Genomic DNA, 53,945 nt, shown 5'->3' with positions numbered 1-53,945 from the left:
AAGGTTGGTCTGGAAGGCGATCTCGTCGATGACGCCGATGATCTTGCCGATCTTGTCCGAGGACTGCTCGATCTCGGTCATCGCCGCAACGGCTCGGCCGACGATCTCCCGCCCGGTTTCCGCATTCTTCTGGGCAGCATTGGCTCCGATCCGGGCCTGCGCCGCGCCATCGGCGGTCCGGGTGACGCCCTGCATGACTTCCGACAGCGCTGCGACCGTCTCCTCGAGGCTCGCGGCCTGCTGCTCGGTGCGCTGGGCGAGATCGTTGGAGGCGACCGAGATTTCGGCAAGACCCGTGCGCAGGCTCGAGACGCCGCCGACCACGCCGCCGATCGCCGCCTCCAGCTTCTCGACGCTGGTGTTGAACTTGGCGCGGATCGGCTCAAACTCCGGAGCCACGTCCTGGCCCATCCGGACCGTCAGGTCGCCGGCGGACAGATCGGTGAAGGCGTCCTCGACCGCCTGCACGAAGGCCCGGAGATCCTCGGCCTTCGAATGATCGAGGGCGGTCTGGCGATCCTGCTGATGCTGCTGGGCGCGCCGACCGGTCTCGGCTTCCGACTCCAGCCGGAGCTTCTCGATCGCGCCGTCCTTGAAGACCTGGACCGCCCGCGCCATGGCCCCGATCTCATCGCGCCGATCCTGCGACTCGACGTTCGTCGAGAGCGTTCCGGCGGCGAGGCTTCCCATCGTGGTGGCGATGCGGCGGATCAGTCGGCCGAGCGACCGGGCGAAGAGAAAGAAGCCGATCAGCGAGACGAGGCAGATCACGGCCATGCCGGCGGCCGATTCCAGCAGCGCCGACCGCTGCCCGGCGATCAGCGGCGTGATGTCCGAGGCCAGCTCCATGACGCCGATCTTCGCCCCGGAAAAGTCGATGATCGGCTGGGCCGACACCGCAAAGCTCCGATCGCCGACGCTGACCGTCCGGTCGGGGACGGCGCCGTCGAAGGCGGCCTGGATCTCCTCCGGCGACAACAGCGACTCGCCGGCGAAGGTGGAAGCCTGGCGCGCAAAACCCTCGTTCGTCCGGATGTGGATGGCGACGTCGGCCGCCACCTCGCGGGCCAGCCGGGTGAAATACTCGTTGGTCAGCTTGGTGCCGATGTCGACGACGCCGGCGGTCGTGCCGCGCAGGATGATCGGCACTGTCGCGAACATGCTCACCGCCGTCCGCCCGGGCTCGATGCCCTGGACCAACTGCCCATCCTGCAGCGCCTTGGCGACGGTCTTGCGCCGCGCAGCGAAGTTGTCGCCGAAGGTCGCGGGCTCGTGCAGGCGCAGGACGACGTTCCCCTTCGCGTCGGCAAAGGTCATCAGTTGCACCGCGCCATTGGCGACGACGGCACCGAAATTGCTGGAGAAGCGCTTCAGCAGCCCGTCATGATCGTTCGCCTCAACGAGCAGCCCGATATCGGGCTCGCCGGCGACGGCCAGCGCCAGCGCCGCGGCCACCCGCTTCTGGGCGTCCATGTCGGAACGGACGTGGGAGAAGTCGCTGGCGAGCTCGGTGCGGATGGACTCTGCGCCCATGCGGCTCTGCTGGAACCAGGAGAGCGAGCCGATGGCGGCGCTGGTGAAAAGCACCGCGGCAAACCCGTAAGCGGTAATGCGCACCGCGAGCGGCCTCTGAACCTTGATGTCCGACATCCTGAGCCCCTCGCCCCCGTTCGTCACTGATCTCTAACGTCAGTATCGGGAAACAATCTTCGCCGATCTTCCGTCTGCATCAGTAGAACGTCAGGATTTCGGAATCATAAAAAGTCGATCGTGAACGTGAGATACTTCGATGATTCTTGGGTATGAGAGGTCACCCTCGGTCAACACCGCCGATCGACCGCGAGCGTCAGCCCTTCGTCAGCCGGCCGGCAGGTATTTCCATCCGTCATGATGCCGCCTTGCCGCAACAGCGATGCCAGCCAATGCGCCACTGCAGAGGGCAAGTCCGGCAACAGCGCCTCGCCGCACGATGACCAACTCGCACCGCTGTCAGCGATATTGACCACGCGGCTTGCTTTAATCTGCAGTTCAAGCAGCCCTGGGATAGCCTCAGCGCCCGGCGATGACGGTCAACGGCCCATCGGCGCGCAAGCGCCCTTCGACGCAGCGCACGGCTCTTCGGTAGAGCGATCGCATAGCAAGCCAGCACCGATAGAACCGGCGAAAGGAAGCTGCAGAGGAACGGCGGAAAATGGTGCACCCGACTGGATTCGAACCAGTGACCTCTGCCTTCGGAGGGCAGCGCTCTATCCAGCTGAGCTACGGGTGCGGACGGCGGCGGGGCCGGCCTTGGTCCGGCAGATGCTGCGCGGACGGAAACTTCCTAGCCGATACCGGACCGCCGGGCAAGGCGTTGCGGCAAGGCTCTTTGCACCGAGGCGACAGGTCCCCGCCGAAGGCGCCAGGAGACCGGACGGCGGCCGCCGTGCCCTGGAGCGGCTGCAAGGTCGCACCGAGGGGAAAAACCTGCGGAAATCGGGCAGTCACCCGATTTTCATTCTTTTCAGGATTGCGTAGGTCCCCACATTCCTTAACAGATACCGGCTCATCGAGCATTTCTTGTTTTGCTCCGGGAGCTGTCCGATGGTGTCTGCGTGGAATTTCATCTGGAAACGGCTTGCGGCCGAGGATGAGAAGCCGCCTGCGCCCGAACGGTCGGCGTCAGTTCAGCCGGTCGACGCGGTCGGCACGCCCCAGACCGCGCCATCGCGCACGATCGACATTCCCCGCGATGCCGGCCCGCTCGACAGCATCGGCCAGCGCAACGAGCTCCTGCGCGTGCGCTTCAGCCAGCTGTCGCACCGGCTGGAGGACCTGAAGTCGCTGAACGACGATTTCGCGCTGCTCGCCGAACCGCTGGAATCGATCTTCACCGAACTGCCGCAAGCGAAATCGCGCATTCTCGAGACCGAGGCCCTGCTCGCGCGCGAGCTCGAGAGCGGCCAGGCGCTGCGCCGCGAGGTCGACACGCTGTCGAGCCGGCTCTCGGCGATCTCCGGCGAGCTGCGCAACGAGAAGGCGCGGTCGCAGAAGACCGAGACCGAGCGCGGCGAGATCGCCGCAGCCTATGAGGAGACCCGGCTGACGCTGCGCGAGCGCAGCGGCCTGCTCGAGAACGCCGAGCGCCAGCTGACGCTCGAGATCGAGAAGCAGCAGGCGCTCGCGGGCGATCTCGCTCTGCAGCGCGCGGAATACCAGACGACCGAGAAGGCGCTCCTGAAGGCGGAAGGCGCGCTGCAGCGCGAATCCGAGCAGCGCTCGATGTTCGAGAAGGAGAGCCGCCGGCTCCAGCAGGTGGTCGAGGACCAGCTCGACCGGCTCTCCGGCCTGCAGGCGCAGAATTCCGACCTGACGCAGCAGCGCGACCGGCACCTTGCGGAGATCGCGACGCTCGACGCGAGACTCCTTGACGAGCAGGCGCACCATCAGAAGATCAGCGTCGACCACGAGACGGCGATCTCGCAGCTGACCTCGGAACGCGCGACCATGACGCTGCGGCTCGATGCGCTGCTCGCGCGCCTCGGCACCACCGAGCAGATCCTCGGCAACATGCGCCAGCAGTACCGCGAGAAGGACGAGGCGCTGCGCGGCTCGGACCGTCAGCTGAAGGAGAGCGCGGCCGAGAAGCTGACGCTCGAGCGCCGTGTCGACGGCCTGCGCGGCGAGCTTGCGCACTACATCGCCCAGCTCGAGGAGAGCCAGCGCCAGCAGCAGGAGCTGAACGACCGCAGCGACATGCTGAACAAGGCGCTGGCCGCCAAGGATGCGGCGCTCGAGAACGCGGTCAACAAGGCCAACAGCCTCTCCGACCGGATCGACAGCTTGACCCGGCGCTACGAGAACGACCGGCTCGGACAGGAGGCGGCCAACCGCCGGCTGATCGAGGAGCTCGAGAACGAGAAGGCGGAGCGGACCTTGGCTCAGGGCGCGCTGGAGATCGCCCGCGAAAACCGGACGGCGCTGCAGCGGCAGAACGAGTCGCTGAAGCGCGCCGTCCGGGCCGGCCAGGCGCATCCGGACGATCAGCCGCAAGGCCCATCGCAGGGTGGTCCGCGGCAAGGCGACGATCCCTATGCGCCGAATTCCAATGTCAGCTTCCTGTCCGACAAGAAGACGGACTGACGCCAAAGGGCCCATGGGGCGGGACGGCGCAACCTCGCCGCCCTACCTCGACTTGTACGAGAAACGGCGACCCGCCGGTTGGAAAAGACAGAGCGTCCTGATGCGTCCGGCGAGGCGCGAGGCAGCCCTGGGAGAAAAGAATGGACGAGGCCATGGGTGAGACGACATCGAGATGGGCGTTGCGGGGCTCTGCCGAGCCGGAACGGGCCGATGCCAACCTGCACAACGCAGTAGCCTTGCCGCCGCAAGGGGCGGACATGGTCGATTCCGCGACCGAGGAGCCAACGCCGGCGGGACGGCGCGACTGGTCCTCGGCCCTCGACCTGATCCAGGAAGCGACCGAGGCGATCCGCCTCAGCGAGGAGCGGGTCGAAGAGCTCGAGCGCCAGGCCGAGGAGCAGGAGATTCGTACGCGAGCCGAATATGCCGCGCTCCGCGACCAGCTCCAGCTCGCCCAGCGCGAAATCGAGAACGCCTATGCCCGTGCCGATGCGGCCGAACGTCAGGCGCAGGAAGCCAATGAATGGCTGTCGCGCCTGAACTCAGCGATCACGCAGGGCTTTGCGCGTTCGCCGAGCCTTAAGAAACCCCAGGCGTAGATCGGTCCCCACCATGAGCCAGGCCGACAGGAGATGGGCGGACGGTGCCGACGAGATGTCCGTGATCCACGCCACGCTGCGCCAGCAGCGCGACGCGTTCGCGGGACAGGACGATCCGGACCACCGGGCGGAGATGCCAACGCTGCAGGACCCGAGTGGGGAACACCGCCCGGCGGAGCATGCTGAAACTTTCCCGCTGTTGGCGCCCGGGGAGCCGCTTCCGCCCGCCAGCTGGGATACCGCGATCCAGCTGGTCGAGGCCGCTGCCGCGCGGATCAAGGCCTATGAGCGCAAGTTCAAGGCGATCGAGCTCGACGCCCTCGCCTTCATCGACCGCGTCGATGCCGAGCAGCGCCGGATGAACAGCCAGATCGCCGGGCTGGAGCGCGATCTGCGCAAGGCCGAGGACCGGGCGCTCGCCGCCGAGACCGAGGTCCAGGCGATGCGGCTGGAAACCTGGGAGGCCAAGCTATCGCGCCGCAACGCCGAACAGAAGCTGACGGATGCCGAGCTGCAGATCCGCACCTCGCAGCAATATCTCGGCCAGATCGAAAGTATTTTGCGCGGGCTCTGAGACACCTGACGGCATCTGGCGGCGCGAAGGCGGCGCCGGATGCCGTTGCGGAGCGGTCTGGCCCGAGGCGGCGGGCACCACCACCGCTGAGGTTCTGCATCTGCGCCGCCGAGGCGCAGATCGAACACGCTGACGTCCTAAATTTCGGCTCGCTTAAGTGTCGATATGGGATCCCATCGAAGGATGGCGGCAGGCGTCGCAGTGCGCCCGGGGTGGATGATCTCCGGTGCGAGCGGACGAAACCGACGGGAAAGCAAGCCGTGTTCGATCATTCCTTCATCCGCCACCACAAGCGCTTCCTCATTGCCGTGATGGCCGGCCTCATCGCCTTCTTCCCTCTGGGCGTTCTGCCGGCAGACCTGCAGCTGGTGATGAGCGGCGACATCTTCTTCCTCGTCTACCTCGTGCTGATCCTGCAGATGACGCTCGGCAGCGGGCCGGAGCGCTTGCGCGAGCGGGCGAAGACGGAGGACGAGGGCATCCTCATCATCGCCATTCTGACGGTCGCGGCGATCACCTTCAGCCTGGTCTCGATCTTCAGCCTGCTGAACTCGCCGACGGGCGACGATGCCTTGGGCATGGGGCTGGCGCTGGCCAGCGTGCCGCTCGGCTGGCTGACCCTCCACGTCATGGCCGCCCAGCACTATGGCAACCTCTATTATGCCGCCGACGCCAGCGAAGGCGGGAAGCCAGGCGACCGGGGCGGGCTGGACTTTCCCGGCGACGACGACCCGGATTCAGCCGATTTTCTCTATTTCGCCTTCGTCATCGGCATGACCGCGCAGACCTCGGACGTCGCCATCAGCCACAAACGCATGCGACGCGCGGCGCTGGCGCACGGCATCGCCTCCTTCGTTTTCAACACCGTCCTCGTCGCCGTCGCCGTCAATGCCGCTCTCGGCGGCGCGCACTGAGGGGTTGGCGCCGACAGCGCCGTGCACCAAGGCAGACGTGATCCCGTAAGTGCTGGTCAGCCGCCGATGGGTAACCCGATCGAGTAAGGCTCAGGCGTCGAAGACGTGCGCTTGCCCGCTAACGCTCAGCGCCACCACGTCGCCGGCCGCGAGCAAGTCCGGCCCGCTGCCGCGCAGCACGATCGGCGGGCACCGTGCGGCGGACGGTCCCTCGGGGCCGCTGCGAAGCTGGACGGTGACCGTCGAGAACGGCCCGCCGAACTCGACGTCGAGAATGTCGGCCAGCGCAAGGCCCGCCGCATGCTCGGGTCGCGGCGCGATCGACACCTGCTCGCGCCGCAGCATGATTTCGGCCGGTCCGCTCCGCTCGGGCTGGTCGACGGGCAGCCGCCCGAGCGCGCAATCGGCGGCGCCCCCGGAAAGCACGGCCGAAAGGATGATGGCATCGCCCAGAAACCGCGCCGTCATCGCATCACACGGCCGCAGATACAGCTCGCGGGGGCTGCCGACCTGCTGCAGCAGCCCGTCGCGCATCACCGCCACCTGGTCGGCGAAAGACAGCGCCTCCGCCTGATCGTGGGTGACGAGGATGGTGGTGATGCCGGCCGCCGAGAGCAGATCGCCGACGGCCTTGCGGGTCTGCGCGCGCAGGCCGGTGTCGAGGGCGGAGAACGGCTCGTCGAGCAGCATGAGTTTCGGCTGCAGCGCCAGCGCGCGGGCGAGCGCCACCCGCTGCTGCTGGCCGCCGGAGAGCTCGTCCGGCCGCCGCTTCAGCATCGCCCGGTCGAGGCCCACCATATCGACCAGCCCGTCGATCCGCGCCGCGCGGCCCTCGGCGTTGCGGGGAAGGCCGAAACCGATGTTGTCGGCAATGCTGAGATGGGGGAACAGCGAGCCGTCCTGCGTGACGATGCCGATTCCCCTCCGGTGCGCCGGCACCGCGCTCGGCCCGTCCGCCAAGAGCACGTCGCCGAGCGTGACCCGCCCGGCATCCGGCACCTCGAAGCCCGCGACGAGGCGCAGCAGCGTCGTCTTGCCGGAGCCGGAGGGGCCGACGATGGCGGTCCGGCTGCCGCTGGCGACGCGCAGGTCGACGCCGCCAAGGGCCTGGACCTGCCCGTAGCGCTTGGCGAGGGATTGCAGTCGAAGCACGGTCACCGTCCCGCCGTCCGTTGCGAATGGGTATAGAGCAACCAGGTCATCGGCAGCGAGAACAGGATCATCAGCAGGGCATAGGGCGCGGCCGCGGCATAGTCGATCTCGCTCGACAGCGCCCAGAAGGCGGTAGCGAGCGTGCGGGTGCCGTTGGGCGCCAGCATCTGCGTCGCCGTCAGCTCGTTGGTGATGCCGAGCGCGACCAGCACCATGCCGGCCCCCGCCCCCGGCGCGGCCAGCCGGATGGTCGTCGCGAAGATCGCGCGGGCGGGCGAGCGGCCAAGGCTGGCTGCCGCCTGCTCCAACTCGACCGGCGCCTGCGCGATGCTCGCCCGCAGCGCCACCAGCGCCCGCGGCAGGAACATCAGCGTATAGGCGAGGAGGATGGTCGCGACGGTCTGGTAGAGCGGCAGCGCCACCTTGACGGTGACCGTCACCAGCGCCAGCGCCACGACGACGCCGGGCAGCGCACCGACGATGTAATTGCAGCCCTCCAGCCCGCGCTGCAGCCGGCCGGGCGCGCGGATCGACAGCCAAGCGATCGGGATCGCCGACAGCGTCGCCAGAACCCCGCCTGCCAGTGCCAGCAGCAGCGTCTGACCGAGCGCTGCGGAAATCTGCGGCAGCCGCCAGACCTCAACGCCGCCGGCGATCAGCCAGCGCGTCAGCGTCACCAGCGGCACGCCGAGCGCCAGCAGCGTCGTTGCCACCGGCAGCAGCAGCCACAGCGCGGTCGCCCGGCCGAGGCGCGTGCGCGTCGCCGGCCGCGCCGCGCCGGCGCCGAGCCGGGCATAGCGCGCGGTGCCGCGACAGGAGGCGTCGAGCGCCAGGAGGGCAAAGCATAGGGCGACCAGCACGCCGGCCAGCATGTTGGCGGCCGGGCCATTATAGCTCGACTGGAACTGGTCCATGATCGCGGTGGTGAAGGTGTCGAAGCGGATGAAGACGTAGAGCCCGTATTCGGCAAGGAGATGTAGCCCGACGAGGAGCGCGCCGCCGGCGATGGCGAGCCGCATTTGCGGCAGCACGACCCGGAAGAAGACGCGCACCGGCGACAGGCCAAGGGCGGCCGCGGTGTCCTCGAGGCCGGGATCGAGGCGCCGGAGCGCTGCCGAGATCGGCAGGTACAGGAAGGGGAAATAGGCGATCACCGAGACCAGCACGCCGGCGAACAGCCCGTTGAGGCCCGGCACCAGGCTGATCCAGGCATAGGAGTGGACGAAGGCCGGCACCGCCAGCGGCGCCACCGCCAGCCAGGCGAACAGCCGCGCGCCCGGCAGGTCGCTGCGCTCGGTCAACCAGGCGAGCGCCAGCGCCAGCACGGTCGAGATCGGCACGGTCAGCCCGAGCAGCAGCAGCGTGTTGACGAGCAGCTCGCCGACCCGCGGCCGGAAAATCATCGCCGAGGCCGTCTCCCAGCCGGTGTCGACGCCGACATAGAGGATGAAGCCGAGCGGCAGCAGCGAGACCGAGGCGACGAGGACGGCGAGGAGAGCGATCCAGAACCGCCGGGGCAGCCGCAGCGCCATGCCGCCGTGCCCGCCATCACCACGGACGGCAGGGGCGTTGTCTTCGGGCAAGGAGCGCGTTGATACGGACAAACGGACCGGCTTGGCTGGAGGGAAACACGGCTTCCCGGGATCACCCGCGGCATAGCGCATGCCGAGGGAAAATGTGAGGGTGCGGCGAAGGTTTTAACGCCGCACCGCCCGGCGGCTGCCGGACGGTGCGGGGTTCAGGGCTGCCGCCGCGGCTCCATTTTGACCGGGCAGACGGGCTGCGCCGGACAGACGGGCTCAGAGCAGGCCGGCCACCGTCATCAGCTCGGTCACCTTCTTGCTGTCGAGGGTCGAGGCCTCGACCTTCGGCGCCTGCAGGTCGGCGAGCGGCGTCAGTTTCGGGTTCGATTCGGCGCCGTTCCCGACGGCGTATTCGAACGAGGTGCCGTTCTTCAACACGTCCTGGCCGGCCTTGCCGGTGACGTATTTCAGGAAGGCCTGGGCCTCCTTCGGATGCTTGCTGGAGGCCAGCACGCCGCCGCCGGAGACGCTGACGAAGGCGCCCGGATCCTCATTGCGGAAGTAGTGCAGCTTGACGTTCTTGGAGTTCTCGCCGGTCTTGGCCTGATCGCCGAACCAGTAATAGTGGTAGATCACCGCGCCATCGACCTCGCCGGCGTTCACCGCCTTCATCGCCGTGCTGTTGCCGCGATAGGCGACGAAGTTCGTCTTCATCGCCTTCAGCCAGTCGGCGGTCGCCGCCTCGCCCTTCAGCTGCAGCAGCGCGCCGACGATGGCCTGGAAGTCGGCGCCCGACGGCGAGGCGGCCCAGGCGCCTTGCCATTTCGGATCGGCGAGATCGACCATCGACTTCGGCAGGTCGGCCTCGGTCACCTTGTTGGTGTTGTAGGCAAAGACCGTGCTGCGCGCGGCGATGCCGACCCATTTGCCGTCGGCCGGGCGGTAGCTCTCGGGCACCTGCGCCAGCGTCTCGGCATCGACGGGGGCGAACAGGCCCGCACCGTCGACCAGCGCCATGGCGGGCGAATTCTCGGTCAGGAACACGTCGGCCGAGGACGCCGCGCCTTCCTGGACGATCTGGTTGCCGATCTCGGTATCGCTGCCCTGGCGAAGCGTCACCTTGATGCCGGTTTCCTTGGTGAAGCCGTCGACCCATTCCTGGGTGAGGCTCTCATGCTGGGCATTGTAGACCACGATGCCAGCGGCATCCTGGGCAAGACCGGCGGTCGAATAGCCGGAAAGGCCGATGGCAAGCGTCGCCAGGCTGGCGAAGCCGGAGAGAGAAGATCTCATGCTGACATCCTATGATTTTCCTGTACCCCCGCAGTCACGGAGCCATCGCTCAATGCTCACGCACCACGCTCCAAGTCAAACACGATGTTTTAGAATGGTTTTAAGGAAACATCGGATTCGAAGCGGAGCGTCGTAACACTGACTACTTTATATTTTGATGTTATGGCAGCAAAACCTAGGGATGATCGTTTTTTTATTTACGTCTCGAGCATAGCTCGAAAGCTCTATAGGGACCGACGCAGCCTCCATTCATCCCTGTTTGTAGCCGCCACACTTCCAGGGCATGCGGTGACAAAGTCGTGAAGCGCGACGCCACGTGCCGTCTTGCCTTCCCGCGCGGGAGGGGTGGCACTGGCATGAGACACGCTGTCGCAGCCGACGCTCAACGGAGAAACACATGCGCTCTCATCTCATCGCTTTCGGCCTCATTGTGTCCATGCTCTCGCTGCCGGCCGGGGCCGCGGAAGGACAAAACCTGCCCGCCGCCTGCAACGTCGCTGCCCATGCCGACATGCCGGGCATGAAGGGGATGGCCGCCGGAGAAGACCACGCAAACATGCCGGGCATGGACGGAATGGCCATGGGGAAAGAGGGCGATACCGCCGATCCGATGATGCAGATGCACCAAGGCATGATGGCATCGGCGGAGATCAAGGATCCCGATCTCGCCTTCAACTGCGGCATGATCGCCCATCACCAAGGGGCGATCGCCATGGCCGAGACGGAACTGAAGAACGGCAAGGACGATGTTTCGCGCAGACTGGCGGAGACGATCGTCGCCGCGCAGCGCGAAGAAATTGCCGCCATGACCCGGTGGATCGAACAGCGGCAGCCCTAGACCTTCTGCAACACAAGGCTCCCGCAGCAGATACGAAAAGGCCCGCTTGCCAGTGGCAAGCGGGCCTTTCGCAAAATGGCGACCCAGAGGCCTATTCGACGGAGATGACCTCACCGGAGACCCGGTCGACGACCACCTCGATATCGTCGCCGTTCCGATCCTTGCCCTCGATGTCGTAGTTCGAGCGGTCGCGCGTCACATCCTCGACTTCGCGCACGCCTTCCCCCTTGGCGATGCGGATGGCTTGGCGCTCGGTCAACTCGCGCGGGGTGCGGTCGCGGCGTTCCGGTCGCTCCTGTCGGTCCTGCCGCAGCTGGATGCCGTCACGGCCGAACTCAACCGACTGCGCCATGGCCGGCGCCGTCGATGCCAAAGCGATAAGGGCCATCAGCCCGGCGATCTTCCTGTTCTTCTGCATGCTTGCCTCCCGTTTCAGACGAATGATCTGACGGGATAATCCGTAGCCGAACAAAGAGGTTCCGCGGGCCACCGGCAGCGGCGACCTGTTGCGGGCGCGTCGCCTGAACAGAGGATCGAGCGTGCCCGCACGGCGATAATCGTCACCCGGCTTTCGCGGTCAACGACCCTCGTGTCTGGTCTTTTGGATATCATCGCTGGCGGCGGCAGCATCGCCGCCCACCGCAACCGGCTAGCGCAGTTGCGTCAGGCGCTTGGTCAGGTGCTTCTGCAGGCCGGACAGCTCGCGCATCAGGACCTGTGAATCCTCGGCCTTGGCAAATTCCGACAGGTCGGCGCCGACCTGGGCCCAGACGGCGCGGATGCGGTCCTGCGTCTCGAGGCCGGTGGGGGTGATCTTCACCATGGTCTTGCGGGCGTCGTTGGTATCGTTGACGCGGTCGACGAGGTTCTTCGCCACCAGGCGGTCCAGCATCTTGGAAACCGTCGGGGGACGGACCGAAAGCTTCTCCGCGAGCATCGCCACGCTGATCGGATTGGCCTCGTCGAGGGCGAGCATCGCCTCGTCCTGGCCGTTGTTGAGGCCGATTTCGGCCAGCTTGATCCCGAGAAGCGCCCGCACGGTCTTGGAGACCGACACCATCAGCTGCGTCACCTGCAGATCACGGTCCTCGTTCAGGAAGTCCGTTGCCACGGCTTCGGGATCAGCCTCGACTTCTCGTAAAAACATGGGAAACCTCCATAGCTGGCAAGCCAATTACGCGCTTAAACCAGCAAGATCAATGTAGTTATCGTACCGAAGCGTTAACTAGCTTTCGTCAAACCTAGGCACGCACACTTGCGCAGCACTGGATTTCCTGTCGGTACGCGAACCAAGTCGAAATGTTGCCGGCTACAGTTAACTGAAGCCTGCTAATGAATGACGCCAATTTGGGATGACGAAGCGTAATCTATAGATCGCCGTCAGTAATCTTCATGCTGTCGCTCCCGATTTGACGAAGACGGGGGCAAACGACTAATTTTTACTCAACGGTCTATCGCCAAGCCAGTTATTCAGCCGGCTAACTATTTAAGTCAGCTAATCACGCATGCATACTTTCAGTTCCCCTGGCAGACAACGTGTCGCTCACGAAAAAGTTTCCAACGCCCGCAAGTTTTTCCCATGCGCGATGGTCAGGAGCGCCTGAGTGATAGAGCGTGGGCGTGCCGACAATATGGCACGGGCGGGGCCTCAAGGCGGCCGCTGGACCAGATGGGCCCGATCAGGGTCTGATGTCTGTGTCGCTGCTGTTCTTGCGCCGGCCGACGCGCGGTGCGCAGTGCGCGCACGCACAGGGGCCAACGCACCCTCTTTCTCAGCAACCTTCGCGACTGGCCAGCCTGACAGGCCGAGAGCGAGCTGCGAAACCGGCCAAATTCGCGATCGGCGGGCAAAACCGAAGCGCGGGTCATCGGGCGTCGCAGTAAACGAGGACGCCCGACGGATGCCGTCTCTCGCCTGAACGGAGAGCGGCTTTTACAGATGGGGCGTCTCCACCCCATCGACGCAAGCTTTAGCGCTGCGCCTGCAAATAATCCTTGCCGGCGCGCGTCGCTTGCCAGCGGGTGTCGAGCTTCTCGATGAAGCCGAGCTGGCGCAGATCCGGGATCAGGCCGCTGTCCGGCATTTCGGCAGGGGCACGAACGAGTTTGACCAGGAGAGCGCGGCCCTCCGGCGTCATACGGGGCAAAGCCATGGAGATTGTCCTTGAAGGGCCGGGCAGATCGGGCGAAGCGACAGGGCTTCGCGGACCACGCTCGGGCCAGAAACGGCACCGGGGATCGGGCGCGCTGCAGAGGCGACGTCCGCCGAAGGCGAACGCGTCGCCTTCCTTAGCAGCTTGTCGACCCGGAGGCGAATCACTCAGCTGGGAAACGAGACCGTCACCGACCAGACGAAGTCGCGGCTCTTCCCCGGCGCCAGCAGAAGAAGCCCCGGCTTGTCGGCAAACTCCCCGTCCCAGCCGACCGGGCTCGCCATCGAGTACCAGGGTTCGACGCAGAGGAACGGCGCCCCTTTCGGCGCCGACCAAAGTCCAAGATCGCGATAGCCTTCCCAGGCAAAGGTGAGGCTGGCCTTTTCAAGCCCGTCCCCGCCGGAGGCGACATAGCGAAGCCCCCGGCTGGCGACGTCCGGCAGCACCAGGGCGTCGCGGGCGAAGAGCGACGTCGACAGCGCCAGCCGGCTTCCATCGAACGGCAGGGGTTTGGGCGGACCGAGCAGTCCTCCCTCGACCGACAAAGCCTGTCCCGTCTCGGTGGCGTCGAACTCGATGAAGTGATCGTCCTTCGCGACGCCCTCCACCAGCGGCCAGCGAAAGCCCGGATGCGCGCCGATGCCGCAGGGAAGGACGGACTCGCCCGGATTGGACACCCGCGTCGTCACGGTCAGCGTCTCGCCGGCGACGGCGTAGATCATCTCGAGCTCGAAAGCGAAGGGATAGCGTGCGCGGCTCTCGGCGCTGTCGGTGAGCCGGAGCACCGCACGCGCGTCGGTCTTTTCCACCCAGTCGAAACGGCTGTCGCGGGCAAATCCGTGCTGTGTCAGCGGAAATTCGGCGCCGCCGTGCCGCAGCGTGTCGCCGGCGAGGCGGCCGACGATCGGGAACAGCACCGGGGCATGCCGCGGCCATTCCGGACCCGCCTGCCACAGCAATTCGCCGCCGACGGCATGGGTGAGCCCGACCAGCTCGGCGCCCTCTGCCACGACGTTCGCCCGCAGCGTCTCGCTGCCGATCCCGTGCGCACCGCTCATTCCGCCACTCCCGCTGCTTCAGCCGTGTTCTAGGATGATTCGCCTGCCCGCTGCCAGACGGCGGGGAGCCGGCAGGCCGGCGGCCGTGTTTGCAACCACCGGTATGTCCAGAACCCTCTAAGCGGGATTTTCTGTCATCATCACTTCGAAGACGGCAATAATCACGCCGACGTGTCCGGCTATCGATGATCAAGGCGGCCGTTGAGCTTTGAACTGCTCTTTGACGTTGCCATAGGTCGGATCTTGCCGGAGTGTCATGCGACCGACCGCGGCAGCAGCCTATCGGAGTAGCATGTTTCGACTCTCATCCCTTGAACTGACCGGCCGGCGCATCCTGATCGTCGAGCCAGAAGACGGCATGGCCGAGCGCATGGCCTGCGAGATCCAGCAGTGCGGCGGCGTCACCGTCGGCAAGGTCCACGATGTCGAGAGCGCCCTGTCGCTGGTGACCACGCAGGCGGACGTCGACTGCGCCATGCTCGACATTCAGTTGCTCGCCGGGGCCGCCGTTCCGGTGATGTCGGCGCTCTCGAAACACTGCGTCGACCTCGTCTTCGTGTCCGGCCATGACGACTGGTTCGCCTGCGAACAATAGCAACGTCGACGCTCCTGCAGTGGCGAGAGCCGCCTGCCGGCTCCATGCTCCCGCCTGATACCCTCGAACCGCTCAGACCGAAGATCTATTCGCCCCGCCCATCCCCGGGCGCGGCAAGCCCCGGCGGATCCATCCGGTCCCGCAGGAGGGTCAAGACGTCGTTCAGGCGGTCGATCTGCGGCTTGCCGTCCGGTGGCTGCAGGTCGCGGTTGAGTTCCTCCCAGAGGCTGCGTACCGCCGCCTGCTTGGCAAGGCCTGCTGCGGTGAGCTGGATCATCGTCCGGCGAGGGTCGCGGGACATGCCGATGGTGTCGACGAGGCCCTTCTCCGCCAGTCCATCGAGCAGCAACACCACCTGCCGTGGCCGCAGATCCAGCTGGACGGCCAAGGCGGCGGCCGAGATCGGCGTCTTCTCGGCCAGCCCCATCAGAATCTCGTCCTGCCCGTTGCTGAGGCCGAGTTCGGCCAGCCGCAGCTGCAGCAGCGCCCTGATCGCCTGGCTGACGGAGACGAGCCGCTGCAGGAGGCCGGGCGATGATGACTCGACCCTCTCATTGCCGTTTGCGGCCGCTTCGATGCGCACTTCTCTCATACGCAAATGCTTCCCTCGTGAGGCGGCAAGTAACTTTCAAAATTCCACTAAAATCAACTCACTATTTTGTATCGAAACAGCATAGTGCAATTTTAAGTCAGTGAGCTGCAACTATCGGTAAGAGCCTCGAGAACTGAGTCTCGAAGGGGTAATCCTAAAGATATCTTGCAACCTCAAGTGCCGGATGACGGCGACACCGGCTGCCGCGCGGAAACGGCTTGCTGGACCACCTCGGTGATTTCGTCGAGCAGCCGCGTATCGTCGCCGGCGAGCCCCTCCATGCCGGCCATGCGGGCGATGGCGATGCCGGCGATGCGCTCCTCGACGGTCGCTTCGGCATAGGCGTAGTAGATCACCGCCCGCTGGCCGTCGCGGTGGCACCGCCCCTCGATCTGCTGCAGCTGGATGGCGCTGTGGCGCATGTCATGGATCACCAGCGCCCGCTCCCGGTCACCGCCCTCGACCTCACCCCGGTGCAGCGAGATCGATTCGGTGACGGTGAACAGCACCACATCGATCTGCCCCCGCTGAAAGGCGAGCCGTGTCGCCTCGTTCGCCTCGCCGGAATGGCCCCCATTGATCTCGCCGACCTTCCAGCCGCGGCCGGACAGCTTCTCCATCAGCAGCGTCGAGGTTTCGAGGAAGGCGACGGAGACGGCCACCTGCTCGTCGTTCTCGAGGAGATCGCTGACGAAGTCGGCGGTGCCGACTGTCCGGATGAGGCTCGCCTTCTGGCGAAAGCGAAGGTCCGCGGCCCAACCAGTCGGCTTACGCGTCGAGCCGCCGGCAAGCCCGATCTCGCGCCGGAACTCCCGCCAGGTGGCGTCGTAGAGCCGGAGGCTTTCGCCATCGAGCGCGGTCGGGGCGAGCTCCCGCTGCACTTCCGGCCAGCCGACGATCTGCTCGGGGCGCCGGCGCAGGCCGATCGCGCGCGGCCCCCGGTAAAGCAGGGCCGACATGGTCGCCCGGTCGGCCTCGTTCGGCTCCCAGCTCCAGTTCTTCCACCGTCCCTTGGCGCGGGCGATCTTCAGCGTCTTCATCAGCGCCCGGAAGGCATCCATGTCGTCGCCCTCCGCCGAGGTGGCAAAGGCCAGGAGCTTGCCGAGATAGGACAGCTCGAACGGCGACTGTCCGGCGGTGGCGCTGAGATAAAGCGCGAAGTCGGCGGCAGCGGCCACTTGCCGGCAGACGAGGCTCTGCTGCGAGGCGGGATTGCGGATCCGGTGGCTCTCGTCGATGACCACGATCGGCCAGCGCTTCTTCAACGTCCCGGATTTCGCCAGCTCGTTGTTCTTCGCCCGCACCGACTTTCGCTTGCTCGCCGCCGGCGGCGCCATCAGCGACTTCGTCCGCTCGAAGTTCAGGAAGGTCACGCGCTTGCCCGTCGGCGGCGAGCGGTCGATGGTCCGGCGCCATTGCGGGATCGCGCCTTTCGGGCAGATCACCAGCACCTCCGCCTCCGGCATGTCGGCGATGGCGAGCCAGGCCGACAGCGTCTTGCCGAGGCCCGTCAGGTCGCCGAGGAGGAAGCCCGGCCGGCCGGCGGCGCGGGCTGCAAGGATCGCGTCACGGGCCTCCAGCTGGTGCGGCCGCGGAACGAACGGCGCGGCCGCCGTGTCACACGTGAAACAATCGGGCGGGGTCAGCGGAAGATGGCCCGGAGCTCGTCGATCTTGTCGTTCACCAGCCAGCCATAATAGTTCTCTTCCGGCAGTCTCGGCGCCTCGCCACTGGCCACGCGCTGCTTGTTCTCCGCGGCAAGGGCGGCGGCGCGGCTGCGGGCATTGCCGACGTTGTAGAGCGTCGCGGTGACGCCGGGATTCTTCGAGATGTCCATGCCGGCGATGTCGCGGTAGGCCTTGATCGATCCCTGGATCACGGCGGCCATGTAGGCGAGCGACCGGTCGGGATCCATGATCGCCTGGTAGACCTCGGGCGCCTTGCCGGCCTCGAGCTCGGGATAGCCGGACACGCGGTGGACGACGTCGGAGAAGGTCAGCGCCGTCATCGGGTTCAGCTGCCCGAGGCCGAAGGTCTGCCCGGCATAGAAGGGCTGGAAGAACACCGCCCCGAAACGGTTGGCGGGAAACGCCGTGCCGCCGACGGTCTTGCCGCGGAAGGCGCGGTCGAACACCGCCTCGCGGCACGACCAGAGCTGCTCGTCATTGCCGCCGCAGCTCGCAAATTCCGGCCGCTTGACGAAGTCGGTGATGTCCTCGCCCTCATAAGCGAAGGCGACGCCAGACTGAAGGTAGCTCATCGCCTTGACGTAGTAGGTCTGCAGGCGGTCGATGGCGTCGACATTGTAGGTGTGCTCGCCGACCAGTGCGCCGACGATGTGCAAGGGATCGATGCCGTAATCGCTCGCCGCCTTGCGGATCTTGCCTTGCAGTTCGCGGTTGCCGGCGATGAGGTCGCGGATCTTCTCGTATTTGCGCTGATAGCTGGTCTTCAGCTGTTGGGTGCGGCGGGCGGAGGCGGCGGGAACGCCCGGCTGCTCGGCATTCCGGTTGCCCGGCGGCACCAGGGTCACCGCCGCGGCCGGCGTGGCGAGGAGGCAGAAGGCGATCAAAGCCAGCCAGAGGGGGCGGGCACTCCAGCACTGCATGATGACGGCTCTCGTGGAAAACCGGGATCATCCGGCGAGCGGCATTCTACGGGCCGGCCGGAAGGCTGTCGAGCGCTGCGCTGCCACAGGCGGCCCCGCACCCCACCGCCTCGCTTCCTCAGTCCTTCAGCGGGTCATGGCCCCAGTTCATCAGGGAATAGCGCCAGTGGGTATGGGTGACGTCGCCGTCCGGGCGCTGCTTGGCATGGCGCTTGATGTAGCCGACGACCTTGTCCATGTGGGCCCAGTCATCGTCGGAGAGATCCGCCTTCGCCGTGTGCTTGATGTCGACGATCCGCCGTCCGCTCTTGTGCCCGGTCGATTCACCGCCACCGTTCTCGCCGCTCGCGGCGGCGCCCGACTTGGTGTCGCCGACTTCCTTCGACTCGTCGGTCTCCAACCATTTCTCCAGCGTTGCCGGCGCCATGTTGACGAGGTCTCGCCAGTCTTTCCAGATGTCGTCGTGATCCTGCATCGCGTCCTCCTGCGGCGCTGAACGACGGCCGCAGGGACGGCGTTCCCGTCAGGCGTAGCGGGTGGGCACGGCGGTGCCGAACTTCAGCGTCTCCATCGAGATATAGGCCGACATCTCGAACAGCTCGATGCGCGCGACCAGACGCTTGTAGATGACGTCGTAGTGCTCGACGTTCGGGAGCACGATCTTCATGATGTAGTCGACATTGCCGGTCAGCCGGTAGACCTCGACGATCTCCGGGATCGCCGTCACCGCGGCGCGAAACTCGTCGAGCCAGCCGACGGCATGCTGAGATGTCTTCACCAGGACGAAGATAGTCGTCGGCAGGTTCATCACCTGCCGGTCGAGCAGCGCGACGCGGCGGGCGATGTGGCCGTCCGTCTCGAGCTTCTGGATGCGCCGCGAGCAAGCGGAAGCCGACAGCGCGACGCGCTCGCCGATCTCGGCCACCGGCATGTCGGCATTGTCCTGCAGGAGGGCGAGGATGGTCTGGTCGCGGTCGTCGATCATGCGATCACGATGCACGCCTCCCCACTAGCGCGCAAGCTGGATGCAGCCCATGACGATTTGATGCACATGCGTTGCGAGAAGGACCGGTAATTTCATGAACAACGCGCGCACGGCGCGGGAAAGACGCCGCATACTGGCCGTCGACAATCAGGGAGACGCGACGATGACCATCGGACTGATCGGCGGCATGAGCTGGGAATCGACGGCGGTCTACTACCGCATGCTGAACGAGGCGGCCCGGGCGGCGAGCGGCGGCCTCGCCTCCGCCGACATTCTCCTGCATTCGCTGGATTTTGCCGAAGTGGTGGCGCTGCAGAAGGCCGGCCGCTGGGATCTCTGCGCCAAGCTTCTCGCCGACAGCGCCCGGCGCCTCGAGGCTGGCGGTGCCGATTGCGTCGTGATCTGCACCAACACCATGCACCTCGTCGCCCCGGAAGTGTCGGCGGCCGTCGGCATCCCCGTCATCGACATCATCGCCGAGACCGGTGCCGCGCTGAAGGCCGCCGGCCGCACGAAGCCGCTGCTGCTGGCGACGCGCTACACCATGGAGCACGGCTTCTATGCCGACCGGATGCACGCCCGCCACGGCATCCGTCCGCTGGTGCCGGAGGCCGAGGACCGGGCGCTGGTGCATTCGGTGATCTTCGACGAACTCTGCCAGGGCCGGGTGCTCGGCGCCTCGCGCGCGGCGGTGCTCGACGTCATCGCCCGCGGCAAGGCGGCCGGCGCCGACAGCGTGATCCTCGGCTGCACCGAGATCTGCCTGCTGCTCGACCCCGACGCCCTTGAACTGCCGGGCTTCGACTCGACCACGATCCATGCGGCGGCGGCCCACCGCTTTGCAGCGCAGCAAAGCCAGCTTCGCGAACGCCTCAGCGCCTAACTATTTCTGAAGACGCGGCTTTTTGCTGCGCCGGCTTGTTGTGGATCTGCCATGTGCCGCTTCCTCGCCTATTCCGGAACACCCGTCTTCCTCGACCGCCTGCTGGTCCGGCCGCAGGCCTCGCTGATCTCGCAGTCGCTGGCCGCGCGCGAGGCGAAGACGGTGGTGAACGGCGATGGCTGCGGCGTCGGCTGGTATGGCGAGCTACCGGAACCCGGCCTCTACCGCGGCATCCTGCCGGCCTGGTCGGACTCCAACCTCGTCTCGCTCTGCACCCAGATAAAGTCGCGGCTGTTCCTCGCCCATGTGCGCGCGGCGACCTCCGGCGAGGTGTCGACCGCCAACTGCCATCCCTTTGCGGTCGGGCGGCACCTCTTCATGCACAACGGTCAGGTCGGCGGCTATGACCGCCTTCGCCGCCGCGTCGATGCCTTGATCCCCGACGCACTCTACCCCTTGCGCAAGGGCACCAGCGATTCCGAGGCGATCTTCCTTGCCGCCATGGGGCGCGGCCTCGACGCCGACCCCGTCGGCGCGATCACTTCGGTGCTCGCCGACATCGTCGCCACCGTCGGGGATACCGAGGCGCCGCTGCGCTTTGCCGCCGTCCACACCGACGGCGATACGCTCTACGCCTACCGCTGGGCGAGCGACGGCAAACCACCCTCGCTCTACTGGCGCAGCGAAGGCGACGGCCTCGTCATCGCCTCCGAACCTTGCGACGAGAATGCCGGCGTCTGGGGCCTCGTCCCTTCCGGCAGCGTGCTGGCGGTCGGGCCGGGACGGAGCGGCCGGATCAGCGCCCTGACGTTTCCCGCGAACGGCGCAAAGGGAAGCAAGGTCGCGTAAAACGGTGACGCGCCTTCTTCGCCCCTGCGGGGAGAAGTGGCCGGCATGCCGATGAGGGGCGGCAACGCCGCGCCGCGCGGGAGGTTCGGTCAGTGCTGCCGGGCGCAGCGCGCCTGCGCCGCCCCCTCATCCCGCTGCCGCGACCTTCTCTCCAGAGGGGAGAAGAAGCAGCGTCGGCCGCCGCGGCCGTCCGGTAACGGCGTTCAGTCCCGCTAGAGAATGAACCGCGACAGGTCGACATTCCCCGCGATGCCGTCGAGCGCCTTGTGCACGTAGTCGGCATCCACCGTGTAGTGCGCGCCGGACTTGTCGGGCGCCTCGAAGGAGATGTCGTCCAGCACCCGCTCCATCACCGTCTGCAGGCGGCGCGCGCCGATGTTCTCGACCGAGCCGTTGAGGCTGACGGCAATGTCGGCGATGGCGTCGATCGCATCCGCCGTGATCTCGAGATCGACGTTCTCGGTCTTCATCAAGGCGATGTACTGCTTGATCAGCGAGGCCTCGGTCTCCGTCAGGATGCGGCGGAAATCGTCCTTCGTCAGCGCCTTCAGCTCGACGCGGATCGGCAGGCGGCCCTGCAGCTCCGGCAGCAGGTCGGAGGGTTTTGAGACATGGAAGGCACCCGACGCGATGAACAGGATGTGGTCGGTCTTCACCGGCCCGTGCTTGGTCGCGACCGTCGTGCCCTCGACCAGTGGCAGCAGGTCGCGCTGCACGCCCTCACGGCTGACGCCGGCGCCGCCATAGCCTTCCTTGTTCGCGACCTTGTCGATCTCGTCGAGGAAGACGATGCCGTTGTTCTCGACCGAGGAGATGGCGTCGGCCACCAGCTGCTCCTGGTCGAGCAGCTTGTCCGATTCCTCACCGATGAGGAGGGCATAGCTCTCCTTCACCGTGGTGCGGCGCTGCTTGGTGCGGTTGCCCATCGCCTTGCCGAGCATTTCCGAGATGTTCATGACGCCGATGTTCGGCATGCCCGGCACTTCCATGCCGCCCATCGGGGCGGTGTCGGCGACCTCGATGTCGATTTCCTTGTCGTCGAGCTCGCCCGAGCGCAGCTTCTTGCGAAAACTGTCGCGGGTGGCGGGCGAGGCAGTCTTGCCGACGAGCGCTTCCAGCACCCGGTCCTCGGCGCCTTGGTGGGCCTTGGCCTTCACCTCCTCGCGGCGCTTCTCGCGCACCAGCCCGATGCCGATCTCGACGAGGTCGCGGATGATCTGTTCGACGTCGCGGCCGACATAGCCGACCTCGGTGAACTTCGTCGCCTCGACCTTGATGAACGGCGCCCCCGCGAGCCGTGCCAGCCGGCGCGAGATCTCGGTCTTGCCGACGCCGGTCGGTCCGATCATCAGGATGTTCTTCGGCATCACCTCTTCGCGCAGCGATCCCTCGAGCTGCTGCCGGCGCCAGCGGTTGCGCAGCGCAACGGCGACGGCGCGCTTGGCGTCGTTCTGGCCGATGATGTGGCGATCGAGCTCGGACACGATCTCGCGGGGGGAATAATCGCTCATGAAAAGTCTCTTGAAAGCCGCCCGGGCGCTAGGAGCCGGGGCCAATATCCTCGTGCTGAGATACAGCACCCGCGTCCTAGATGGGAGCTGACCAGCGGCATCGCCACTCCCGCGGCATCAGGAAAAGCCGAGCCGTCGCCGCATCCAGCACCGATCCGGGGGGATGGCCGCCGGTGATGTTTTGCCACGACGCGATTTTCTGTCGGCGATTTCCGGTGGACGCGCTATGCCGACGGCGCGGCAGGCCTTCTTCGAGCGTCTCCGCGGCATTTCGCAGCGCGGGATTTGGGGCATCCGCCCTTGGCGAAGCTGTTCGCGGATGCGATACGGGATTCGTCAGCCTCCCTGCTAAAACGAACCGCTGGTAAAGGCGGACGTTTCCATTAGGTTGCTATCTGTTTGCAGGAACGCTTGCCGGGAAGCCGGTCGACGGGTCCGAGAGGGGCGGGAAGGAGAACCGGAAGCAATGTCGAAGGCCTTGGAAATTCTCCAGCGCATCGACCGTCCCTGGTCGGAGGAGAGCCTTTCAGCGGCGCTTCTTCAGATTGCCGACGCCTATGGCTACCGCCACTATGCCGTGTTCAGCATTCCTTCGGCGGACGATGCCCGCACCGAGATGAAGCTCCTGTTCGGCAATTGGGAGCCGGCCTTCCTCAAAGCCTATGAGAAGCTCGGGTTGATGCGCTTCACGCCGGTGATCCGGGCGCTGAAGGCCGGGCCGACGCCGTTTCCCTGGGATGTCGAAATGCTGCATGGGGCGGAGGAGCCGGGCCACGCCAATCCGCCGGCGCGCCTTCTCAACGATCACGGCTATCTCGGCGGCATCTACGTGCCGGTGCACGGACTGACCTCGTTCCACGGCGCAATCGCGCTCGCCGGCCTGCGCACCGAGATCTCCGCGGATGAGGCCGGCGACCTGCAGCTGGCCGCCTTCGTCATCTTCGGCATCCTCGCGGCGTGTCGCTTCGACGACAACCGCAAGAGCAATCCTCTGTCAGGCCGCGAGCGCGACTGCCTGAAGCTCGCCATGCTTGGCAAGACCTCGTCGGAGATCGGCACGATCCTGTCTTTGTCGGAATACACGGTGTCGCAGTATCTGAGCTCGGCGACCCGCAAGGTGAACGCCTCGAACCGGACGCATGCGGTCGCGATCGCGGCGCAGATGGGGTATTTGAGCTAGGCCTGATGTTTCGCTCGGCCATCGCCGCGGCGCTCCCCCCCCTCTGGGCTGCCGCCCATCTCCCCCTCAAGGGGGGAGATCAGCAGCTGCGACGCAAGCGACTATCGATCTCCCCACCCGAGGGGGAGATGCCCGGCAGGGCAGAGGGGGGCACGCTGCTGCAACTTCAGACGCCTCAACCCTCAGAACCGCCCTCAGCTCGCCTTCGGATCCAGCGGCAGGAACTGGTACGCCCAGGTCTCGGTCAGGGTCTCCTCCCCTTGCGTGAGATACAGCCGCAGCTCGACCGGCTCGAGGCCCTCGACGGTCAGGTCGAACATCGCCCGCCAGGCCGTATCGACCTTCACCGAATAGGCGCTGGCATTGGAGACGGTGCCGCGCGAGGTGGAGACCATGGCCTTGACGCCCTCGGCCTCGCGGGTGAGCGCGGCGACCTTGCCGCCGTCGAAGTCGACGACGATCTTGGTCACGCCGCGCGGCCGGGCCTGGCCGGCAATGCCGCCGCGGCCGATGCGGGTCTCGGTGACGACGCCGACCTCGGGCGGGTGCGGGGCGTCCTTCGCCCACGTCAGGCGGTAGTCGTAGGCCATGGCGTCGCCCCTGGCGACGGGCTTGGCCGACAGCCAGTAGGCGGCGATGTTGTCATGGATCTCGTCGTCGGTCGGGATCTCGACCAGCTGCACCGCGCCGTCGCCCCAGTCGCCTTTCGGCTCGATCCAGACGCTGGCGCGCTTCTCGTAGAACACGCCGTCGTCCTGGTAGTGGTCGAAATTGCGGTCACGCTGCAGCAGGCCGAAGCCGTGCGGCGCCTTGCCGGAAAAGGTCGAGGTCATGACGTTCTGCGGATTGTTCAGGGGGCGCCAGAGCCGCTCGCCCTCGCCGGTCCAGATCGACAGGCCGTCCGAATCGTGGATCTCCGGACGCCAGTCGTCGCGGCGCTTGCGGTCGGATTCGGAGTACCAGAACATCGAGGTCAGCGGCGCGATGCCGACCCGCTCCATCGCCTCGCGCGCGAAATAGCGCGAGCGGATGTCCATGACGATCGGGCCGTCCTTGGTGACGTCCATCTCGAGCACGCCGGCGATGCGCGGGCTGTTCAGCTTGCAGGTGATCTTGATGCGGCCGCCGACATCGGACTTGCCGAGGTAGAAGTCGGTGAAGCGCGGAAACTCCTCCGGCGTCGGCATCGCGACGTCGATCGCGAGCGCCCGCGCGGAAAGGCCGAACTGGTCCAGCTCGCCCGAGGTGCGGAAATAGGCAGCGCCGAGGAAGGCGATCCAGTCGCGCTCGCTGTTCGGCTCGAGCACCCGGAAGCCGGCAAAGCCGATATCGTCGGGCAGCTGCTGGGCCGGACTGTCGGCGGGAATCTTGAAGAGTTTCGGGTCGTAGCGGATTTCTCGCGCCTCCCCGCCCTCGACGACATGGATGCCGACCGGCAGCTTGAAGTAGCGGCCGAGATGGAAGAAGCGGACCGGCGACTCGCCGCCGTTCAGCTCCAGCGTGTTGTCGGAGAGGAACTGGATGCGCTGGTGCTGATCGTAGTCGATCGCCTCCAGCACGTCGCCAAAGCGCGGCACCTCCGGCACGTAGGGGCTCGCTGCGAGCGCGCGCGTCTCCTCGACCAGGGCCTCGAAGGAATAGTGTTTGGCCTCGCCGAAGACGAGGGCGCTTTCGGCGGCCATCGCGGTCTTGCCGAAAGGCAAGGTCACGCCGAGGGCGGCGAGGGAAGCGAGGAGCTGGCGGCGGTTGACGTCGAACATTCGGTCTCCTTGGGAGATGTCACTGGTCGGTCTCGGCACGCAGTGTGCCGTGCAGCATCACGGCTGCGGCATGGGCAGGGAATGTGGCATCAGCACGTCGGCATCGCCGGGGGCGTTCCGCGGCCGATGATCCAGTATCGCCAGAATGCCAGCGATAACACCAAATCGTTACCGGGCAGCCGTCACCGCGACAAGCGCCCGCAGGCTGTGCCGCTTACAATTTTCGCAAGGCCACCTGGTCGATGCGGTGATTGCCGCCCTTGCGCAGGATCAGGTCGGCGCGGGGGCGGGTCGGCAGGATGTTCTCATAGAGGTTCCGGCCGTTGATGTTGGCCCAGAGCCCCTCGGCGATCGCCAGCGCCTCGTCGTCGCCGATCTGCGAGTAGCGGTAGAAGAACGAGCCCTCGTCGCGGAACGCGGTCTCGCGCAGCCGCATGAAGCGGTCGACGTACCAGCGGCGGATGTCGGCCTCCTCGGCGTCGATGTAGATGGAATAGTCGAAGAAGTCGGAGACGAATGGCACCACCTTGCCGTCCTTCGGCAGGTCGCGCACCTGCAGGACGTTGAGGCCCTCGAAAATCAGGATGTCCGGCTGGTCGACGGCGACGTGGCTACCGGCGACGACGTCGTAGACGAAGTGCGAGTAGACCGGCGCCTCGACATGGCGCACCCCCGCCTTGATGTCGGAGAGGAAGCGCAGGATGGCGCCGACATCGTAGCTTTCCGGAAAGCCCTTGCGCTGCATCAGCCCCTCGGCGTTCAGCACGGCATTGGGAAACAGAAAACCGTCGGTGGTGACGAGGTCGACCTTCGGCGAGGTCGGCCAGCGCGCGAGCAACTCCTTCAGGATGCGCGCGGTAGTGGACTTGCCGACCGCAACCGAGCCGGCAATGCCGATGATGAAGGGCGTCTTCACCGTTTCCGGCCGCGAGAGAAAGCGCTGGCGCTGGCGGAACAGCAGCTGCGAGGCCTCGACATGGGCGTAGAGCAGGCGCGACACCGCGAGATAGATGCGCGAGACCTCGTCGAGATCGACGGGATCGCCGAGACTGCGCAGCCGCTGCACCTCGTCCTGCGTCAGCGTCATCGGCTGGCCCGCGCGGAACAGCGCCCATTCGTCCGCCGAATAGAAGCGGTAGGGCGAGAACTTCGACGGGGTCATCTGGTCCACGGCGATCAGGTCCCGGCGGTCCCGGCCGAGACGGGATCGACCGGCCGCCGCGCCTTCTCCTGAAGGCCCGTCTCGGCGGTGCGGCGCTCGAGTTCGGCCATCACCGCGCCGAGCGGCACCTGCCGCAGGTGGAGCACGACCATCAGGTGGTAGAGAAGGTCCGCCGCCTCCGAGGTCACCGCGGCGTCGTCCTCGGACACGGCGGCGATGGCGCACTCGACCGCCTCCTCGCCGAGCTTCTTCGACGCCTTGCCGATGCCCTTGCGCGCCAGTTGCGCGGTGTAGGAGGCCGGGTCGCCGGAGGTGGCGCGGGTGGCGACGATGGTTTGGAGGTCGCTGAGGCTAAAAGTCATCGGGCTGTTCCGGTGGTGTCATGAAATACGTCGAAGGCTTGCGGCAGCCCGCCCCCCTCTGGCCTGCCGGCCATCTCCCCCACGGGTGGGGAGATCGATAACCGCCGACGCCCCAGCCTCCAATCTCCCCCGTTGAGGGGGAGATGCCCGGCAGGGCAGAGGGGGGTGTGCGCCGCTGTTGCCTGAACGCAATCGTTCATATGCCATCCCGCCGCATCGACAGCCCTGCCCGCGCCATATGATCCTTCGCCTCGGCGATCGTGTGGGTGCCGAAATGGAAGATCGAGGCGGCGAGAACCGCGGTGGCATGGCCGTCGCGGATGCCGGCGACAAGGTGGTCGAGCGTGCCGACGCCGCCCGACGCGATCACCGGCACCGCCACCGCATCGGCGACCGCGCGGGTGAGGTCGATGTCGAAGCCGGATTTCGTGCCGTCGCGGTCCATCGACGTCAGCAGGATCTCGCCGGCGCCGAGCGCGGTCACCCGGCGGGCGAACTCCACCGCGTCGAGGCCGGTCGCGGTGCGGCCGCCATGGGTGAAGATCTCCCAGCGACCCTCTTCGCCCTCACCGCTGACGCGCTTGGCGTCGATGGCGACGACGATGCACTGGTTACCGAACTTGTCGGCGGCCTCGGCGACGAATTCAGGCCGGGCGACCGCGGCGGTGTTGATCGACACCTTGTCGGCGCCTGCGAGCAGCAGTTTGCGGATGTCGGCGACCTGGCGCACGCCGCCGCCGACCGTCACCGGCATGAAGCAGCGCTCGGCGGTGCGGGCGACGACGTCGAAGATCGTCTCGCGGTTGTCGGACGAGGCGGTGATGTCGAGGAAGCAGAGCTCGTCGGCGCCCGCAGCGTCATAGGCCGCGGCCGCCTCGACGGGATCGCCGGCATCGACGAGGCCCTCGAAGCGCACGCCCTTGACGACACGGCCGTCCTTGACGTCGAGGCAGGGAATGATGCGGGATTTGAGGGTCATCGCACGGTCTTTCCGACCCGGCGCGCCAAGGCGCCACGCAAGCGGCACCGGCGGGTGCCAAGGGAACGCGGCAAAACGGCCTTGCGGGACCGCCCGTCGCGAAAATCGTCCCGCTTATGCGATGCCGCGGTAGATCTCGGCAAGGCCCAGCGTCAGATCGAAGCCGCCGAGTGGCAGAACGGCGTCCGCCCCTAAGAGCATCTCAGGTTCGCCAAAGGCACCATCGGTCCGGCTCCAGAGCCACACGCGCGGCTCGTCCTGGCTGAGGACGAGATAATGGCGGAGCGAGGGGATGGCGGTATATTCGGCAGCCTTCGGGCCGAAATCGGTAGCAAGGGAGGACGGCGACAGAATTTCGGCGATAAGGAAGGGCGTCTTGGCTGCCAGCGCCTTGTCATCGGTCCCGATGGCAGCGACCATGAAATCAGGATAACGGACGCCGCCTGGGGTGAGCACCGCGAAGTCGGCGTTTCCGAAACTGTAAACGGTCTCGTCGATGGCATTACCGACCAGCAGTGTCAGCCGGCTTGCCAGTCTCCAATGCACTTGAGAGACGCCGACCATCATCTCGACGACCCTCCCGGCGACGAACTCACGCTTTCCCTCCCGCCCCTCATTCCAGAGCAGGAAGTCGTCTGCCGAATGCAAGGGCGGCCTGTGCAGGTTCATGGAGAACAGTTTAGCAAAGGCCGGAGGCGCTCGCCAGAGCGGCGCCCGATGCCCTCAGCGCGCGAGCCTGCGCGTGGCCTCGTCGATCAGCGTGTTGGCGATCGTCATGCGCTGGTTGGCGCGGTGGCGCAGCGAGGGGGCGGTGCGATCGGGGTGGTTGAGCATCGCGAAGCGCCGGCGCAGGTGCGAGAGCTCCTCGACCGAGCGGACCGCCGCGATGTCGAGTTCGAAGGCAATTTCCTCGGGATCTAGGCTGAGTTCCTGGAGCGTCGGCGAGACGGCCTTGGGCGCCTGCTGCGGCAGGTCGGGGAAATAGGCTTCCTTCAGCCGGGCGCCGCCTACGGGCGCCGTGCCGCCGATCTGATCGAGAACCTGCCAGAACGGCACCGACGCCGCTCCCGAGGCGCGGTAGCTGCCCTCTTCGTCGGTCGGCACGGGCTTGGCGATGCCATCGAGCACGTCAGCGAAGTCCATCTCATGCCCTCCCGTCTCGATCATCCCATAAGGGATCGCTGACATAACCCGGACAATCTGCACTGGTTCCACTAAAGCGCCAGTTAAGTCATAGGGTTAACAGGCGGTTACCGCTGGCGCACAGATCCGTGAGGCACGGGCCCGCGGAACCCGGCCGCAGCCGGCCGCGTCTCTCTTCCACAACAGGAGAGAAGACATGTCGAAACAGGCCGACGCAGACGTATCGCCGATGGCGGCGCAGAACGAGGGTCCCGCCAAGACCGGCCCGGCCGTGGAACCGAAGCCGGCTGAGCGCACCGCCGCCGCCGAGCGCAAGGACGAGGCACCGGAATCGCCGGTGAAGAAGGGCGGCGAGGGCGCGCGGGACGACAAGTAGACCCAGCTCGCCCCTTTCTGCGGCAGAATATGAACCGGAAACGGAAAAGGCCCGCGGGATCGCTCCCGCGGGCCTTCTTGCATCTGACGCCGATGGCCGGCGGTCCGAAGACCGCCGGTGTTTCGGACTATTCCTCTTCGCGGCCCTTCATGGCAGCGGCCAGGATGTCGCCAAGCGAGGCGCCCGAGTCGGACGAACCGTACTGTGCGACGGCTTCCTTCTCTTCGGCGATCTGCAGGGCCTTGATCGACACGCCGACGCGGCGGGCCTTCTTGTCGAACTGCGTGACGCGGGCATCGACCTTCTGGCCGACCGAGAAACGCTCCGGACGCTGGTCCTCGCGGTCGCGGGCGAGATCGGCCCGGCGAATGAACGAGGTGTAGTCGGTCTCGAGGATCTTGACCTCGAGGCCACCGTCGGTGACCTGCGTCACTTCGCAGGTGACGATCGAACCACGGCGGATATCGCCTGGCTCGGCCGGAGCCTCCGGCTGACCGCCGCCGACACCCGAGGCGCCGGACTCGCCGCCGACCTGCTTGATGCCGAGCGAGATGCGCTCCTTGTCGATGTCGACGTCAAGAACCTGGGCCTTGACGATGTCACCCTTGTTGAACTCCTCGATGACCTGCTCGCCTGGACGGTTCCAGTCGAGGTCGGAGAGGTGCACCATGCCGTCCACGTCGCCCTCGAGGCCGATGAACAGACCGAACTCGGTCTTGTTCTTGACCTCGCCCTCGACGACCGTGCCGATCGGGAACTGGTCGCGGAAGGCTTCCCATGGGTTCTGCAGGGTCTGCTTGAGGCCGAGCGAGATGCGGCGCTTGACCGGATCCACCTCGAGCACGACCACTTCGACTTCCTGGGTAGTCGAAAGGATCTTGCCGGGATGGACGTTCTTCTTGGTCCAGCTCATTTCCGAGACGTGGATCAGGCCTTCGATGCCCGGCTCCAGCTCGACGAACGCGCCGTAGTCGGTGATGTTGGTGACGCGGCCGGTGACCTTGACGCCCATCGGGTACTTCACGCCGATGCCATCCCAAGGATCCGCCTCGAGCTGCTTCATGCCGAGCGAGATACGGTGGGTTTCCTGGTTGATGCGGATGATCTGGACCTTGACGGTCTGGCCGATCTGCAGGATCTCGGTCGGGTGGTTGACGCGGCGCCAGGCCATGTCGGTGACGTGCAGAAGGCCGTCAATGCCGCCGAGGTCAACGAACGCACCGTAATCGGTGATGTTCTTGACGACGCCATCGACGGTCTGGCCTTCCTCGAGGTTCTGCACGATCTCCGAACGCTGTTCGGCGCGCGACTCTTCGAGGACGGTCCGGCGCGACACGACGATGTTGCCGCGGCGCTTGTCCATCTTCAGGATCTGGAACGGCTGCGGGGTGTTCATCAGCGGCGTGACGTCGCGGATCGGGCGGATGTCGACCTGGGAGCGCGGCAGGAACGCCACGGCGCCGTCGAGGTCGACGGTGAAGCCGCCCTTGACCTGGTTGAAGATCTGGCCTTCGACCTTTTCGCCGGCGTTGAACTTGACCTCGAGGTTGACCCAGCTCTCCTCGCGGCGCGCCTTGTCGCGCGACAGGACGGCTTCGCCGAGGGCATTCTCGATGCGCTCGACGTAGATCTCGACGGTGTCGCCGACCTTGAGCTCGGGCTGGCCCTTGCTGGCGAATTCCTTCAGCGCGACGCGGCCTTCGACCTTCAGACCGGCGTCGATGACGGCCATGTCCTTTTCGATCGCGACCACGATGCCACGGACCACGGCGCCTTCGGCGACATCGTGATCCTGGTACGAGGCTTCGAGCAGCGCAGCGAAATCATCGCGCGACGGGTTGGTGTTTGACATTCGTTCTCCTTGGAAACCTCGGGCCCCGTGTCGTCGGGGGCAAGGCAGCGCGCCGTCTGGGTTCGTGCTTCGGGTCGCCGTCGGGCTGGTCCTGTCCGTCTCGCCTCGGCGATGTCGGACCCGGAGAGGTTTCTCGGCGAGCGAAAAACGATCCGGCTGGCGCGGTGGACCGGCCTTGGGCAGGGGTGGTGCATCGGCTTTTCGGCAAGGGCACGGGGCCGATCGCCTGAAAGCCAAAAGGGCGGGCCTTTCGAGAAAGCCGCCCCTTCTTCTCAGTCCCCGGTCGCGCGCGCCCTGTCGATCAAGGCGCATGCGGTCAGGAATGCCGTTTCTATATCCATTTCGCTGGTATCGAGCAAGTGCGCGTCAGCTGCGGGCTTCAGCGGCGCCACGGCCCGGCCGGCGTCGCGCGCATCGCGCTCGCGCACCTCGGCAAGGATCGTCTCGTAGTCGACTTGGCGTCCCTTGGCGGAGAGTTCGTCGGTGCGCCGGCGGGCCCGCACCTCGGCCGAAGCGGTGACGAAGATTTTCACCGTCGCCTGCGGGCAGATCACCGTGCCAATGTCGCGCCCGTCGAGCACGGCGCCGGCCGGCTGCGCGGCGAACTGGCGCTGGAACGCCTCCAGCGCTGCGCGCACCGACGGATGCACGGCGACGCGCGAGGCGAGCTCCCCGGCCTCGCGGCCCCGCAGCGACCCGTCGTCGAGATGGCTGGTGTCGAGCGTCTGGGCAATTTCGGCAGTGGCCAGGGGATCGTCGAGATCGACGCCGGAATCGGCGGCCAGCTTGCCGATGGCGCGATAGAGGAGGCCCGTATCGAGATAGGGCAACTGGAAATGCGCGGAGAGGCGCTTGGCGAGCGTGCCCTTGCCGGCCGCGGCCGGTCCGTCGATGGCGATGGTGAGGGGCATCAAGGGTCTCCGGGGGGATCGTCGGGGGCCGGCGTCGAACCGAGCGTCAGGGCGCCGAGCCGGTCCGCGAACAGCAGGATGAGCGCGATCAGGCTGCCGAGGACGTAGGGGATCGACGCAAAGAACAGGATCAGCATCAGGTTGCCGAGCGACAGTGCCAACCAGACCAGGAGGTCGATCAGCGGGTTGCCGGTGTAGAAGGTCGGCGGCACGGCGGTCGTGCCGGTCTCGGCGGCGCGCTGGCCGGCGGCGATCCAGCCATATTCGCGGCCGGCCATGCCCGCGCTGACCAAGGCGACGGCCGGCAGGACGAGCATGCGCAGCCCTTGCCCCCACAGCGACCGACGGCCGGCGGCGACGCGGTCGCGCGCCCGCTTGGCCTTGCGCAGGCCGTAGACGGCGGCAAGCGGCGCAAGCAGCACCAGGAGCCCGAGGAGCGGCCAGACGGCCATCAGGCGGCGACGAGCACCGCGCCGAGGCCTTCCATCAGCCCGACGAACTGCGGGAAGCTGGTGGCGATCATCGCGGCGTCGTCGATCTCGACCGGCTTTTCCGACGCCATCCCGAGGATGAGGAAGGCCATGGCGATGCGGTGGTCGAGATGGGTGACCACTGTGCCGCCGCCGAGGCCCTTGCCGTCCGGTCGGCCGGTGACGGTGAGCCAGTCCGGCCCCTCCTCGTGCGCGACGCCGTTGGCGGCGAGACCCGCGGCGACGGCGGCGAGGCGGTCGCTCTCCTTGACGCGGAGCTCGTCGAGGCCGGGCATGACCGTCGTGCCCTCGGCGAAGGCGGCGGCGATGGCGAGCACCGGGTACTCGTCGATCATCGAGGGCGCCCGCTCGGCCGGCACCGAGACGCCCTTCAGCGCGGCGTGGCGGACCCGGAGGTCGGCGACGTCCTCGCCGCCGGACGAGCGCGGGTTCAGGATCTCGATCGACGCGCCCATCTCGAGGAGCGTCGCGACGAGGCCGGTGCGCGTCGGGTTCATCAGGACGTTCTCGACGAGGACGTCCGAGCCCGGCACGATGGTCGCGGCGACGATCGGGAAGGCCGCCGAGGACGGATCGCCCGGCACCACGAAATCCGGCACGCCGACCAGCCGGCCCTGGCCCTCCAGCGCGATGGTCCGCACGCCCGCAGCATCCGTCTCGACGGAGATCTTGGCGCCGAACCCTTCCAGCATCTTCTCGGTGTGGTCGCGGGTCATCACCGGCTCGATCACCGTGGTGATCCCCGGCGCGTTGAGGCCGGCGAGCAGCACGGCGGACTTCACCTGGGCGGACGCCATCGGCACGCGGTAGGTGATGGGGGCTGCGACCCGCGGCCCGCGGATCGACAGCGGCAGCCGGTCCTTGGTGCGGCCGGCGACCTGCACGCCCATCAGCCGCAGCGGATCCAGCACCCGGCCCATCGGCCGGCGCGACAGCGAGGCGTCGCCGACGAAGGTGGCGCCGAAATCATAGGGGCCGACGAGGCCCATGGTCAGGCGCACGCCGGTACCGGCATTGCCGAAATCAATGACGCCCTCGGGCTCGAGCAGGCAGCCATTGCCGACGCCGTCGACCAGCCAGGCGCCGTCGTCCGCCTTTTCGATCCGGGCGCCCATCGCCTGCATGGCGCGGCCGGTGGCGAGCACGTCCTCACCCTCGAGCAGGCCGGTGACGCGGGTGCGGCCGGCGGCGATGCCGCCGAACAGGAAGGCGCGGTGCGAGATCGACTTGTCGCCGGGAACGCGGGCGGAACCGCTGAGGCCGCCGCTGCGCGCCGCCTTCATCGGCCGGGGGATCGAAACATGTCCACTCATGGCTTGTCGCCCTCTTCCACACGTACCATTTCGGGGGCTTACGCATCCTGCGGCGGTCATTTTGCGCCGGCAGCGCCGGCCCCCCGCCGCATCGGGCTGCGTTACCACGAGAAAAACCCTTGCGTCACCCTCGCGGGGGCGCAATCGTCGCCAAGGGCGCGCAAGGACCCTGCTTTGACAAGGGCCCGGGCACGACGTAAGGGACCCACCGGTTTTTTCTTCCGAAAGCCCTGTCGGCGGCGGCGCTCAGATGCGCTGCGCGGCGGCCTCGGAAACGGCTCGGGGCAAGCCCCGGCACTGACGGCCGAAGACTTTGACATTCAACGCGAGGCGAGCATGGCGAATCCCGAACTTGGTACCAAACGCATCTGCCCGGAGACCGGCCGGAAGTTCTACGATCTGAACAAAGACCCGATCGTCTCGCCCTATACCGGCACGAGCTACCCGATCAGCTTCTTCGAGATCCCGGCCCGGGCCAAGCGCGGCGCGGCCGTCGTCCAGCCCGAGGCGGAAGAGGAGGAGGAGGTCGAGGTCGTCGAGGCCGAGAGCGACGCCGTCGAGACCGTCTCGCTGACCGATGTCGAGGAAGACGAGGAAGTCGCGGCCAAGGACGAGGTGATCGACGTCGACGACGACGAGGAAGTCGAGGTCGAGGACGCCGACGACACCTTCCTCGAGCCGGACGAGGACGAAGACGACGACATGACCGACATCATCGGCTCGCGCGACGACGACGACGACTGACGGCACTCGCCTCTTTAAACACCCGCGACGAACGGCATTCGCCGTTCTGGCATCCGACAACGACCGGCATGCGCCGTTCTGTCCCCTGCCGCCGCCCGAAAATCCTCTTCGGGCGGCACTTTCTCAAGATCGGCGGATTTCCCGCTTGATCTCTCCGCCGGGCTTCAGTATGAACCCGCCACGACCGAAGCGCCCCAAACGCTTCGTGACACGGTTCGCGCTTCGGCAGCGATCCAGTGGGGCCATAGCTCAGTTGGGAGAGCGCTTGCATGGCATGCAAGAGGTCGTCGGTTCGATTCCGTCTGGCTCCACCAATTAAACTCTTCACTCTTCAAGTTGTACGATACCGCTTCACGGGCGTCGCTGAGTAGCGGCATTACGCTGAAGCAGCGTCGATCTATCGACGGCGAAGGCCGCTGACTCTGGCGCTCGGAAGCCTCGCGGACCCGCTGCGAGGGAGGTCGCTTAGCCTCTCGCTTTCCCCTTCTCGACGACATAGCGGTCAACGCTTACATCCTGTAGATACAGGTGATGAAGATCGTGTGGGACGAGCCGAAACGGCAGGCCAATCTCGTCAAGCACGGGATGGACTTTGCCGATCTCGACCCCGGCTTCTTCGCGGACGCTCTTGTGGGCGCAGCCAACGGCGCTCGCCTGAAGGCGATTGGCGAGATCGACGGCATCATTACCGTCATCTTCGTCCAGCTCGGCTCTGAAGCCCTGTCCGTCATCAGCATGCGCCCGGCTTCTGAAAAGGAGAGAAAAGCCTATGCCGAAAGACTTTGACGCCCCGAAGGCTGCCGCCCGCGGCTATACCCGCGAGGACTGGGACGAGGTCGACAGCCCTGAATTGACGGACGCGGAACTCGCTTCCCTGCGCCCGATGCGCGAAGCGCTGCCGGAAGTCCACGCGGCGCTCGCGAAAGCCCGCAAGCCAGGCCCCGTTCGGCGCAAGACCCTGGTCTCCGTCAGACTGGATGACGACGTTCTGGAAAGGCTGCGTGCGTCGGGACCCGGATGGCAAAGCCGCGTCAACGATGCCGCCAGGATGATGACCGTCTCGCCGGACATCGCATCGGCCATCACCGTCCTCGCTCAACAGAGGAACGCGGTACCGTCGTCGGCGCTGGCCACCGCGCTGGCGGCTGCCTTCGCCAGGTTCGCGATCGTTGACGATTCTGGCCGAGAGGACGGCCACGAGGACGGCGCCGTACCGATGCCTTCGGCAAAGGCCGGAGGCTGAGGCGCAGGAATGACCTTTCGCCGATAGCGCGGTAGCCCGGCTGCTCGGCACGGGTCGGCTTCCCGGCGACCTCTTCGCCTGCAGCCCCTAAGCCGCCCCCGCCAAAAACCCGTCCACCGCCTTCGCGTCCCGCGCGATCACCACGTCGAGCGGCGCGGCTCTGCCGCGGATCTCCACCTCGCGGCGCTCGCCGGCGGCATCGGACAGGCCGCCGCGGCGGGCGAGGTCGAGGGACATCACGAGATCGGCGTCGTGGAGCTTGGCGACGCCCTCGAGGCGGCTTGCGGTGTTGATGGTGTCGCCGACGACGGTGAGGTTGACGGCGCGGCCGTAGCCCATGCGGCCGACGATCGCCGGCCCGGTGTGCAGGCCGATGGCGACGCGCAGGCGCTCACCGCCGAGCTCGCGCGTCAGCTGCCGGTCGAGCGCGGCCACCGCACGCACGATGCGGGCGGCGGCGAGGATCGCGTCAGCACAGGCCTCGTCCTCCGATTTGCCGAGGCCGAACAGCGCCATGGCACCGTCGCCGATGAACTTGTCGATGTAGCCGCCCGAGCTCTCGATCGCCTCGCCGACGGCGGCGAAATAGCGGTTGAGCAGGAACACCGTATCGTAGGGCAGCCGCCGCTCGGTCATCCGCGTGAAGCCGCGGATGTCGCAGAAGAGGACCGCGATCCGCCGCTCCGAGCCGGCCGAACGCACTTCCTGGGTCGCGCCGGCGCGCGGCAACTCGCCGGCGACGAGCACCGGGGCGACGCTGACGTCGCTCACCGCCCGAAGCTGGCAGGCGAGCCGGATGTCGTCGGGCGCGCCGATCCGGTCGAGCGTCGCCTGCTCTTCCGCGCTGGCGGCGGGCTGTTCGGCGAGCCCTTGCACCACCCTTACCCGGCAGGTCGAGCAGCGGCCCTTGCCGCCGCAGACGGCGACGTGCGGGATCTGGCCCATGCGGCTCGCCTCCAGCACGCTGGCCCCGGGCGGCACGGCGATCACCCGGCCATCGGGATAGGTGACGCGGAAGCCGCGCTGCAGGCGGCGGTGGCGGCTCATGGCGCGCGCGATCAGCACCAGCGCGACGCTGCCGAGGCAGAGGCCATAAAGCGCGAGCGTTGCGTCGCTGGCGAGGCGCATGCCGTCGGCGGAAGCGGAATAGAAGGTGACGCGGTAGAGCCCGTCATCGATGTCCTTGCCGGCACTCGCGAAACCGAGCAGCGAGACCACCGGCACCAGCAAGGCCGCGGCGTGGAACAGTGGTTTGACCCGGGCGAACCAGTCGCGCGGCCGCAGCCAGAACCAGAGGCCGAGGCAGCCATGCGTCCAGGCGACCAAAAGCGCCGCCACCTGCCGCCAGCCGGCGACCGGATTGTTCCAGAGCGAATGGACGACCCGGCCGTAGTCTAGAAAATGCCCGGTCGAGATCGGCGCGATGCGCAGCGCGACGATGTGCGGGATCAGCAGCAGCGGCAGGCCGATGCCGAGGACCAGGTGCAGCGCCTCGCGCGCCGGCATGCGCAAGGTCCGCCGGCGGTAGAGCGCCTGCAGCGCCAGCGCGAAATGCACGGCGAGCGCCCCGTAGAAGAGCAGCGTGCCGACCGCATTGCCCCAGACGAGGTTGAACCACCCCCGTCCGCGCTCCATCGCCCCGACCGAGATCAGCCCGAGTGCATGGTTGAGGAGGTGCATCGCGACGAAAGCGAATAGAATCCAGCCGGTGACGAGACGCACCCGGCGGATGCTCAGCTGACTTCTCCAGGGCAAGCGATGGCATCCTTCGTCGACGGGGCAAGCGGCCGTCCGGAGCTATGCACATTGGCGGCCGTCACCGCCAGCCGCAGAGCCACCGAGGCCATGCCCTCGGCCGCCTGTCGCTGGCCGCCGGTCGACCGTCGCCCCTCATCGGCCCCGCTGGCGGGCGGGCCGGCCTCCAGAGGGCCTGCGGACCGGAGCGCGCCCTCTCCGGCCGGCACCTGCCGCGCACCGCCGGCGCGATCAAGCCTCGTCGATGCTTTCCAGCACAATGTTGCCATTGGTGTAGATGCAGATCTCGCCGGCGATCTTCATCGCCCGGCGGGCGATCTCCTCGGCGCCGAAATCGGTGTCGCCGAGCGCCCGCGCCGCGGCCAGCGCGTAATTGCCGCCCGAGCCGATCGCCATGATGCCGCCCTCCGGCTCCAGCACGTCGCCATTGCCGGTCAGCGCCAGGGTGATCGACTTGTCGGCGACGAGCATCATCGCCTCCAGCCGGCGGAGGTACCGGTCGGTGCGCCAGTCCTTGGCAAGCTCGACCGAGGCGCGCATCAGCTGGTCCGGATACTGCTCGAGCTTGGCCTCCAGCCGCTCCAGGAGCGTGAAGGCGTCGGCCGTCGCGCCGGCAAACCCCGCGATCACCGCCCCGCCCTTGCCGATACGGCGGACTTTTCTCGCATTGCCCTTCATGATGGTGTTGCCGAGCGAGACCTGCCCGTCGCCGGCGATGACCACCTTGCCGCCCTTGCGCACGGTGACGATGGTGGTCGAGTACATCTGGGCGGGATCGTGCTTTTCCATGGTTCTCGCTCTGTCCAAAACTCTCTGTCGCCCGAGGCGGGCGGGACGGCCGGTGCCGTCTTTCCGCCCCTCATGTAAGCGCGCCGCGGCCCGGCGCCAATCCGCGTCCCCACCGCTGCCGGCACGCGAGCCCGAAGCGGCGGCGGAACGACGGGGCCTTGGCGCAAAACCCTTTCGCTCCGGGCGCGATCTCGTCTAAAGCGAGAGGGCAATCAGGAAAGGACGATCGGCATGGCGGGACGGCGGACCGGCGAGGTGACGCGCGAGACCAAGGAAACGAGGATCCACGCCCGCGTCGATCTCGACGGCACGGGCATGGTGAAGACCGCGACCGGCGTCGGCTTCTTCGACCACATGCTGGAGCAGCTCGGCCGCCACTCGATGATCGACATGGTGATCGAGGCGAAGGGCGACCTCCACATCGACGACCACCACACCGTCGAGGACACCGGCATCGCCATCGGCCAGGCCATCCGCCAGGCGCTGGGCGAGCGGCGCGGCATCCGCCGCTACGCCTCGCTCGACCTTGCCATGGACGAATGCCTCACGCGCGCGGCAGTGGATGTGTCCGGCCGGCCCTTCCTCGTCTTCAAGGTCGATTTCCCGCGCGAAAAAATCGGCACCTTCGATACCGAGCTGGTGCGCGAGTTCTTCCAGGCGCTGGCGCAGAACGCCGGCATCACGCTGCACCTCCAGAACCTCTACGGCGAGAACGCCCACCACATCGCCGAGACCTGCTTCAAGGCGGTGGCGCGGGTGCTGGGCGAAGCGGTGCAGATCGACCTGCGCCAGGCCGATCTCGTGCCGTCGACCAAGGGCATGCTGGCGTAAGAGGACGGGGATGGCACGCTACATCGTCTTCGAGCCGCCGGCAGGGATCGGCGAGGCGCCCGCCAAGAGCGAGCGGGCGGTGCTGGTGCGCGATGCGATGGCGAAGTGGGCGGTGCTGTTTCCCTTCCTCTGGCTGTTTCGCTACGGGCTGATTCTCGCGGGCCTCGTGGTGCTCGCCGCGGTGATCCTCCTCGGCCTTCTGTCCGATGTGCCGGGGCTCGGCGCCGCCGCCGCCGTGCTGCCGCTGGCGCTCGGCGTCCTCGTGGCGCTGGAGGGCCCGAGCCTGCGCGCCGGCCGGCTGCGACGCCGCGGCTTTCGCGAGGCCGCCGTGGTCGAGGCGGACGACGAGGACGAGGCCGCCATCCTTTACTATGCCGACACGCCCCCGCCGACCGTCGCCGACGCAATCGCCGCGCGCGCCGGACCCGCCGCTCCCTTCGAGCGGAGCCGCGGCCGCAGCCTGCTCGACCCTGAAGGACTGAGATAATGCCCGAAACCCTTGCGATCATCGACTACGGCTCGGGCAATCTGCGCTCGGCGACGAAGGCCTTCGAGCGCGCCGCCGGCGAGGCCGGGCTCGACACCGCCGTGCTGCTCACCGACGATCCCGCCGTGGTTAGGAGCGCCGACCGCATCGTTCTGCCCGGCGTCGGGGCCTATGCCGACTGCCGCGGCGGTCTCGGCGCCGTCGAGGGCATGGTCGAAGCGCTGCGTGAGGCGGTCGAGGCGAAGGCTCGGCCCTTCCTCGGCATCTGCGTCGGCATGCAGCTGATGGCCGCGCGCGGGCTTGAGAAGACCATCACCGAGGGCCTCGGCTGGATCCCCGGCGACGTCGTGCCCATCGTCCCCGCCGACCCCGCGCTGAAGATCCCGCAGATCGGCTGGAACACGCTCACCCAGTCCCGCCCGCACCCGCTGCTCGACGGCATCGCGACCGGCGAGACCGGCCTCCACGCCTATTTCGTCCACTCCTACCAGCTCGCCGCCGAGCACCCGGACGACGTCCTCGCCACCACCGACTACGGCGGCGCCGTCACCGCCATGGTGGTCCGCGACAACAAGGCGGGGACGCAATTCCACCCGGAGAAGAGCCAGACATTGGGTCTGGCTCTTCTCACTAATTTCCTGCGATGGAAGCCCTAGAGCTTCCTAAACAACTCGTATTGGCTTGAAATCGGTACAACTTCACGACTTACGATGTGGAAGTCGAATAAGTTTTCCGATGATTTATTCGGAAACTCCAATCGAAAACGTTGAATAGCAACATCTCTGCTCCCCACGTGATCCAGGCCACTCCACACGCTGTAGACTCGTCGTGGATCCACATCAAAGCGCGTCCAAATTTGCCGACGCATCATACCCTTCGCCCTGAGCAGCCAACACTCAATCGCATCTTCAAATGTCAACGCAGTTTTTGTCATTCTCCACGGTTCCTTTGTGCAGTGGAAAACGATGCCTACCTCTCACACATTCGATAAAAATATGCTTTTTGCATATTTGCATTTCCCAAATGCGCAACCACGGCATCGTAGCTTGTGGACAAGAGCCGAGGCCACGAACCTCGGCTTTTTGTTGAAGTCGCGTAATTGTTAATACGAGTCTATGTCGCGAGTCTTGGCAGGATATACTCTGTCCACAACCGCGATGCATTTAAGAACGAAACAAGCGCGGCTGAACCAAATGCCCATCCTCTTCCCCGCCATCGACCTGAAGGAAGGCGCCTGCGTGCGCCTGAAGCTCGGCGACATGGCGCAAGCCACCGTCTACAACGCCGATCCCGCCGCCCAGGCGCGCGACTTCCGCGACATCGGCTTCAGCCATCTCCACGTCGTCGATCTCAACGGCGCCTTCGAGGGCCGGGCGGTGAACGGCGCGGCGGTGGAGGCGATCATCGCCGCGGTCGGCGCGGGCATGAAGGTGCAGCTCGGCGGCGGCATCCGGACGCTCGCCGACATCGAGGCCTGGCTCGGCCGCGGCCTGTCGCGCGTCATCCTCGGCACCGTCGCGGTGCGCGATCCCGCGCTGGTGAAGGAAGCGGCACGTCGCTTTCCCGGCCGGATTGCCGTCGGCATCGACGCCAAGGGCGGCAAGGTGGCGGTCGAGGGCTGGGCCGAAACCTCGGCGCTCTCGGTGACCGAGATGGCCCGGCGCTTCGAGGATGCTGGCGTTGCCGCCATCATCTACACCGACATCGACCGCGACGGCATCCTCGCCGGCATCAACTGGGACGCCACCATCGCCCTCGCCGACGCCGTCCGCATCCCCGTCATCGCCTCGGGCGGCCTCGCCGGGATGGACGACATCGCGCGGCTTGCCGCGCCGGACGCCGCCAAGCTCGAGGGCGCGATCTCCGGCCGCGCGCTGTACGACGGGCGGATCGACGTGCGCGGGGCGCTGCGGGTGCTGGCGTAGGGTCTTACAACTTAGCGCCGTTACAGGCTGCCTTGTCGCTGCCGGTTTCCGACCGAAAGACGCCTGCGCTTGACGGTCGTCATCCTCGGCCGGAGGCCGGGGACCCATGCCGAAACCGCCTGACCATGCTCTGGTTCAGAACCTCAGGAATGTCGACCCGATCGTGTTGTTTAAAGGCCTGGCATGGGTCCCCGGGGCTACGGCCCCGAGGATGACGACCTTAAAGGTCGTGCCTCGCGTGGTCGGAAAGCCTCACGCCGAATGCGAAAAGATGTCCTCGTTGTCCCAGCCGAGCAGGTCGAGCTTGGCCCGGGTTGGCAGGTAGGCGAAGCTGGCCTTCGCGATCGCCAGGCGGTCGTCGCGCTCGAGGCGCTTCAGGAGCACGCCCATCATGTCGTGCAAATAGAGGACGTCGGAGGCGGCGTATTCGAGCTGGGCCTGGGTCAACGTCTCGGCCGCCCAGTCGGAGGACTGCTGCTGCTTGGAGAGGTCGACGCCGACGAGCTCGCGCGCGAGATCCTTCAGGCCATGCCGGTCGGTATAGGTGCGGGTCAGGCGCGAGGCGATCTTGGTGCAGAACACCGGCTCGGTCATGGTGCCGAAAGCGTGGTAGAGCGCGGCGATGTCGAAGCGGGCATAGTGGAAGATCTTGGTCTTGGTCGGGTCGGCAAGCAGCTTGCAAAGGTTCGGCGCCTCGCGCTGGCCCTTGGCGATCTGCACGATGTCGGCGGTGCCGTCGCCGGGCGACAGCTGGACCACGCAGAGCCGGTCCCGCCGGGTGTCGAGGCCGAGCGTCTCGGTGTCGATGGCGACCGAGCCGGTGTAGCGGGCGAGGTCGGGAAGGTCGCCCTTGTGGACTCGGATGGTCATCGCGGTACCTCTTGGTGAAATCGGATCGGCGCCGGGTGGCGGCGGCCGGAAGCCTTCAGAACCGCAAACGCCCCGCCGGGTCAAGCCCGGCCGCCGGGCGGCTTCCGGACCGCCTGAGGGCGTCAGGCTGCCTCGATGTCGGTCCCCGCAAAACGCCCGCCCTTGTAGAGCAGTGGCACCCGGTAGTAGCGCGCGGCGGCATAGGCGAGGGCGTCGGCCGTCTCCAGCCCCGCCGGGCGGGCAGCGCTGCGGCCGTAGCGCGCAAGGGCGGCGACGGCGAGCGGCAAAGCCTGCACCGGCACCGCGACCGTCTGGATGCCCATCAGCTCGAGAAACCGTTTCACCTCAACCTCCGCCTCGTCCAGCGGCAAGTCGAGCACGGCCGCGAGGGCGACGACCGCCTCCAGCACCGCCGACGGCGAGGTCAGGCGCTTCGCCGAGGCCTGCAGCCGGGCGGCGAAGATCCGGGCCTCGTCCTCGTCGGTGAGCATGGCGATGAGCGCGGAGGCATCGACGAACATCAGCCTGCCGGATCCGGCGCCGGACCATCACTCTTGCCATCGGTCGTGTAGGGGGTCTCGCCGGTCGCCTTGGCGGCAAGGCTCCGCGCCTTCAGCTCGCGGTAGAACCCGGCGGCGACATCCGGCAGCGAGGGCTTGGCCGCCTCCCGCATCAACGCCTCTTCCAGCGCCAGATGCACTGCCTCCGTCAGGCCGAGCTTCTTGAGGCTCGCATAGCGGCGGGCCAGTGCGTCGGTGTCGGGGTTCTTGATATGAAAGGGCATCGCACCATCGCTGCAATCTACACCCGGCGGTATAGCGGGCCAGCCCGGCATGTCTAGCCCGCGGCGAGTGCAGGGGGTCCCAGCCGATTGCAGGCAAGGAGCGAGGAAGAGGCTAGGAGAGTTTCGCCCGGGCAGCAAGGCCTCCAGGGGAATCGAGGCACCGTCGCCGCCCGCGTGGCGTCACAAATCGGTAACAAAAAACCGCCATGGCTCAGGAAACCCGCCGGAGCGCTTCCATGGACGAACTCGCCGAGACCGCCGCCTTTTACGACCGCATCCGCGACGAGATCGCCGACTCCGTCGACGAAGAGATGGAGATGACGCTCGACGAGGAAAGCCTCGACGGCGTCGGCCATGGCCACTCGATGGACCGCCGGGTCTATTTCAAGGAACTGTTCCGCCTGCAGCGCGAACTGGTGAAGCTGCAGGACTGGGTGCAGGACCAAAAGCTGAAGGTCGTGGTGATCTTCGAGGGCCGCGACTCGGCCGGCAAGGGCGGCGCCATCAAGCGCATCACCCAGCGGCTGAACCCGCGGGTCTGCCGCGTCGTGGCGCTCCCCGCCCCGAGCGAGCGCGAGCGCAGCCAGTGGTATTTCCAGCGCTACGTGCCGCACCTGCCGGCGGCCGGCGAAATGGTGCTGTTCGACCGCTCCTGGTACAACCGGGCCGGCGTCGAGCGCGTCATGGGCTTCTGCACGGCCGAGGAGGTGGAGGAGTTTTTCCGCACGGTGCCGGACTTCGAGCGCATGCTGGTGCGCTCGGGCATTATCCTGATCAAGTACTGGTTCTCGATCACCGACGAGGAACAGGAATTCCGCTTCCACATGCGCATCAACGATCCGCTGAAGCAGTGGAAACTGTCGCCGATGGACGTCGAATCGCGCCGCCGCTGGGAGGACTACACCCGCGCCAAGGAGGCCATGCTGCAGCGCACGCACATCGTCGAGGCGCCCTGGTGGGTGGTCGAGGCGGTCGACAAGAAGCGCGCCCGCCTCAACTGCATCGCCCATCTCCTGCAGCAGATCCCCTACCAGGACGTGGTGAAGCCGCCGGTGACGTTGCCGCCGCGCGAACGGCACGACGACTATGTCCGCCACCCCGTGCCGGACGAGATGCACGTGCCCGAGCGCTACTAGCCGCGATCCCGCATGATGACGCCATCGGGCCTGATCTGGGGCGTCGACGCCGGCGATGTCGTCCTGCCGCTGGGCGAGGACAGCCTGGCGACCCTGGCCGCGCCGGCGCTGGGCGCGTTCCGCTGGCTGCATCTCAACATCGCCGACCAGTCGAGCTGCCGCTGGATCGAGGCGAACGGCGCCTTGCCGCTTCCCGTCAGCGAGCTTCTGCTGTCGCCCGACACGCACCAGCGGGCGCTGGTCGAGGCGGGCTTTGTCGCTTGCGTCCTGCACGACGTCGAGGTCGATTTCGGCCATGGCGAGACCTCGCGCATGGGCGCGCTGCGCTTTGCGCTGTCGAATGACCTGATGGTCACCGCCCGCCACCACCCGCTGAATGCCGCCGACCTCGTCAAGCGGCGGATCGACCGGGGCCAGGCGCCGCGCGGGCCGGCGGCCGCGCTGGAACTGCTCCTCAGCGCCATTCTCGAGGTCGCCGGCAAGAATGCCGTGGCGCTGCAGACGACGGTCCAGACCAGCGAGGACGCCCTCCTCGCCGATGGCTGGCAGCCGGACCAGCGCACCCTCGTCGCCGTCCGCCGCAAGGCCGTGCAGCTGCATCGCCAGCTCTCGGGGATCAGGGCGGTGCTGCAGCGGCTGGAAGCTGACGAGGACCTGCCGGGTGCATTGCTGCCGGCGGTCGAAAAGCTTTCCCAGCGCACCGCTTCGCTCGATGCCGACGTGCTGGGCACTCAGACCGACCTCCGGCTGCTGCGCGACGAACTGGACCTGCAGGCGGCGCAGCGCACCAACCGCAACCTCTACGTCCTCTCGATCCTCTCCGCTCTGCTGCTGCCGGCGACGCTCGTCACCGGTTTCTTCGGCATGAACACCGGCGGCTTCCCGCTGGCGCAGTCGTCCTGGGGCACGTTCGTCGCCGGGCTGATCGCCCTCGGCTCGGCCGCCGCTGTCTATGTCTGGCTCCGCCGCAAGGGCTTTCTCGGCGGCGAATAGGCGCGGCCGAGGGCACTGGAGATACCGCGGCGGCAACTGGTATCCCAGCTGAAAACCTGTATAGCTCGCGGGCGAGAACCGGACGCGGAGGCGCCCGGCAAGCCATGCGCAGGGGGAGAGAAGAGATGGCGGGACGGCTCGAGGGAAAGATCGCGGTCTGCACGGCAGCCGGCCAGGGCATCGGCCGCCAGGTCGTCGAAACCTTCCTGGCCGAGGGCGCGACCGTTCACGCCAGCGACCTCAACGTGGCCAAGCTGAAAGGGCTGGAGGCTTTCGGCAAGGTCGAGACCGCGCAGCTCGACGTTACCGATTCCGCCGCCGTCGCCGCCTATGCCGCCGGCCTGCCGACGCCCGACATCCTGTTCAACTGCGCCGGCTACGTCCACCACGGCACCATCCTCGACTGCACCGAGAAGGACTGGGACTTCTCCTTCGACCTCAACGTCAAGGCGATGCACCGGATGATCTCCGGCCTCCTGCCGCGCATGCTGGAGAACGGCGGCGGCTCGATCATCAACATCTCCTCGGCCGCCTCGACCATCAAGGGCGCCGAGAACCGCTACGCCTACATGGCCTCGAAGGCCGCCGTGCTCGGCCTCACGCGCTCGATCGCCATCGACTTCGTCAAGCGCGGCATCCGCTGCAACGCCATCTGCCCCGGCACGATCGAATCGCCCTCGCTCGGCGAGCGCATGGACACGCTCGGCGCGAAAATCGGCGGCCGCGACAAGGCCGAGGAATTGTTCATTTCCCGCCAGCCCATGGGCCGCCTCGGCAAACCCGCGGAGATCGCGGCGCTGGCGCTGTACCTTGCGTCGGACGAGAGCGCGTTCACGACCGGCACGATGCAGGTGATCGACGGCGGCTGGACGCTGTAGGGCGAGGTCGACGGCGACGGCGACACAGTCAGGGAAGACGCTGAAGGGCAAGGCGCCAACGCCCAAACTTCGTCATCCCGGACTTGACCTCTGCGAAACCACCGGTTTCGCTGGAGATCCATTCCAAATCGCCGAACATGCCCGAGAACGGCGGACCTTCCGACATTCTGAACCGGACTGCGCCTGACGCGCCGAGGAATGGATCCCGGATCAAGTCCGGGATGACGAAACTGAAACACCGAGCGGTGCCCTAGAGACGCCTGCTCTGCGCCTCATCACCACGCCGCGCCGCGACCGGCCACGCCGACAGACACCACAGGGAGGACTACATGCGCATTCTGATACTCGGCGCCGCCGGCATGGTCGGGCACAAGCTGACCGAGCGCCTCGTCGCCGAGGGCAAGGTCGGCGATACCGCGATCACCGCCCTCGACCTCTTCGACGTCGTCGAGGCCACCGTCGCCCCCGACGAGAAGACCATCGCGATCACCCGCAGTGCCGGCGACATCGCCGACAGGGCGACCGTCGAGGCGCTGGTCGCCAAAAAGCCCGACCTCATCTTCCACCTCGCCTCCATCGTCTCCGGCGAGGCCGAGGAGAATTTCGAGAAGGGGTACCGGATCAACCTCGACGGCATGACCCACCTCCTCGAGGCGATCCGCCTGACCGGAGGCGGCTACAAGCCGAAGCTCGTCTTCACCTCCTCGATCGCGGTGTTCGGCACGCCGTTCGAGGACAAGATCTCCGACACCTTCCTCACGGCGCCGCTGACCAGCTACGGCACCCAGAAGGCGATCTGCGAGCTCCTGCTCGCCGACTATTCCCGCAAGGGTTTCCTCGACGGCATCGGCATTCGCCTGCCGACGATCATCGTGCGCCCGGGCAAGCCCAACAAGGCCGCCTCCGGCTTCTTCTCCGGCATCATTCGCGAGCCGCTGGCGGGGCAGGAAGCGATTCTGCCGGTCGGCGACGACGTCCGCCACTGGGCCGCAAGCCCCGCCTCGGCCGTCGGCTTCCTGATGCATGCGGCAACGCTCGACACCGCCCCGCTCGGCGCCCGCCGCTCGCTCACCATGCCCGGCCTCTCCGTCACCGTCGGCGAGATGCTGGAGACGCTGCGCCAGGTCGCCGGCGACGACGTCGTCGCCCGCGTGAAGCGCGTGCCGGACGAAAAGATCGCCACCATCGTCGCCGGCTGGGCCCGCGACTTCGACCCGGCGCGCGCGCTCTCGCTCGGCTTCACCGCCGATGCTGATTTCGCCTCGATCATCCGCGCGCATATGGCGGACGAGGCGAAGAAGGCGGGCTGAGCGGCGAGCGGCCGGGCCTGACCATTATCCTCGGGGCTCGGCCCCGGGGATCCGCCATCAAAACATAGGTATGCCCCCGCACGCCTGCTTCTGGCGCAAGTGCCTTGCGGCGACGACTAGGAAGGCTTGCCCTTGCGGCTCGCCCGCCGCTAATCCCTGTCGGCAATCCACGGATTGATCACGGGAATCCCCGCCGTCTGGAACGGCAGACTGTCCCGGGTCGCCACCGGACATCCAAAAACTTCCGCGATCGCCGCCACCTGGCCATCGGCGACGGATATCGGCCGTCCGAGGTGACGGCAACGGGCGGCCACCCGCGCATAGGCCTTTGCGGCTTCGCCATCGAACGGCAGAATGCGCTGGGGAAAGAGGCGGTAGAGCAGGATCGCCAGATCAGCGTCGAGCGCCCCGCGCCGACGATCCGGCGGCAGGATTTCGATACCGAGCAGCAGTTTGGACAGGCTGGTGGTCGTCAGGAACAGCGTTCCCGGACTTTGCAGATCAAGCCATGCCTGGACGGCTGGATCGGCCTGCGGCCGCATCGGCTCGAGGACGACACTGGTATCGAGAAGGATCACCCGAAAATGGCTTGTTCGGCGCCCGGAGGGTCACGCCGGACCTCCAGTTCGAGACCGCCGAACCGGCGCCCGAAAGCGGCGATTTCCGATCCGATCAACGGGGCAGCGTCGAGGCGCAGTGCCTCGTCCAGAATCTTGCGGATTTCGGCATCCGTGCTGGTGCCGTTCTGTTCCGCGCGCTGCAACAAGGCCTGCCGCGTCTCGTGCGGCAAGGCCAGGATCTTAAAAGCAGGCAAGGCGGCCTCCCTTCGATGATACGCGGCGAGCGTACCAGTCCGCCGGCGCAAAATCATCGCCGAGTTCTGCAGCCGCCTGATTACATCGTCGCCCCGATCTGCCACGGCACGAACTCGAAATCGCCGAGCCCCTGCGCTTCCGACTTCGACATCTCGCCCGAGGCCACACGGATGATCAGGTCGTAGATCTCCCGGCCGGACTGCTCGATGGTGAGGCCTTCCGAGACGATGCGACCGGAATCGACGTCCATGTCCTCGACCATGCGCCGATACATCTCGGTGTTCGTGGCGATCTTGATCGAGGGCGCCGGCTTGTAGCCGGCGGCCGAGCCGCGGCCGGTGGTGAAGGCGATCATGTTGCAGCCCGACGCGATCTGGCCGGTGACCGAGGCTGGGTCGTAGCCCGGCGAGTCCATGAACACAAAGCCGCGCGCGGTGATCGGCTCGCCATACTTGTAGACGCCCATCAGCGGCGAGGTGCCACCCTTGGCGGCAGCGCCCAGCGACTTCTCGAGGATGGTGGTGAGGCCGCCCTTCTTGTTGCCGGGGCTCGGATTGTTGTCCATCGAGCCCTTGTTGCGGGCAGTATAGTCTTCCCACCAGGTGATCAGCTTGGTCAGCTTGCTTCCGGTCTTGTGGTCGATGGCGCGGCGGGTGAGGAGGTGCTCGGCGCCATAGATCTCCGGCGTCTCCGACAGCACGCCGGTGCCGCCTTGGGCGACGAGGAGATCGCAGGCATAGCCGAGCGCCGGGTTGGCGGTGATGCCCGACCAGGCGTCGGAGCCGCCGCACTGCAGGCCGACCATGATCTCCGACACCGGGCAAGGCGTGCGCTTGACCTCATTGGCCAGCGGCAGCATGGCGCGCACCTTGGCGATGCCGACCTCGACGGTCTGCCGGAGGCCGGCAACGTCCTGGATGTTCATGGCGTGGAACATCGGGCCCTTCTCGATGCCGTTCGCCTCGAGCAGCCAGTCGATCTGGTTGACCTCGCAGCCGAGCCCGACCATCAGGACGCCCGCGACGTTCGGGTGCCGCGCATAGCCCCACATCACCCGCTGCAGCGCGTCGAACCCCTCACCATCGCCCGCCATGCCGCAGCCCGTGCCGTGCACGAAGGCGGTGACGCCGTCGACGTTCGGGTAGGCGGCAAGTTCCTCCGGCCCGAAGGCGGCGGCGATCTTGCGGGCGGCGGTGGCCGAGCAGTTCACTGAGGTGAGGATGGCGATGGTGTTGCGCGTGCCGACCGTGCCGTTGGCGCGGCGGTAGCCCATGAAGGTGTCGCGCAAGCCCTCCGGCACCATCGTGACATGGCGCAGGTCGGTCGAGAACTCGTAGGCGTGCTCGGTGTTGCGGAACTCGGTGTTCTGCACGTGCACGTGCTCGCCCGGCTCGATGTCGCGCGAGGCGTAGCCGATGATCTGCGCATATTTCACGATCGCCTCGCCGGCCGGGATGAACCGCGTCGCGACCTTATGGCCCCGCGGGATCATGATGCGCGTGGTGACATGCTCGGCCGCGCCGATCGTGGCGCCGTTGAGCGCGGGCGTCGCCTCGGTCTCCACCGGCACGCCGGCTTCAAGCGAGCGCAGCGCGGTGACGACGTTGTCGGCGAGATCGAGGCGGACGGTGTTGGCCATGGCGAGGTTCGTTTCAGTTGGAGGTCAGGTGTCGGATGTCAGTGTCGGGTGTCGTTGCAGCAAAGACGCCGGTTCACACCGGCAGCAGACCTTTCAGTTTCGTCAACCCGGCCTTGAGCCGGGATCCATTCCTCGAACGTCTATGGTGGGCCACTCCGCGGCGGTCTTTTCGTGACCGATTTGGAATGGACCCCGGCTCAAGGCCGGGATGACGAGCCTGGGGCGTCTGTGTCTCACGTGAAACATTCACGATCGCAACCGTCACCCCCGCACGCAAACCTCACCCGCGCCCGCTCTTCGGCCCGCCCGCCAGCGTGATCACCCCGATGATGATCAGCCCTGTCAAAATCTGCCGCACGCCTGCCCCCACGCCGAACGTGTTCAACATGGTGACGAGGAGGTAGAGGAACAACGCGGCGCCCCAGAGGCCGGAGACGTTGGAGAAGCCGCCGGCCACCGCCGAGCCGCCGACCACCACCACGGCGATCGAGGCGAGGAGGTATTCTTCGCCCATGTTGAGCGAGGCGCCGCCGGAGAAGCCGGCGAGCAGCGTGCCGCACAGCGCGGCGAGCATGGCCGACAGGGCGTAGGTCGCAAAGCGCATCCGGTTGACGCGCACGCCGGCAAGACCCGCCGCGCGGATGTTCTGGCCGATCGCGGCGACCGAGCGGCCGTAGACCGTACGATGGAGGATGACGGCCATCAACACGCTGAGGAGGATGGCGAGGATCGCGACGATCGGCAGGCCGAACACGCGGCCGGTCGCGGCCTCGGCGAGCAGCGGCGGCGGCTTGATCATCAGCCCGCGGCCATAGGCGATCGCCAGCGACTGGATGATGAAGCTCGACGACAGCGTCGCGATGATCGGCGGGATCTTCAGCGCGCGGATCAGGAGGTAATTGAAGCAGCCGATGAGGAAGCCGGTACCGAGCGCAGCCCCAAGACCGAGGAGGATGGCCGAATTCTGCCCTTCCATCAGCTTCATCGCCACGGCGCCGGTGAAGGCGATGGTCGAGGGGACCGACAGGTCGATATTGCCGGGTCCGGTGGTGATGACGAACATCTGGCCGATGCCGACGATGACGTAGAAGGCGCCGAAGGTCAGCGCCGCCGTCATGATCTCCGGCCCGCCGCGGCCCTCGTTGACGACGAGTGTCACGACGAAGATCGCGGCGGCGCCGAGGAAGGAGAACAGCCAGGGCATGCGCCGGCCGATCGACCGCCTGGCCGGCACGGGAAGGGCTTGTGTCTCGGCGCTCATGCCTCGCGGGCCTCCAGCTGGTTGACGAGGCTGCGCAGCGCGAGCACCGCGATCAGCATCACGCCCTGCGCGCCGATCTGCCAGTCCGGCGAGATCCGCAGGAAGGAAAGCAGCGAGCCGACCAGCGCCAGCGTCAGCGCGCCGAGCACGGCACCGATCGGCGAGACACGCCCGCCGGTGAACTCGGCCCCGCCGAGAATGGCGCCGGCGATGGAGAACAGGGTGTAGCGCAGCGCGATGTTGGCATCGGCCGAGCTGGTGGTGCCAACCAGCACGAGGCCCGAGAGCACGCCGAAGAAGCCCGACAGCGCGTACATCGTCACCTTCACCCGCAGCAGCGACCAGCCGGCCCGGCCGACCGCCTGGGCATTGCCGCCGGCCCCGCGCAAGACGACGCCGGCCGCCGAGCGCATCAGCCCGACATGCACGATCACCGCCAGAAGCGCCGCGCCGACGATCGCCAGCGGCACATAGGGCGTCTTGAACTTGACGATCGCCGTCAGCCAGTCCGGCGCATGGCCGCCGGGGCTCGGCAGGATCAGGACGGCGCAGCCGAGCCAGACGAAGGACATGCCGAGCGTCACGACGATCGAGGGCAAGTTGCGGAGGTGGATCAGCGCGCCGAGCCCGGCATAGATGCCGATGCAGACGATGAGCGCGGCGACGCCGAAGAGCGGCGTGTCGTTCAGCCAGGTGGCGGCGATGCAGGCGACCAGCGAGACGAAGCCGCCGATCGACAGGTCGAGATCGTTCACCGTCAGGATGAACAGCTGCGCGATGGTCGCGAGCGCGATCGGCAGCGCAAGGTTCAGCATCAGGTTGAGGCCGACATAGCTCATCGCCCGCGGCTGAATGACGAAGATCGCGGCGAGCAGCACGGCGAAGGAGACCGCCGGCACGGCGGAGCGCAAGGCGCGGGAGGAGAAGAGGGTCATGCGGGGGTTCCGAGCGTTCCGGCGAGAGCGGGCGGGAGGGCGTAGGCCGGCGATGGCGCGCGGCACCCCCCTCTGCCTGCCGGCATCTCCCCCTCAAGGGGGGAGATCAAGCGCGGTGACGACTGCGACCTTTCCGAAAAAGCCGATCTCCCCCCTTGAGGGGGAGATGTCCGGCAGGACAGAGGGGGGTGCGTGCGCCCCTTCGTCGGGCCGGCGCCCCGCAACGGCATCAAAGCCTCACGCATCCGCCGTCTCCTCCAGGAACGAGCTCTGCAGCACCTTCTCCTCCGTCAGCTCGTCGGCCGAGAGATCCGCAACGATCTCGCCCTCGCGAAAAACGTAGACGTGGCTGCAGTTCAGGAGCTCGTCGAACTCGGTCGTGTACCAGAGGAAGGCGCGGCCCTTGTCCGCCTCCTCGCGGATGCGCTGGTAGACCTCGCGCTTGGTGCCGACGTCGACGCCACGCATCGGGTCGTCCATGGCGATGATGTCGGCGTCGGACGCCAGCGCCCGCGCGAACAGCGCCTTCTGCTGGTTGCCGCCCGACAGCGTCAGGATGTTGTCGCCCATATCCGGCGTCTTGATCTGGAAGGTATCGCGCCAGGTCTTTTCCATCGCGCGCTCGGCACCGCCGTCGATCAGGCCGAGCCGCGACAGGGCCGAGAGCGAGCGGACGGTGACGTTCTGGCCGATCGACCAGAGCGGGAAGACGCCGTCCGCCTGACGGTCGCCGGCGACGAAGGCGACTTTTCCGGTGACGTCGGCAAAGCGCGAGGAACGGCCGGAGGCGTTCTGGATCAGCCGCAACAGCGCGGTCTGGCCATGCCCGGCGAGACCCGCAAGGCCGATGATCTCGCCGGGAAAGAGTTCCAGCGCGCGTCCGTCGCGCTGTTTCGGCGAGCGCGCCTTCACGCAGGGGCTGCCGGAGCGCTTCACTTCCGTGCGCGCAGGGTTTTCGCCCGCGTGCTTCTCCTCGGCGACATGGCCCATCGCGGCGACGAGGCCGGCGCGGTCGAAATCCGACGCCTTGCGCTCGGCGACGACCCGGCCGTCGCGCATGACGACGATGCGGTCGCAGGTGCCGAGAATGTCGGAGAGGATGTGCGAGATCAGGATGACGCTGCCACCCCGCGCGGTGAAGCGGCGGATGTGGGCGAGCAGCTGCGCGGCGACGGAATGGTCGAGCGAGGAGGTCGGCTCGTCGAGGATCACCAGCCTCGGCTCGGTGTCCGTCGCGGTAAAATTCATGGCGATCTCGACCATCTGCCGCTGGCCGAGCGCAAGGTCGGCGATCAGCGCGTCCGGCCGGATGCCGTGGCCGGGAAAAATCTCGTTCAGCGTCGCCGCGATCAGTCGCCCGGCGGGGCCGCGCCAGCCAAAGCCCTTCAGCGCGGGATGGCGAAGCCTTGTGTTCTCGGCGACCGAGAGGTTCGGGCAGAGCGACAGCTCCTGGAAGACACAGCGCACGCCCGCGGCATGCGCGGCGGCGACCGAAAAACGCGCCACTTCCGGCGCGCCACCGGCCGCGAAGGTGCCGGCATCGTGCGTCAGCGTGCCGGCGAGGATCTGCATCAGCGTCGACTTGCCGGCCCCGTTATGGCCGACGAGCCCCAGCGCCTCGCCCGGCGCGACGACGAGATCGACACCCCCCAGCGCCCTGACGGCACCGAAGGATTTCGTGACGCCGGCAAGCGCGACGATGGGGGTGGCAGTCTCGGACAGGCTCATCAGGACGATATCTCATGGCGGAATGCGGCGGTGCTGCCTGGCTT

Annotated in this window: 56 protein-coding genes and 2 tRNA genes (1 of these 58 running past the window's edge); 22 read left to right on the top strand and 36 right to left on the bottom strand. The window is 67.0% G+C overall.

The window, feature by feature from the left end; genetic code table 11:
* Together ACZLZY_RS12600 and ACZLZY_RS12595 are read right to left on the bottom strand one after the other, a co-directional pair.
* Window positions 1–1,650: the 5' portion of a methyl-accepting chemotaxis protein gene (locus tag ACZLZY_RS12600; RefSeq protein WP_472934267.1), read on the bottom strand. Its footprint begins 507 nt before the window's first position; 1,650 of the gene's 2,157 nt are visible here — the first part of the coding sequence; its start codon is at window positions 1,648–1,650; its stop codon lies beyond the left edge, outside the window.
* 542 nt (window positions 1,651–2,192) lie between these two features.
* Window positions 2,193–2,269 (bottom strand) — tRNA-Arg (locus ACZLZY_RS12595).
* Window positions 2,270–2,583: 314 nt separating this feature from the next.
* Here ACZLZY_RS12595 and ACZLZY_RS12590 point away from each other — a divergent pair.
* The 4 genes from ACZLZY_RS12590 to ACZLZY_RS12575 all read left to right on the top strand — a co-directional run bounded on the left by ACZLZY_RS12590 (window position 2,584) and on the right by ACZLZY_RS12575 (window position 6,209).
* Complete coding sequence (locus ACZLZY_RS12590) at window positions 2,584–4,122, top strand: hypothetical protein (protein WP_472934266.1); 1,539 nt, start codon at window positions 2,584–2,586, stop codon at window positions 4,120–4,122.
* Window positions 4,123–4,262: 140 nt separating this feature from the next.
* Window positions 4,263–4,721, top strand: a complete 459-nt coding sequence (locus ACZLZY_RS12585) for a hypothetical protein (protein WP_472934265.1) — start codon at window positions 4,263–4,265, stop codon at window positions 4,719–4,721.
* Window positions 4,722–4,734: 13 nt separating this feature from the next.
* A complete protein-coding gene (locus ACZLZY_RS12580) occupies window positions 4,735–5,295 on the top strand; it encodes a hypothetical protein (protein ID WP_472934264.1) in 561 nt (186 codons plus the stop codon).
* A 260-nt stretch (window positions 5,296–5,555) separates the two neighbouring features.
* Window positions 5,556–6,209: a DUF1345 domain-containing protein gene (locus ACZLZY_RS12575; protein WP_472934263.1), complete on the top strand. Its 654-nt coding sequence runs from the start codon at window positions 5,556–5,558 to the stop codon at window positions 6,207–6,209.
* A 90-nt stretch (window positions 6,210–6,299) separates the two neighbouring features.
* Here the strand turns inward: ACZLZY_RS12575 and ACZLZY_RS12570 are convergent, their stop codons facing one another.
* The 3 genes from ACZLZY_RS12570 to ACZLZY_RS12560 form a co-directional block, all read right to left on the bottom strand.
* Window positions 6,300–7,367, bottom strand: coding sequence for an ABC transporter ATP-binding protein (locus tag ACZLZY_RS12570; protein ID WP_472934262.1), 1,068 nt, complete (start codon window positions 7,365–7,367; stop codon window positions 6,300–6,302).
* Window positions 7,364–8,893 carry an ABC transporter permease gene (locus tag ACZLZY_RS12565; protein WP_472934455.1) on the bottom strand — a complete coding sequence of 510 codons (1,530 nt, stop codon included), beginning with the start codon at window positions 8,891–8,893 and terminating at the stop codon, window positions 7,364–7,366. Before ACZLZY_RS12565 ends, ACZLZY_RS12570 begins: the two co-directional genes overlap by 4 nt.
* A gap of 267 nt (window positions 8,894–9,160) precedes the next feature.
* A complete protein-coding gene (locus tag ACZLZY_RS12560; protein ID WP_472934261.1) occupies window positions 9,161–10,177 on the bottom strand; it encodes an iron ABC transporter substrate-binding protein in 1,017 nt (338 codons plus the stop codon).
* A gap of 397 nt (window positions 10,178–10,574) precedes the next feature.
* Between ACZLZY_RS12560 and copM the strand changes: the two genes are divergently transcribed.
* Window positions 10,575–11,015, top strand: a complete 441-nt coding sequence (gene copM / locus ACZLZY_RS12555) for a CopM family metallochaperone (protein WP_472934260.1) — start codon at window positions 10,575–10,577, stop codon at window positions 11,013–11,015.
* Window positions 11,016–11,106: 91 nt separating this feature from the next.
* Here copM and ACZLZY_RS12550 read toward each other — a convergent pair whose 3' ends face one another.
* From ACZLZY_RS12550 to ACZLZY_RS12535, 4 genes are all read right to left on the bottom strand, one after another.
* The gene (locus ACZLZY_RS12550; protein WP_472934259.1) at window positions 11,107–11,433 is read right to left on the bottom strand and encodes a PepSY domain-containing protein; all 327 of its coding nucleotides are present in this window, start codon (window positions 11,431–11,433) and stop codon (window positions 11,107–11,109) included.
* A 231-nt stretch (window positions 11,434–11,664) separates the two neighbouring features.
* Entirely contained in the window at window positions 11,665–12,162 is a 498-nt protein-coding gene (locus ACZLZY_RS12545; protein ID WP_472934258.1) for a MarR family winged helix-turn-helix transcriptional regulator, read from the bottom strand.
* Window positions 12,163–12,985: 823 nt separating this feature from the next.
* Entirely contained in the window at window positions 12,986–13,168 is a 183-nt protein-coding gene (locus ACZLZY_RS12540) for a hypothetical protein (protein ID WP_472934257.1), read from the bottom strand.
* A 167-nt stretch (window positions 13,169–13,335) separates the two neighbouring features.
* A complete protein-coding gene (locus ACZLZY_RS12535) occupies window positions 13,336–14,226 on the bottom strand; it encodes an aldose 1-epimerase family protein (protein WP_472934256.1) in 891 nt (296 codons plus the stop codon).
* 292 nt (window positions 14,227–14,518) lie between these two features.
* Between ACZLZY_RS12535 and ACZLZY_RS12530 the strand changes: the two genes are divergently transcribed.
* Window positions 14,519–14,821 carry a response regulator gene (locus tag ACZLZY_RS12530; protein ID WP_472934255.1) on the top strand — a complete coding sequence of 101 codons (303 nt, stop codon included), beginning with the start codon at window positions 14,519–14,521 and terminating at the stop codon, window positions 14,819–14,821.
* 85 nt (window positions 14,822–14,906) lie between these two features.
* On the opposite strand, the gene ACZLZY_RS12525 is transcribed toward ACZLZY_RS12530, so the two are convergent.
* From ACZLZY_RS12525 to ACZLZY_RS12505, 5 genes are all read right to left on the bottom strand, one after another.
* Complete coding sequence (locus ACZLZY_RS12525; RefSeq protein ID WP_472934254.1) at window positions 14,907–15,413, bottom strand: MarR family winged helix-turn-helix transcriptional regulator; 507 nt, start codon at window positions 15,411–15,413, stop codon at window positions 14,907–14,909.
* A gap of 173 nt (window positions 15,414–15,586) precedes the next feature.
* The gene (locus ACZLZY_RS12520) at window positions 15,587–17,059 is read right to left on the bottom strand and encodes an SNF2-related protein (RefSeq protein ID WP_472934454.1); all 1,473 of its coding nucleotides are present in this window, start codon (window positions 17,057–17,059) and stop codon (window positions 15,587–15,589) included.
* Window positions 17,056–18,021 (bottom strand): DUF1402 family protein, encoded by a 966-nt coding sequence (locus ACZLZY_RS12515; RefSeq protein ID WP_472934253.1) that lies wholly within the window; start codon window positions 18,019–18,021, stop codon window positions 17,056–17,058. Before ACZLZY_RS12515 ends, ACZLZY_RS12520 begins: the two co-directional genes overlap by 4 nt.
* A gap of 118 nt (window positions 18,022–18,139) precedes the next feature.
* Window positions 18,140–18,496, bottom strand: coding sequence for a DUF3140 domain-containing protein (locus tag ACZLZY_RS12510; protein WP_472934252.1), 357 nt, complete (start codon window positions 18,494–18,496; stop codon window positions 18,140–18,142).
* Between the two features lie 48 nt (window positions 18,497–18,544).
* Window positions 18,545–19,006, bottom strand: a complete 462-nt coding sequence (locus ACZLZY_RS12505) for an Lrp/AsnC family transcriptional regulator (protein WP_472934251.1) — start codon at window positions 19,004–19,006, stop codon at window positions 18,545–18,547.
* A gap of 163 nt (window positions 19,007–19,169) precedes the next feature.
* Between ACZLZY_RS12505 and ACZLZY_RS12500 the strand changes: the two genes are divergently transcribed.
* A complete protein-coding gene (locus ACZLZY_RS12500) occupies window positions 19,170–19,889 on the top strand; it encodes an aspartate/glutamate racemase family protein (protein WP_472934250.1) in 720 nt (239 codons plus the stop codon).
* A 51-nt stretch (window positions 19,890–19,940) separates the two neighbouring features.
* On the top strand, window positions 19,941–20,738 hold the full coding sequence (locus ACZLZY_RS12495) for a class II glutamine amidotransferase (protein ID WP_472934249.1): 798 nt from the start codon (window positions 19,941–19,943) through the stop codon (window positions 20,736–20,738).
* Between the two features lie 212 nt (window positions 20,739–20,950).
* Here ACZLZY_RS12495 and hslU read toward each other — a convergent pair whose 3' ends face one another.
* Window positions 20,951–22,249, bottom strand: coding sequence for an ATP-dependent protease ATPase subunit HslU (gene hslU / locus ACZLZY_RS12490; protein ID WP_472934248.1), 1,299 nt, complete (start codon window positions 22,247–22,249; stop codon window positions 20,951–20,953).
* 466 nt (window positions 22,250–22,715) lie between these two features.
* Between hslU and ACZLZY_RS12485 the strand changes: the two genes are divergently transcribed.
* Complete coding sequence (locus ACZLZY_RS12485; protein ID WP_472934247.1) at window positions 22,716–23,429, top strand: helix-turn-helix transcriptional regulator; 714 nt, start codon at window positions 22,716–22,718, stop codon at window positions 23,427–23,429.
* 194 nt (window positions 23,430–23,623) lie between these two features.
* Here the strand turns inward: ACZLZY_RS12485 and ACZLZY_RS12480 are convergent, their stop codons facing one another.
* The 6 genes from ACZLZY_RS12480 to ACZLZY_RS12455 form a co-directional block, all read right to left on the bottom strand.
* Window positions 23,624–25,189, bottom strand: coding sequence for an OpgD/OpgG family glucan biosynthesis protein (locus tag ACZLZY_RS12480; RefSeq protein WP_472934246.1), 1,566 nt, complete (start codon window positions 25,187–25,189; stop codon window positions 23,624–23,626).
* A gap of 214 nt (window positions 25,190–25,403) precedes the next feature.
* Entirely contained in the window at window positions 25,404–26,351 is a 948-nt protein-coding gene (coaA, locus tag ACZLZY_RS12475) for a type I pantothenate kinase (RefSeq protein ID WP_472934453.1), read from the bottom strand.
* Between the two features lie 14 nt (window positions 26,352–26,365).
* Entirely contained in the window at window positions 26,366–26,713 is a 348-nt protein-coding gene (locus ACZLZY_RS12470; RefSeq protein ID WP_472934245.1) for a phosphoribosyl-ATP diphosphatase, read from the bottom strand.
* A gap of 196 nt (window positions 26,714–26,909) precedes the next feature.
* Entirely contained in the window at window positions 26,910–27,692 is a 783-nt protein-coding gene (gene hisF, locus ACZLZY_RS12465) for an imidazole glycerol phosphate synthase subunit HisF (RefSeq protein ID WP_472934244.1), read from the bottom strand.
* 114 nt (window positions 27,693–27,806) lie between these two features.
* The gene (locus ACZLZY_RS12460) at window positions 27,807–28,361 is read right to left on the bottom strand and encodes a Uma2 family endonuclease (protein ID WP_472934243.1); all 555 of its coding nucleotides are present in this window, start codon (window positions 28,359–28,361) and stop codon (window positions 27,807–27,809) included.
* 54 nt (window positions 28,362–28,415) lie between these two features.
* Window positions 28,416–28,835, bottom strand: coding sequence for a hypothetical protein (locus ACZLZY_RS12455; protein WP_472934242.1), 420 nt, complete (start codon window positions 28,833–28,835; stop codon window positions 28,416–28,418).
* Window positions 28,836–29,031: 196 nt separating this feature from the next.
* Here ACZLZY_RS12455 and ACZLZY_RS12450 point away from each other — a divergent pair, with 196 nt between their 5' ends.
* Window positions 29,032–29,211, top strand: coding sequence for a hypothetical protein (locus tag ACZLZY_RS12450; protein ID WP_472934241.1), 180 nt, complete (start codon window positions 29,032–29,034; stop codon window positions 29,209–29,211).
* Window positions 29,212–29,338: 127 nt separating this feature from the next.
* Here the strand turns inward: ACZLZY_RS12450 and rpsA are convergent, their stop codons facing one another.
* The 4 genes from rpsA to aroA all read right to left on the bottom strand — a co-directional run bounded on the left by rpsA (window position 29,339) and on the right by aroA (window position 33,778).
* Window positions 29,339–31,063 (bottom strand): 30S ribosomal protein S1, encoded by a 1,725-nt coding sequence (gene rpsA / locus ACZLZY_RS12445; RefSeq protein ID WP_472934240.1) that lies wholly within the window; start codon window positions 31,061–31,063, stop codon window positions 29,339–29,341.
* Between the two features lie 272 nt (window positions 31,064–31,335).
* Window positions 31,336–31,974: a (d)CMP kinase gene (cmk, locus tag ACZLZY_RS12440; RefSeq protein ID WP_472934239.1), complete on the bottom strand. Its 639-nt coding sequence runs from the start codon at window positions 31,972–31,974 to the stop codon at window positions 31,336–31,338.
* Complete coding sequence (locus ACZLZY_RS12435) at window positions 31,974–32,426, bottom strand: hypothetical protein (RefSeq protein WP_472934238.1); 453 nt, start codon at window positions 32,424–32,426, stop codon at window positions 31,974–31,976. Before ACZLZY_RS12435 ends, cmk begins: the two co-directional genes overlap by 1 nt.
* Window positions 32,426–33,778, bottom strand: coding sequence for a 3-phosphoshikimate 1-carboxyvinyltransferase (gene aroA / locus ACZLZY_RS12430; RefSeq protein ID WP_472934237.1), 1,353 nt, complete (start codon window positions 33,776–33,778; stop codon window positions 32,426–32,428). Before aroA ends, ACZLZY_RS12435 begins: the two co-directional genes overlap by 1 nt.
* A gap of 336 nt (window positions 33,779–34,114) precedes the next feature.
* Here aroA and ACZLZY_RS12425 point away from each other — a divergent pair, with 336 nt between their 5' ends.
* The 4 genes from ACZLZY_RS12425 (at window position 34,115) to ACZLZY_RS12410 (ending at window position 35,765) form a co-directional block, all read left to right on the top strand.
* Window positions 34,115–34,522, top strand: coding sequence for a TIGR02300 family protein (locus tag ACZLZY_RS12425; RefSeq protein WP_472934236.1), 408 nt, complete (start codon window positions 34,115–34,117; stop codon window positions 34,520–34,522).
* Window positions 34,523–34,760: 238 nt separating this feature from the next.
* A tRNA-Ala gene (locus ACZLZY_RS12420) sits at window positions 34,761–34,836 on the top strand.
* A gap of 217 nt (window positions 34,837–35,053) precedes the next feature.
* Window positions 35,054–35,308 carry a BrnT family toxin gene (locus ACZLZY_RS12415; protein WP_472934235.1) on the top strand — a complete coding sequence of 85 codons (255 nt, stop codon included), beginning with the start codon at window positions 35,054–35,056 and terminating at the stop codon, window positions 35,306–35,308.
* The gene (locus ACZLZY_RS12410; RefSeq protein WP_472934234.1) at window positions 35,292–35,765 is read left to right on the top strand and encodes a BrnA antitoxin family protein; all 474 of its coding nucleotides are present in this window, start codon (window positions 35,292–35,294) and stop codon (window positions 35,763–35,765) included. Before ACZLZY_RS12415 ends, ACZLZY_RS12410 begins: the two co-directional genes overlap by 17 nt.
* 87 nt (window positions 35,766–35,852) lie before the next feature.
* On the opposite strand, the gene ACZLZY_RS12405 is transcribed toward ACZLZY_RS12410, so the two are convergent.
* Window positions 35,853–37,520 carry an adenylate/guanylate cyclase domain-containing protein gene (locus tag ACZLZY_RS12405; RefSeq protein ID WP_472934233.1) on the bottom strand — a complete coding sequence of 556 codons (1,668 nt, stop codon included), beginning with the start codon at window positions 37,518–37,520 and terminating at the stop codon, window positions 35,853–35,855.
* A 231-nt stretch (window positions 37,521–37,751) separates the two neighbouring features.
* Window positions 37,752–38,309 carry an ATP-dependent protease subunit HslV gene (gene hslV / locus ACZLZY_RS12400; protein ID WP_472934232.1) on the bottom strand — a complete coding sequence of 186 codons (558 nt, stop codon included), beginning with the start codon at window positions 38,307–38,309 and terminating at the stop codon, window positions 37,752–37,754.
* A gap of 231 nt (window positions 38,310–38,540) precedes the next feature.
* On the opposite strand from hslV, the gene hisB reads away from it, so the two are divergent.
* From hisB to hisA, 4 genes are all read left to right on the top strand, one after another.
* The gene (gene hisB, locus ACZLZY_RS12395) at window positions 38,541–39,140 is read left to right on the top strand and encodes an imidazoleglycerol-phosphate dehydratase HisB (protein ID WP_472934231.1); all 600 of its coding nucleotides are present in this window, start codon (window positions 38,541–38,543) and stop codon (window positions 39,138–39,140) included.
* A gap of 10 nt (window positions 39,141–39,150) precedes the next feature.
* Window positions 39,151–39,627 carry a DUF2628 domain-containing protein gene (locus ACZLZY_RS12390; protein WP_472934230.1) on the top strand — a complete coding sequence of 159 codons (477 nt, stop codon included), beginning with the start codon at window positions 39,151–39,153 and terminating at the stop codon, window positions 39,625–39,627.
* On the top strand, window positions 39,627–40,283 hold the full coding sequence (gene hisH / locus ACZLZY_RS12385) for an imidazole glycerol phosphate synthase subunit HisH (protein ID WP_472934229.1): 657 nt from the start codon (window positions 39,627–39,629) through the stop codon (window positions 40,281–40,283). The genes ACZLZY_RS12390 and hisH overlap by 1 nt, the downstream gene beginning before the upstream one ends.
* Window positions 40,284–40,820: 537 nt before the next feature.
* Window positions 40,821–41,552 (top strand): 1-(5-phosphoribosyl)-5-[(5-phosphoribosylamino)methylideneamino]imidazole-4-carboxamide isomerase, encoded by a 732-nt coding sequence (gene hisA / locus ACZLZY_RS12380; RefSeq protein ID WP_472934228.1) that lies wholly within the window; start codon window positions 40,821–40,823, stop codon window positions 41,550–41,552.
* Between the two features lie 252 nt (window positions 41,553–41,804).
* Here the strand turns inward: hisA and ACZLZY_RS12375 are convergent, their stop codons facing one another.
* The 3 genes from ACZLZY_RS12375 to ACZLZY_RS12365 form a co-directional block, all read right to left on the bottom strand.
* Complete coding sequence (locus ACZLZY_RS12375) at window positions 41,805–42,422, bottom strand: ribonuclease D (protein WP_472934227.1); 618 nt, start codon at window positions 42,420–42,422, stop codon at window positions 41,805–41,807.
* 122 nt (window positions 42,423–42,544) lie between these two features.
* Complete coding sequence (locus tag ACZLZY_RS12370; protein ID WP_472934226.1) at window positions 42,545–42,943, bottom strand: PIN domain-containing protein; 399 nt, start codon at window positions 42,941–42,943, stop codon at window positions 42,545–42,547.
* Window positions 42,943–43,206 carry a type II toxin-antitoxin system VapB family antitoxin gene (locus ACZLZY_RS12365; RefSeq protein ID WP_472934225.1) on the bottom strand — a complete coding sequence of 88 codons (264 nt, stop codon included), beginning with the start codon at window positions 43,204–43,206 and terminating at the stop codon, window positions 42,943–42,945. The genes ACZLZY_RS12370 and ACZLZY_RS12365 overlap by 1 nt, the downstream gene beginning before the upstream one ends.
* Before the next feature lie 311 nt (window positions 43,207–43,517).
* Here ACZLZY_RS12365 and ppk2 point away from each other — a divergent pair, with 311 nt between their 5' ends.
* The 4 genes from ppk2 to denD all read left to right on the top strand — a co-directional run bounded on the left by ppk2 (window position 43,518) and on the right by denD (window position 47,523).
* The gene (gene ppk2, locus ACZLZY_RS12360) at window positions 43,518–44,342 is read left to right on the top strand and encodes a polyphosphate kinase 2 (protein ID WP_472934452.1); all 825 of its coding nucleotides are present in this window, start codon (window positions 43,518–43,520) and stop codon (window positions 44,340–44,342) included.
* Window positions 44,343–44,354: 12 nt separating this feature from the next.
* Window positions 44,355–45,335, top strand: a complete 981-nt coding sequence (locus ACZLZY_RS12355) for a CorA family divalent cation transporter (RefSeq protein WP_472934224.1) — start codon at window positions 44,355–44,357, stop codon at window positions 45,333–45,335.
* Window positions 45,336–45,460: 125 nt separating this feature from the next.
* Complete coding sequence (locus tag ACZLZY_RS12350; RefSeq protein ID WP_472934223.1) at window positions 45,461–46,213, top strand: SDR family oxidoreductase; 753 nt, start codon at window positions 45,461–45,463, stop codon at window positions 46,211–46,213.
* Window positions 46,214–46,542: 329 nt separating this feature from the next.
* Window positions 46,543–47,523, top strand: a complete 981-nt coding sequence (denD, locus tag ACZLZY_RS12345; protein WP_472934222.1) for a D-erythronate dehydrogenase — start codon at window positions 46,543–46,545, stop codon at window positions 47,521–47,523.
* A 149-nt stretch (window positions 47,524–47,672) separates the two neighbouring features.
* Here denD and ACZLZY_RS12340 read toward each other — a convergent pair whose 3' ends face one another.
* The 6 genes from ACZLZY_RS12340 to ACZLZY_RS12315 all read right to left on the bottom strand — a co-directional run bounded on the left by ACZLZY_RS12340 (window position 47,673) and on the right by ACZLZY_RS12315 (window position 53,901).
* Window positions 47,673–48,101 (bottom strand): PIN domain-containing protein, encoded by a 429-nt coding sequence (locus ACZLZY_RS12340; RefSeq protein WP_472934221.1) that lies wholly within the window; start codon window positions 48,099–48,101, stop codon window positions 47,673–47,675.
* Entirely contained in the window at window positions 48,098–48,394 is a 297-nt protein-coding gene (locus tag ACZLZY_RS12335; protein WP_496253580.1) for a FitA-like ribbon-helix-helix domain-containing protein, read from the bottom strand. The genes ACZLZY_RS12340 and ACZLZY_RS12335 overlap by 4 nt, the downstream gene beginning before the upstream one ends.
* Before the next feature lie 23 nt (window positions 48,395–48,417).
* Window positions 48,418–49,977, bottom strand: coding sequence for a D-arabinonate dehydratase (locus ACZLZY_RS12330; protein ID WP_472934219.1), 1,560 nt, complete (start codon window positions 49,975–49,977; stop codon window positions 48,418–48,420).
* A gap of 280 nt (window positions 49,978–50,257) precedes the next feature.
* Window positions 50,258–51,238 (bottom strand): ABC transporter permease, encoded by a 981-nt coding sequence (locus tag ACZLZY_RS12325; protein ID WP_472934218.1) that lies wholly within the window; start codon window positions 51,236–51,238, stop codon window positions 50,258–50,260.
* Window positions 51,235–52,173 (bottom strand): ABC transporter permease, encoded by a 939-nt coding sequence (locus ACZLZY_RS12320; protein WP_472934217.1) that lies wholly within the window; start codon window positions 52,171–52,173, stop codon window positions 51,235–51,237. The genes ACZLZY_RS12325 and ACZLZY_RS12320 overlap by 4 nt, the downstream gene beginning before the upstream one ends.
* 237 nt (window positions 52,174–52,410) lie before the next feature.
* Entirely contained in the window at window positions 52,411–53,901 is a 1,491-nt protein-coding gene (locus ACZLZY_RS12315; RefSeq protein WP_472934216.1) for a sugar ABC transporter ATP-binding protein, read from the bottom strand.
* Window positions 53,902–53,945 lie beyond the last annotated feature (44 nt).

Source organism: Mesocryomonas lacus (assembly GCF_055730135.2).
Note: the sequence above shows the minus strand (reverse complement) of the source record. Positions and strands in the feature narration are given on the sequence as shown.

Excerpts from the sequence above, each read along its gene's own strand:
- ACZLZY_RS12515 (WP_472934253.1), bottom strand. The coding sequence starts at position 18,021 with ATGCAGTGCTGGAGTGCCCGCCCCCTCTGGCTGGCTTTGATCGCCTTC.
- ACZLZY_RS12330 (WP_472934219.1), bottom strand. The coding sequence starts at position 49,977 with ATGGCCAACACCGTCCGCCTCGATCTCGCCGACAACGTCGTCACCGCG.
- ACZLZY_RS12390 (WP_472934230.1), top strand. The coding sequence starts at position 39,151 with ATGGCACGCTACATCGTCTTCGAGCCGCCGGCAGGGATCGGCGAGGCG.
- ppk2 (WP_472934452.1), top strand. The coding sequence starts at position 43,518 with ATGGAGATGACGCTCGACGAGGAAAGCCTCGACGGCGTCGGCCATGGC.
- ACZLZY_RS12450 (WP_472934241.1), top strand. The coding sequence starts at position 29,032 with ATGTCGAAACAGGCCGACGCAGACGTATCGCCGATGGCGGCGCAGAAC.
- ACZLZY_RS12455 (WP_472934242.1), bottom strand. The coding sequence starts at position 28,835 with ATGGACTTCGCTGACGTGCTCGATGGCATCGCCAAGCCCGTGCCGACC.
- ACZLZY_RS12435 (WP_472934238.1), bottom strand. The coding sequence starts at position 32,426 with ATGGCCGTCTGGCCGCTCCTCGGGCTCCTGGTGCTGCTTGCGCCGCTT.
- copM (WP_472934260.1), top strand. The coding sequence starts at position 10,575 with ATGCGCTCTCATCTCATCGCTTTCGGCCTCATTGTGTCCATGCTCTCG.
- ACZLZY_RS12375 (WP_472934227.1), bottom strand. The coding sequence starts at position 42,422 with ATGACCATCCGAGTCCACAAGGGCGACCTTCCCGACCTCGCCCGCTAC.
- rpsA (WP_472934240.1), bottom strand. The coding sequence starts at position 31,063 with ATGTCAAACACCAACCCGTCGCGCGATGATTTCGCTGCGCTGCTCGAA.
- ACZLZY_RS12560 (WP_472934261.1), bottom strand. The coding sequence starts at position 10,177 with ATGAGATCTTCTCTCTCCGGCTTCGCCAGCCTGGCGACGCTTGCCATC.
- ACZLZY_RS12530 (WP_472934255.1), top strand. The coding sequence starts at position 14,519 with ATGTTTCGACTCTCATCCCTTGAACTGACCGGCCGGCGCATCCTGATC.
- ACZLZY_RS12350 (WP_472934223.1), top strand. The coding sequence starts at position 45,461 with ATGGCGGGACGGCTCGAGGGAAAGATCGCGGTCTGCACGGCAGCCGGC.
- ACZLZY_RS12410 (WP_472934234.1), top strand. The coding sequence starts at position 35,292 with ATGCCGAAAGACTTTGACGCCCCGAAGGCTGCCGCCCGCGGCTATACC.
- ACZLZY_RS12425 (WP_472934236.1), top strand. The coding sequence starts at position 34,115 with ATGGCGAATCCCGAACTTGGTACCAAACGCATCTGCCCGGAGACCGGC.
- ACZLZY_RS12485 (WP_472934247.1), top strand. The coding sequence starts at position 22,716 with ATGTCGAAGGCCTTGGAAATTCTCCAGCGCATCGACCGTCCCTGGTCG.
- ACZLZY_RS12545 (WP_472934258.1), bottom strand. The coding sequence starts at position 12,162 with ATGTTTTTACGAGAAGTCGAGGCTGATCCCGAAGCCGTGGCAACGGAC.
- hisA (WP_472934228.1), top strand. The coding sequence starts at position 40,821 with ATGCCCATCCTCTTCCCCGCCATCGACCTGAAGGAAGGCGCCTGCGTG.
- ACZLZY_RS12535 (WP_472934256.1), bottom strand. The coding sequence starts at position 14,226 with ATGAGCGGTGCGCACGGGATCGGCAGCGAGACGCTGCGGGCGAACGTC.
- ACZLZY_RS12335 (WP_496253580.1), bottom strand. The coding sequence starts at position 48,394 with ATGATTTTGCGCCGGCGGACTGGTACGCTCGCCGCGTATCATCGAAGG.
- ACZLZY_RS12495 (WP_472934249.1), top strand. The coding sequence starts at position 19,941 with ATGTGCCGCTTCCTCGCCTATTCCGGAACACCCGTCTTCCTCGACCGC.
- coaA (WP_472934453.1), bottom strand. The coding sequence starts at position 26,351 with ATGACCCCGTCGAAGTTCTCGCCCTACCGCTTCTATTCGGCGGACGAA.
- ACZLZY_RS12565 (WP_472934455.1), bottom strand. The coding sequence starts at position 8,893 with ATGGCGCTGCGGCTGCCCCGGCGGTTCTGGATCGCTCTCCTCGCCGTC.
- ACZLZY_RS12470 (WP_472934245.1), bottom strand. The coding sequence starts at position 26,713 with ATGACTTTTAGCCTCAGCGACCTCCAAACCATCGTCGCCACCCGCGCC.
- ACZLZY_RS12415 (WP_472934235.1), top strand. The coding sequence starts at position 35,054 with ATGAAGATCGTGTGGGACGAGCCGAAACGGCAGGCCAATCTCGTCAAG.
- ACZLZY_RS12325 (WP_472934218.1), bottom strand. The coding sequence starts at position 51,238 with ATGAGCGCCGAGACACAAGCCCTTCCCGTGCCGGCCAGGCGGTCGATC.
- ACZLZY_RS12540 (WP_472934257.1), bottom strand. The coding sequence starts at position 13,168 with ATGGCTTTGCCCCGTATGACGCCGGAGGGCCGCGCTCTCCTGGTCAAA.
- hslV (WP_472934232.1), bottom strand. The coding sequence starts at position 38,309 with ATGGAAAAGCACGATCCCGCCCAGATGTACTCGACCACCATCGTCACC.
- hisF (WP_472934244.1), bottom strand. The coding sequence starts at position 27,692 with ATGACCCTCAAATCCCGCATCATTCCCTGCCTCGACGTCAAGGACGGC.
- aroA (WP_472934237.1), bottom strand. The coding sequence starts at position 33,778 with ATGAGTGGACATGTTTCGATCCCCCGGCCGATGAAGGCGGCGCGCAGC.
- ACZLZY_RS12365 (WP_472934225.1), bottom strand. The coding sequence starts at position 43,206 with ATGCCCTTTCATATCAAGAACCCCGACACCGACGCACTGGCCCGCCGC.
- ACZLZY_RS12315 (WP_472934216.1), bottom strand. The coding sequence starts at position 53,901 with ATGAGCCTGTCCGAGACTGCCACCCCCATCGTCGCGCTTGCCGGCGTC.
- hisB (WP_472934231.1), top strand. The coding sequence starts at position 38,541 with ATGGCGGGACGGCGGACCGGCGAGGTGACGCGCGAGACCAAGGAAACG.
- denD (WP_472934222.1), top strand. The coding sequence starts at position 46,543 with ATGCGCATTCTGATACTCGGCGCCGCCGGCATGGTCGGGCACAAGCTG.
- ACZLZY_RS12510 (WP_472934252.1), bottom strand. The coding sequence starts at position 18,496 with ATGCAGGATCACGACGACATCTGGAAAGACTGGCGAGACCTCGTCAAC.
- ACZLZY_RS12320 (WP_472934217.1), bottom strand. The coding sequence starts at position 52,173 with ATGACCCTCTTCTCCTCCCGCGCCTTGCGCTCCGCCGTGCCGGCGGTC.
- ACZLZY_RS12355 (WP_472934224.1), top strand. The coding sequence starts at position 44,355 with ATGATGACGCCATCGGGCCTGATCTGGGGCGTCGACGCCGGCGATGTC.
- hslU (WP_472934248.1), bottom strand. The coding sequence starts at position 22,249 with ATGAGCGATTATTCCCCCCGCGAGATCGTGTCCGAGCTCGATCGCCAC.
- ACZLZY_RS12505 (WP_472934251.1), bottom strand. The coding sequence starts at position 19,006 with ATGATCGACGACCGCGACCAGACCATCCTCGCCCTCCTGCAGGACAAT.
- ACZLZY_RS12590 (WP_472934266.1), top strand. The coding sequence starts at position 2,584 with ATGGTGTCTGCGTGGAATTTCATCTGGAAACGGCTTGCGGCCGAGGAT.
- ACZLZY_RS12580 (WP_472934264.1), top strand. The coding sequence starts at position 4,735 with ATGAGCCAGGCCGACAGGAGATGGGCGGACGGTGCCGACGAGATGTCC.
- ACZLZY_RS12550 (WP_472934259.1), bottom strand. The coding sequence starts at position 11,433 with ATGCAGAAGAACAGGAAGATCGCCGGGCTGATGGCCCTTATCGCTTTG.
- cmk (WP_472934239.1), bottom strand. The coding sequence starts at position 31,974 with ATGCCCCTCACCATCGCCATCGACGGACCGGCCGCGGCCGGCAAGGGC.
- ACZLZY_RS12480 (WP_472934246.1), bottom strand. The coding sequence starts at position 25,189 with ATGTTCGACGTCAACCGCCGCCAGCTCCTCGCTTCCCTCGCCGCCCTC.
- ACZLZY_RS12500 (WP_472934250.1), top strand. The coding sequence starts at position 19,170 with ATGACCATCGGACTGATCGGCGGCATGAGCTGGGAATCGACGGCGGTC.
- ACZLZY_RS12460 (WP_472934243.1), bottom strand. The coding sequence starts at position 28,361 with ATGAACCTGCACAGGCCGCCCTTGCATTCGGCAGACGACTTCCTGCTC.
- hisH (WP_472934229.1), top strand. The coding sequence starts at position 39,627 with ATGCCCGAAACCCTTGCGATCATCGACTACGGCTCGGGCAATCTGCGC.
- ACZLZY_RS12370 (WP_472934226.1), bottom strand. The coding sequence starts at position 42,943 with ATGTTCGTCGATGCCTCCGCGCTCATCGCCATGCTCACCGACGAGGAC.
- ACZLZY_RS12585 (WP_472934265.1), top strand. The coding sequence starts at position 4,263 with ATGGACGAGGCCATGGGTGAGACGACATCGAGATGGGCGTTGCGGGGC.
- ACZLZY_RS12525 (WP_472934254.1), bottom strand. The coding sequence starts at position 15,413 with ATGAGAGAAGTGCGCATCGAAGCGGCCGCAAACGGCAATGAGAGGGTC.